Below are 57,671 nucleotides of genomic sequence, written 5' to 3'. Positions count from 1 at the left end.
GGTTATCTATCGTAAGATAGCTTCTACAGCAGCAGGCGGACATAGCATTCTCATGGATACAAACAATAGTACTAATGATTTTGAGGTGTCAACATCGGTTACTCCATAATATTAATTCCGTATGTCATCGTCAATCATTACTTATATTAACGATCAGTTTATGAATACTTCACATATAGTTTTAGGCTTATCTAAGCTTGCACAATCCTCACTGCAAAGAGGCTGGGGAAGGCTTTACTTATTGCTATTCACGCTCCCTACAATGGCACAGACGCCTTCTGACTCTCTTATGGTTGAGGCTGAATATCGCTTTGCAAGTCTTACACAACTCTGGCATAACACAAACAACGCTTCAGGACTATCTCTTGATGATTCCTCAAACAGAGGATTTGCATCCGTAGGATTCAGTCATCGTGGTGGTGACTATCATCGTGTGCAGGAAGGAGGAGCAATGAATAATCTTCAGTTCTTTACGGAACGTTATCAGAAAATAGGTAAATACCTGTACAGCTATGGTAAGGTAGATTTTAATCTTGGTCGTACAAAGGATCGTGCTTTTGCTGACCAGTATCGCCCTTACAATGCTAATCCCTATCAATCAGGTAGTGCTATTGCTGGAAGTTATGATCATCAGAACCTCGATATGACGGCTGCAGTGGGTACGACAGACTTCTCTGGTTGGCGTTTTGGTCTACAACTAAACTATCAGTTGGGTGACCTTTCTCGTCTTCGCGACCCACGTTCACGTTCGCAACTGCTTGATTATCGACTGACACCAGCTGTCTCTTACACGATGGGAAACCATACACTCGGCTTGTCGGGTTACTATGATCGTCGTAAAGAGAAGATGGGTCCGTTGGTAACAGTGCAGAGTGATGCTACGTTGACCTATTACCTTCTCTCTGGTATGGAGAATGCAACTGGTACAATCGGTGGATATTCAAGTTTTAATCGTGAATGGGTGAATCACCAATTAGGGACAGAATTTGATTATGGATACCGTTCAGCACGCTTTCATACATTGAACAGTTTTGGTATAAGTCGTGGTGAAGAGTATGCTTATGGTACTTATAAATATGAGCCGGGCAGATACTTTACTTATCGATACAATGCTCAATCACAAAATCGTTTGTACACGGGTACAATCTTACATCAAGCTGATCTCCGTCTGGATTGGCAACAAAGCTATGCAGATGAGTATCGTCAGCAGTTGATCATCAAGAATGATCCACAGATTGGAACGACTTCTTATACCTATGAGAAGCAATTAGAGTTCCGCAAACGCTATCAGGTTCGTACGTTCGACTTCGCTTTCCGCTATCGTGCTAACTTCATTAACACTACTTCAATAGCAGGAAGTCGATACTTGACATCTTCTATTAAAGGCTATACAGGCTTTTTAATTGATACACATAAGGCAAGCAATCGTCATCTTTTGCCGCTATCATCGTCTGATTACAGCCGTGTGAACTTTCAATTAGAGAATGGTATCTCGCTGTTTAAGCAACGTCTTACGGCAGATGTAACTCTCGGTTATAGTCTTTCTACACGTGCTGACCTTAAATTAGCAGATAATACTTCCATTCTCGCAGAGCGTGTCTTACTGAAAGACTTACCTTATTATGATGCTAATCTCCTTCATGGAAGTTTACAGGTGATGTATCAGTTCCCACTGACTATAAAGAAATCGCGTGCTATGTGGTTTGTGAAAGCCTTTGGAGACTTTACTTCCGCCAATACTACTGGACATCCAAACCTTTACAATGTTGGTTTTAGTGTAGGTTTGTTTAACTGATATTATAATCTGGGGAAGCACACTTCCTGATTCAAATGATACATTATAACAAGAGGGTGTGTCAAAATGCAAATTAATAACTTGACAACTTTCAATCTATAAGTAGGATTCTACTAAAGGCAAAGAAAAGACCATTTCTTTACTCAAAATCGAGTATAGAAATGGTCATTTTTTATTGCATTATTTCAAACTGTAAGATAATTAAAATGATATTTGCATTTTGACACACCCTCTTGTTTTTTTGAGACTGACTTATAATGCCTAAACAATATTTGAATCATAAGATGCTATCATCTTGACAAGCTATTGTAAGGTAATAAGCCGTTAGCGCCATTGGTGTTAAGCCTCCGCACTATATGTGCGGGGCGTTAGCACGATGATAAAAGAAGAGTTGATAGTCTTTATTTCTTATGCTTACAAGGGCATATAGACTCGTCTTTGCTAAGTTTTTCGTAGTGCTCCTTACGTTTAGGATTCATAGGGAACCATCCTTTTAAGACACGCTTCTCCTGCGAGATGAGCTCACCAATTCCCCAAAGGAATGAAGCTCCAAGGACACCGAGTAGAGCAGACCAAAAGATACTTTGTACAAACAAGGCTGCTACACAGCAAGCAATACCCGCTATGAGCCATAGCCACCATGGTTTTGTACCGAAATAATACTCTGTTTTTATAACGAGTGGATGACAAAGTCCAATGATTAAAAACGTACATACTGCGAGGAGTATACCTTCAAAATTTAAATCCATTTATGTAAAGTTACAAGATTAAATATAATTCTTATGTTGAGAAATATGCTATAGAACGTATTATTCTTAGCAAAATCTCGGTTTATATAGCTGCAAAAATACAAAAAAAACTCTATTTGCAAGTGTCTTTCTCAGAATTATTGATTACATTTGCAAATACAAGTTGTAAATAAGAAAATACTTAAATTATGAGCAATAACCAAACACTCATCGCACAATGCGAAGAGAAAGCAAGACAGTGGCTGTCTCCTGCTTTTGATGAAGAAACTCGTTCTGCCGTTGAGGCTATGATTAACAATGACGATAAGGCTGACCTTATTGAGTCTTTTTATAAAGATTTAGAGTTTGGTACTGGTGGACTTCGTGGTATTATGGGCGCAGGCTCTAATCGTATGAATATCTATACCGTCGGTATGGCAACTCAAGGCTTTGCTAATTATCTGAAGATTAACTTCAAGGATAAGGAGCAGATTAGTGTAGTTGTTTGCCACGACTGTCGTAATAATTCTCGTCTCTTTGCTGAAACCGTTGCTAATATCTTCTCTGCTAATGGCATAAAGGTTTATCTTTTCGACGATCTTCGTCCTACTCCAGAGTGTTCTTTTGCTATTCGCCATTTGAAGGCACAGGCAGGTGTGAATATTACTGCAAGTCATAACCCACGTGAGTACAATGGTTATAAGGCTTATTGGGATGATGGTGCACAGGTACTTGCACCACATGACAAGGGTATTATCGACGAAGTAAACAAGGTTAAGGTTGAGGATGTTAAGTTCGAAGGCAATAAGGCGTTGATTCAGATTATCGGCGAGGATGTTGATAAGGTTTATCTGGAGCAGGTAAAGACTATCAGCATTGACCCACAGGTAATCAAGAATCAGCATGATCTTAAGATTGTCTATACTCCTCTGCATGGTGCTGGTCGTGTAATGATTCCACGTGCATTGGCTTCTTGGGGCTTTGACAATGTTCATTGTGTGAAGGAGCAGATGGTTAAAGATGGTAACTTCCCAACTGTTGACCGTCCAAACCCAGAGATAGCAGAGGCTTTGACACTTGGCTTGCGTGATGCAAAGGCTCTCGATGCTGATATTTTGATGGCTTCTGACCCAGATGCTGACCGTGTAGGTATGGCTTGTAAGAACAGCGATGGTGAGTGGGTACTGATTAATGGTAACCAAACCTGTCTTATTTTCTTGTGGTATATCATTACAAATCGTCAGGCTGTGGGCAAGATGAAGCCAACAGACTTTATCGTAAAGACTATTGTTACAACAGAGGTTATCCGTAAGATTGCAGAGAAACAGCACGTTGAGATGCGTGATTGCTACACTGGTTTCAAGTGGATTGCACGTGAGATTGCACTCTCTGAGGGTAAGCAGCAGTATATCGGTGGTGGTGAGGAAAGCTACGGTTTCCTTGCAGAAGACTTCGTACGCGATAAGGATGCTGTAAGTGCTTGTGCTTTGTTGGCTGAGATTTGTGCATACGCAAAGGATCATGGTAAGACTTTGTATGACATTCTTATGGATATCTATATGGAGTATGGTTACAGTCATGAGTACACAATCAATGTTGAGCGTCCTGGTAAGAGCGGTGCTGACGAGATTCAGCAGATGATGAAGAACTTCCGTTCTAATCCTCCTAAGGAGCTTGGCGGTAGTGTAATTGATGTTTATAAGGACTTCCAGAGTCTTGAGATTACAAAGGCTGACGGTTCTAAGGAGAAGATGGATATGCCTGATACAAGCAATGTTCTCCAGTGGTTCTGCACAGATGGTACTAAAGTTAGTGTACGTCCATCAGGTACTGAGCCAAAGATTAAGTTCTATCTTGAGATAAAGGATACAATGAACTCTGCTTCTGACTTCCCTGCTTGCGAGCAGCGTGCAGCTGTAAAGATTGAGGCTATCAAGAAGAGCTTGGGGTTGTAATTGTCTATTTTTAGCCTTCGATAATATTTGTGAAGGCTTGATATTATAATTAAAGCAGGAGTTTCTATAAAGTTTTATTTGTGGAAATTCCTGTTTTTATTGTTCTATGCCCTTCTTATATTTAAATCTTTGGGTAGCTTTCAGTCTCTTTTAGTGGGCTACGTTGTTTGATATTTTAAGTTGTTAGGTTATCGTTAAGGGTTAAAAATATCATTACAAAAAAGTTAGCCATTCTACATATTTTTTCCTAATAAAGAGCCTTTTTAACCGTGTTTGTAACTTTCAGTTAATCAGTGTGTTGTAAGATAGCATAAGAAAAGGTGCTTAGTTAGACGCTAACTAAGCACCTTTAAGGCTTCAATTAAGCATCTTTTGAACGTCAATTAAGGCTTAATTGGAATGCAACTAAGCATCAATTCATTCTTTAAAGATGACTTTTATATTACAAATTTGGTAAGGATAGGAGGTGATTATTCCTTCCCTTGGATTTTATTCAGCCGATACAATATCAAACTTTAGTTTCTCACTATCTTTTTCTTTAGAAACTTTGATAGTGTCACCAGCCTTGATTTCGCCAGAGAGAATCAGTTCGCTCAGTCCGTCCTCGATATGATTTTGGATAGCACGCTTCAATGGACGCGCACCAAATTGCACATCATATCCCTTGCTTGCAACAAACTCCTTAGCTTCATCTGTTATCTCCATTTCGTAGCCCAATTCGTGCACACGCTTGAACAAACCCTTGAGTTCGATGTTGATAATCTTCTTGATAGCTTCGAGGTCGAGTTGGTCGAAGGTAATAATCTCGTCCAAACGATTGAGAAACTCTGGTGCGAACTGCTTGCTAAGACTTTTCTGAATGATAGCACGTGCACGCTCCTTGTCGCCTTCACTCTGTGAAAGGCCATTCAAGTTAGCAGCCTTAAAGCCGACACCTTGCCCGAATTCCTTCAGCTGACGTGTACCCGCATTTGATGTCATAATAATCACCGTATTGCGGAAGTCTATCAATCGACCATTGCCATCTGTCAATCGACCTTCATCGAGTACCTGCAAAAGCATGTTGAATACGTTACCATGTGCCTTCTCTATCTCATCAAGTAAGACAATAGAGTAGGGATGGCGGCGCACTTTCTCAGTCAACTGTCCACCTTCATCATAGCCAACATAACCCGGAGGCGCACCAACAAGGCGTGAGGTGTTGAAGCTTTCTGTATATTCGCTCATATCAATGCGTATCAAAGCATTGGCAGAACCAAACATCATCTCAGCAAGTCTCTTGGCAAGATAAGTCTTACCCACACCCGTAGGACCTAAGAACATAAACGCACCGATAGGGTGGTTAGGGTCTTTCAAACCAACGCGGTTACGCTGAATAGCCTTTACCATCTTGTCGATAGCTGCGTCCTGTGCGATAACAACCTGCTTGAGTTCAGCATCCATATTCTTCAATCGGATACCTTCTGCCTCCTGCATGCGCTGTACTGGTACGCCTGTCATCATAGAGACAACATCAGCAATGGCTTCTTCATTGATTTCAACCTTATCTTCGGTATCACCTTTCTGCCATTTCTCCTGCTCCTCTTTGAGTGTCTTTTCTAATTCAGTCTGCTTATCACGGAAACTTGCAGCCAACTCAAAGTTCTGATTCTTTACTGCAGCTTGCTTCTTCTCTTGCGCTATTTCAATGTCTTTCTGAATATCGAGAATAGCCTGTGGCACCTTTACATGTTGCAGGTGGATACGTGAACCTGCTTCGTCGATGATGTCTATTGCCTTATCAGGAAAGAATCTATCAGTGATATATCTGTCAGCATACTTCACACAAGCCTTCAGCGCATCCTCTGTATAACTTACATGATGATGTGCTTCGTAGCGATCTTTGATATTCTCAAGAATCTGTAATGTCTCTTCAATTGTTGTTGGCTCAACCTGTACCTTTTGGAAACGACGTTCTAAGGCACCGTCTTTCTCGATAGACTTGCGATATTCGTCAAGTGTTGTTGCACCAATACACTGTATAGTACCTCTTGCCAAGGCTGGTTTGAGGATATTAGCAGCATCCATTGAACCTGGTGAAGAACCTGCTCCGATGAGTGTGTGAATCTCGTCAATAAAGACGATAATGTCTGGATTCTGTTCGATTTCCTTAATCAATGCACGGATACGCTCCTCAAATTGACCACGATACTTTGTTCCAGCCACGACAGCTGTCAAGTCAAGTGTGATGACACGTTTGTTAAAGAGAATTGGAGAGGTGAGATGCTTCACAATAAGTTGTGCCAAGCCCTCAACAATAGCACTCTTACCAACACCTGGTTCACCAATGAGAATAGGATTATTCTTCTTTCTTCTACCAAGAATCTCACTGACACGCATAATCTCTTTCTCTCTGCCTACAACTGGGTCGAGTTTTCCCTCGGTAGCAGCTTGAGTAAGATCAGTACCGAAACTATCGAGTACTGGTGTCTTTGATTTTGTACGTGGAGCCTGTGTTGTCTTGGCATTATTGCTGCCTTCAGATGATGAAGATGACATCATATCATCATCCATTTCTTCCTCGTCAGCCATTCCTATACCATTCTTTGGTTGGTTTGCGCGTTGTTGTAACATCGATATAGCGTTGTTATAATTGAATCCATTCTCTTCCATTACCTTCTTAGCACCATTATTAGAAGAATCATGCAATATTGCAAGGAAGAGATGAAGGATATCCACAGTCTGTGCATGTTGTATACGTGCCTCAAGTACAGCTAATTTCAATATGTTATTTGCCTGCTCGTTCAAAAGCATATCAGGCACTGAAGCGCTTGGGGCAATTGTTTCCTCCTGAAGTATTCTTTCTATTTCTTTCTTTATATTATCTATATCAACCTTCCATTGGTTGAATAGTTCCCATACTGGTCCTGACTTCTCTCTCAGAATGGCGAGCATGATATGCTCAGGAGCAACCGACGCACTTGTCAGTCGTTCTGCTTCCTCTCTGCTGAATGAAAGTATTTCAGAAACCTTTGGGGAGAATTGATTCATCATATCCTAACCTTTCTTTTCTTTACTTGTATCTGTGAACAATATGTCCTGTATTAGTAGGACTATATAAACAAAAGGTGTGCCAAAAACAAAGAATCGGACATACATGGGTGTTGTAAGTCCGATTCTACATTTTATATTCTATTACAGTGCCTCGTCGTCAGGCTTCTGAAGTTTTGCTTTGGGTTGTCGACCCAAGTGCTTTTTCTTGCGAAGCCAAGCCGCCTTGCGCTGCTCATATTCCTCACGATGACGTTCCAAGAAGTTATCTGCCATTGAACTTACCGTATATTATCGAAATCTGAATATTCTTTCCAGTCGATGTGTTACCCAATAACTTTGTGCTTGAGAGGCCCATGTCGTGGGAAACCTTAGTAATGATCGTTTTCTGAGTGCTACCTGAACCTTGTGTTACAGTCTGTAATTCAACTGGTACGATTACAACCTTACCCCATGCAGGCATTGATGTATTGCGTGAGAAGAGGTTGATAATTCCCGAGATATTGTTGAACACATAGCTGTTCGTTGTCTTGTTGTAACTTGCCAAGAACGAAGTCTTGTTGTCAGGTAGACGGTTGTTCGCAAAGAACGACTGTAGACTATCTGCAGCTACCATAACGACATTCTGTGGTATTCCAAACTGATAATCGGATGTTGTACTATTGTTTTCTCGGTAGAGTACAACCTTAGCCGAGTTGATAGAATCGTTTGTATGTCCTGCCATAATGTCAGATACAGGGAGCGTTAACTTTGTGAACAAGCCTGCTGGAGTCTTAAGATAAGTATGACCAGACTCACTTGCTAACTGCTGTAACTTTGTGTTGTCGTTAGAGAAGTTTGTCAACTGAAGGACCTCTTCAGTACTTACAAAGTTGGTTGATATCTCTGATACCTTACCATTCTGCTTGTTCTTGAAGTAGATATTCAACTGTGCAATCTGTATATGTGCCATTGAACCAGAGCCACCATCAACCTTGAAGTAGAATCCAGGACATATCTCATGCAAGAAACGATAAGGATTACGGAATGCAGCAGGGTTCTGCTGATACTTGCGAAGCAGGTAAGTTCCGTAGTTGTTATATGTAACACCACTCTTATCCTTATATTGTTTGTTTAGGCGAACAATGATGTTACGGTTATAATTTCTTCCATTTCGGATGCTATCAGATTCCGTGTAGTCTGTTAGAGTGAATGAACGTTTCTCAGCTATGCCACCCTGTGTGGCTGGACGAATATAGCCTTGTGCTTCTGGATCGAAGTTAGAGTAGTAGGTTACTCCTTCCTCAACAGGCTTTGAAAGTTCGTATGCTGTCAGCTTCATTTGGCTCAGAGAATCGCCGTAGTAGGTGCTATAATACAGTCTTATATCGCATGAATCAGCAATAATCTCATTGTTTGCATCGCGACTCATGATAGAGTCCTTTGCTGGCAACTCAAAATTACTAAGCACATGAAACTGAGACATCAGATTACCTGTAACAGTTGTATTTGTCTCAGGGTCAACCATTCTGCCCAAATATCCGGTTGATGAACGTGCTATAACACTGCCAGCGACCATTGTTTCAGAAGCTACGCTGAAGGTGTCTGCCTTTATAGAAAGTTTGTCGCCATTGTCGATAAGTGAGCCTCCAAGGGTATCTGTAGTATCATCACATGATACCATTCCGATACAAGCTGCAAGTATACAAGCTGCAATGAATTTCCTTCTCATTTAGAATGTCTTAATTGTATGAATCTAAGTGTATCAGAACAATTTATTATAAAATTCTGAATACTTCTCCTTTAGTTCAGCATCATCGATTGCATGTTCCAAAAGCTGCTTATCGTGAGTCTTAGCATAGTTGATAAGATCAGCGTGAGCTTTGTCACTGGTACCAATGACACCATCAGAATAGTCGATAGCCAGTTTACCTAACTCCATGAAATCGAAGTCATCACCATAGTTCTTCAAATACTTAGCCTTTGCCTCACGGAACTCAAGACAATGCTTAAAGTTAGTACCCAAGCTGTCTTGTGGCTGTTCTGCAAAGAGTGAAGTCACAACTTTTGAATTGGCAAACTGTGGCTCATCTTTGTAAGCAGTCTTTACATAGAATGGGATAACAGAAGACATCCAACCCTGACAATGAATCACATCAGGAGCCCATCTTAGCTTCTTTACTGTCTCCAATACGCCTCTTGCAAAGAAGATAGCACGCTCGCCGTTGTCAGGATAGTCGTTACCCAATTCGTCCTTTGTCATGGCAGGACGTTTTTGGAAATAATCTTCATTATCAATGAAATAAACCTGTATACGTGTCTGCGGAATACTTGCCACCTTGATAATCAATGGATGGTCTGTATCGTCTATAATCAAGTTCATACCTGAAAGGCGAATAACCTCGTGTAACTGCCCTCTACGTTCGTTTATATTTCCCCATCTTGGCATGAATGTACGGATCTCAAATCCAGCTTCTTGCATGATGTGTGGCATTTCTGAGCCATAGAAAGACATCTCTGTCTCAGGCACATATGGCATGATTTCTTGATTAACAAATAATACTTTTTTTCCCATTCTTTATGTTAGAATTTTTGTTTCTGCAATTACTGCAAGCAAACGCATAGAATGTTAGACTTTTCTGGGCGCAGCTTATCTTCTGCAAAGGTACGAAAAAAAAATGAGACAACTCCCGCTTTCGGCTGAAAACAAATAAAAAGTAGGGCATGTTGAGATTATTTAATTAAAATCTCGTCTATTTAATTATTTTGTTGTTACTTTGCATCGATTTTAATTTTAGAGACTGATGAAAGTTATCCAAAAGATTGTTGAACTTCAGAACGAACTTTTCTCTTGTCGCAAGGAAAACAAAACTATTGGATTAGTTCCTACGATGGGTGCGTTGCATGATGGTCATGCGTCACTTGTGAAACAAAGCGTCAAGGAGAATGATATAACAGTTGTTTCTGTTTTTCTTAATCCTACCCAGTTTAATGATAAGGGAGATTTAGAACGTTATCCTCGTACATTAGAGGCTGATTGTAAGCTTATTGAAGCTTGTGGAGCAGACTATGTCTTTGCGCCATCTGTTGAAGAAGTCTACCCCAAACCAGATAATCGTCAATACGAGTTTTCACCACAATCAACAGTGATGGAGGGTGCAAAGCGCCCTGGTCATTTCAATGGTGTTTGCCAAGTTGTCAGCAGATTATTTTATATTGTTCATCCGAATAGAGCCTATTTCGGTGAGAAAGATTGGCAGCAGATAGCTGTTATCAAACGTCTTGTTGACTTCATTGGCATGAAGGATGAAATAACGATAGTAGAGTGTCCAATTATACGTGATGCAGACGGTCTGGCTATGAGTTCACGCAACATGTTATTGACAGCCGATGAGCGTGCTGTAGCACCGAAAATATATGAGGCGTTAAGTCAAAGTGTAGCGTTCTCTAAGACCCATACAGTTGCAGAAATACGTGAGAAAGTTATTGCTGATATCAATGCAGTAGATGGACTTGAGGTAGAATATTTTGAGATTGTAGATGGCAACACGCTTCTTGAAGTAAATACATGGGAAGCGTATGTCGTAGGTTGTATTACTGTTTATTGTGGCCATACGCCTATCCGACTTATTGACCACATAAAATACAGAGGATAATAAGAAAAGATGCAGATAGAAGTATTAAAAAGTAAGTTGCACTGTGCTACTGTCACAGAGGCAAATCTTCATTATATGGGTAGTATTACTATTGATGAAGACTTGTTGGATGCTGCTAATATGATAGCAGGTGAGAAGGTTCAAATTGTGAATAACAACAATGGTGAACGCTTTGAAACTTATATTATTAAGGGAGAAAGAGGCTCTGGCTGTATTTGTTTAAATGGTGCAGCAGCTCGCAAGGTTGTAGTAGGGGATGAGGTAATTATAATCTCTTATGCATTGATGGATTTTGAAGAGGCAAAAATCTTCAAGCCTTCAATTGTTTTTCCTAAGGAAGGCAACATGTTATAAGCAGATAAAAAAGGGTATCAGTTAGAGGATAAACCCTTTGACTTTGTAAGTGTAGGACGTAGCGTCCTTACTGTTATAAGCACACAATCACATTTCTTCTTTCAAAGTAAGGTAAGGAAGTTATTTATTAATAAGGTGTAACTTAATAATAGATAATCCTCTTTCCTGCTTGGAGAAAGAAATGTGATTGTGTGTTTTTTTATTTCCTATATTTTGATGTACTATTATCAAAAAAGCGAGGGTATGCCGTAATGACACACCCTCTTAAGAAAATGATAATAGCATCAGTGACGAATGTCAACTGATAGCAGAATTATTCAATAACAACCAATGGGTCATCCTCAAGCACAGCCTGACCGACCTTTACAGCAATAGCAGTTACCTTGCCATCCTTCTCAGCTTCGATGTTGTTCTGCATCTTCATAGCCTCGAGGACAACAACAGTATCGCCAGCCTTTACCTCCTGACCAACAGTCACCTCAACAGATGTGATGGTTCCAGGAAGTGGAGCCTTAACAGCTGCAGAACTGTTGATAGCAACAGCAGGAGTAGCCTCCTCACTTGCCTCAGCAGCAGCTGGCTTACCAAGCTCAACCTTCTTCTTCTCTGGCTCAGCAGGCTGTTCCATCTGTACTGCATACTGCTCTCCGTTGACAGATACTTCTGCAACATTCTCGGCATTAATCTCACCAATCTCGACTTTATATTCCTTGCCGTCGATAGTATATTTGAATTCTTTCATTGTTGTCTATTATGGTTTCTTTGTCATTATCTCGAACTTAGCATCCCACATTGTTTGCTTTGGCAGAATAGTGATAAAGCCTGGTTCGTTATCGTGAACATTGTTTCCGGCAAACTCATAGAGTGCCATTGCAATAGCTGCATATACGTTCTTATCCATAGTCGCGTGCCTCCTTATTACATTGGCATACAGCCATGTTTCTTAGCTGGTAAGTCTTGCTTCTTATGAGCCAACTGAGCCAAGCCACGGCAGATACGGAAACGAGTGTTGCGTGGTTCGATAACATCATCGATGTAGCCGAACTGAGCAGCCTGATATGGATTAGCAAACTTCTCTGAGTACTCCTCTTCCTTTTCTGCGAGGAACTGCTTAACATCGCCACCCTGCTCCTTAACTTCCTTAGCTTCTCTACCACAGAGAACGGCAACAGCACCAGATGCACCCATAACGGCAATCTCTGCGCTTGGCCATGCAAAGTTGAGATCAGAACGGAGCTGCTTACAACCCATAACGATGTGTGAACCACCATAGCTCTTACGCAATGTGATAGTAATCTTTGGAACTGTAGCCTCACCGTAAGCATAGAGCAACTGTGCACCGTGAAGAATTACAGCGTTATACTCCTGACCAGTACCTGGGAGGAAACCTGGTACGTCAACAAGTGAAACGATTGGAATATTGAAAGCATCGCAGAAACGAACGAAGCGCGCACCCTTACGGCTTGCGTTAGTGTCTAATACTCCTGCGTAGGCTGATGGCTGGTTAGCTACGATACCAACACTCTGACCATTGAAACGAGCGAAACCAGTGATGATGTTCTTAGCAAACTTTGGCTGAACCTCGAAGAATTCTCCGTTGTCAGTTACAGCCTGAATTACCTTGTACATATCGTATGCCTGGTTTGGATCGTCTGGGATAATCTCGTTCAAGAGGTCTTCCTTACGGTCGATAGGGTCAGTGCACTCTACACGTGGTGCTTCCTCGCGGTTGTTTGAAGGAATGTAAGAAAGGAGCTTCTTGATAAGGTCCATTGCCTCTTCCTCAGTCTTAGCTGTGAAGCTTGTTACACCACTCTTTGAAGCGTGAACGCTTGCACCACCAAGGTGCTCTGCGTCGATATCTTCACCAGTTACGGTCTTTACAACCTTAGGACCAGTTAGGAACATGTAACTTGTTTGCTCCTTCATGATGATGAAGTCTGTCAATGCTGGAGAGTAAACTGCACCACCGGCACATGGACCAAGGATGCTCGAGATCTGTGGGATAACACCAGAAGCGAGGATATTACGCTCGAAGATTTCGCCGTAACCTGCCAAAGCAGAGATACCCTCTTGGATACGTGCGCCACCAGAGTCGTTCATACAGATGACTGGTGCACCGTTGGTCATAGCCATATCCATTACCTTGCAGATCTTCTGAGCCATTGTTTCAGAAAGCGAACCACCATTTACGGTGAAGTCCTGTGCATAGAGGTAGACGAGACGACCGTCGATAGTTGCTGAACCAGCAACAACACCATCACCGAGGTACTGCTTCTTCTCCATACCGAAGTTATGACAACGATGGAGTTTGAACATATCGTATTCCTCAAAGCTGCCTTTGTCAACCAGCATTTCAATACGCTCACGTGCAGTATACTTTCCGCGCTCATGCTGCTTGTCGATGGCCTTCTGGCCACCACCTAAGCGTGCTAACTCGCGCTTCTCCACGAGTGCCTTGATCTTTTCTGTTTGCTTACTCATAATTTGAATTTATTTTCTTATTTATAGCTTCTTAATAAATTATTTTTTAATCATCTGTTTCTTCCTGCCAATTTATTTTGTAGGAGCAAAAAGGCTCTTATTACAGAATCAAATGCAAAATTACTAAAAAAGGTGGAGATAGTTATCTTCACCTCTTTAAATATTGTTAAGGTTTTAGGTTTAATGACTTCTATTTCTATCTGATAACTTTGGTTTGTGGGAAAAGCTTGGTTTTAATAATCAAGAATTATGTGTTACAAACTCTTATGATAATGATAAATCGTGATAAAGAATAAATTATTTAGTAGGATGTTCAAATGCAAGTAATACATTACTTTTTTGCTACTTTGTAATAAAAAATCAAACATTGAAAAATGAAAGATGCTCTTTTGGCTTCTAAAAGACGCCCAATTGACTTGCAAAAGGTGCCCTTTAGGGGTCTTACTAACGCCCTTATGAAGTCCAATTAAGCATCTATTAAAAACCATTTTTGTAACTCGTTGTGCATTAGTAAGTTATTAAAGCACTTTGAAAGTATATGTTTTGATAAAATTATGGGCTTTTTCCTCTTATTTTTGTCATAATATTTCAATATTATAAAATTCGTTTTATGAATTAATTTGGATGTTATCTTTTTTTTGTAGGGTATCCTCTGAAATAAGATTATTCCGTATTTTAAACCCTATCATCTCCTTAATGATTAAAAAAAGAGGGTGTGTCAAAATGCAAATATCATTTTGATAATCTTACAGTTTGAAACAATCCAATAAAAAATGACCATTTCTATACTCGATTTGGAGTAAAGAAATGGTCTTTTCTTTGCCTTTAGAAGAATCCTACTTATAGATTGAAAGTTGTCAATTTATTAATTTGCATTTTGACATACCCCCTTTTTTATAACTTTATTTTTGTCTGCGACGATGGTTACCAGAAAAGTTTGGATTGAAACTCTTTGGCTGTTTACCATTTTGCTTAGCAGATTTCCTACGATTCTCTGTTGGCTTTTCCTCCCGTCCCTTTCGTTTTTTGTTTGGAATGTCGGGTGTACTTCCAATTGCCTTAGGGTCATAAACCGCACGTGGGTGTCGCTTCGGAACATTGTCATAGAGCTTAGCAATCAAGTCACTACGTCCAATGCGGTGAAGCTCTCGCTCAATATCTCGTCGTGCTTCAGGCTTATACCAGAAGAAGAATTGACGCTGTGCAAGTTTCTCCTTTGGTGTCTTTGCTGAGAAGATGGGTTCGAGAGTGTAAGGATCATATCCCGTGTACCATGCCTCTGTAGAAACAGTCATTGGGGTAGGGGTGAAGTCCTGCACCTGCTCCAAGTGAAAATCAAGGTCTTTTGTTAGTACCGCCAACTCAGCCATATCCTCTTCCTGGCATCCAGGATGAGAAGATATGAAGTAAGGAATAATCTGCTGTCGCATATTCTCCTCACGGTTGATACGGTCAAAAATCTTCTTGAAAGCATAGAATTGTTGGAACGAAGGTTTACGCATCAGATTTAGAACGCGGTCTGAAGTATGCTCTGGTGCAACCTTCAATCGTCCACTCACATGTCGTGTTATCAACTCACGAGTATATTGTCTGGCAGCCTCATTACTCTTCTCGTCCTTACTCTTGTGCAGAAGTAGGTCATAACGTACACCAGAACCGATAAAACTCTTCTTGATTCCTGGTAGTTCATCGACTGCATGATAGATTTCAAGCAGTTTGGTGTGGTCGGTTTCGAGATTAGGACAAATCTCAGGATTGACGCAGCTTGGACGTTTGCAATGCTCGCAAGCCTTCTGGTTCTTACCTGCCATACCATACATATTAGCTGATGGTCCACCGAGGTCGGAGAGATAACCTTTGAAGTCGGGCATCTGTATAACCTGCTTTACTTCCTTTAAGATACTCTCTTTCGAGCGACAGCTAATAAACTTACCCTGATGAGCGGAAATGGTACAGAATGAACAGCCACCAAAGCATCCGCGATGAATGTTCACACTGTGCTTAATCATCTCATAGGCAGGGATAGTCTTACCGCGATACTTCGGATGTGGTTCACGTGTATATGGTAGGTCGTAGGCTGCATCTACCTCCTCTGTTGTCATGGTAGGATAGGGTGGATTAACAACGGCATAAACGTTGTCAACAGCCTGCAGAATGCGTTGTGCGTGCTTCTTGTTTGACTCTTCTTCTATATGTTTGAAGTTTTCTGCTTGATATTTTTTGTTGTGTAAGCAAGACTCGTGGGAATGAAGTACAATATCACTCTCTTTTATTCCGTCAGGAATCTCTGATTCTTTACAAAGATATACGGTCTGTGGAATATGCTTCAAATCTTTAATGTTAGCACCATTTTCCAACTCTTGTGCTATGCTAACCACCTGTTTTTCACCCATACCATAGATAATCATGTCGGCACGTGCATCGCAGAGAATGGACTTGCGAACACAATCTTTCCAATAGTCGTAATGAGTAAGACGGCGCAATGAAGCCTCGATGCCGCCTAAGACAATAGGAACATCGGGATAGAGCTGTCTAAGGATATTAGAGTAAACAATGCTTGGATATTCTGGACGCAGGTTGGGTCTGCCATCAGGTGAATAAGCATCGTCTGAGCGTAGACGACGATTGGCAGTGTATTTGTTCACCATCGAGTCCATTGCGCCGGGTGAGATACCAAAGTAGAGACGTGGACGGCCTAATTTTTTGAAGTCTCGGAAGTCGCCATGCCAGTCAGGTTGTGGAACGATAGCCACCTTATAGCCAGCTGCCTCAAGTGTTCTACCAATGACAGCAGCACCAAAAGCAGGATGGTCTATATAGGCATCACCCGAAAAGAGGATAATGTCTAACTGATCCCACCCACGGAGTTCTACCTCCTTCTTTGTGGTAGGGAGGAAGTCTGTCAACTGAAATCTTGAAGGTCTTGTGGTTTTTGCTTCATTCTTAACAGCAGCCTCCCTATCTTGTCGCTGTGTAGGTGTTGTCTTTTTATGCTGCTTTGCAGGTCTTCTGTTTTCTTTTTGTGAACTCAAATGTTTTTGTTTTTAAATGAATTTCTTTTTAAGTCTGTTACTTGTTTTCAAGAAATTGAACTTTACTATTATTCCTTCTTTATGATTAAAGGACTTCACTGTTCTCTTCTTCAGCGTTTTGGTGTGTTAAGACCCACTCTTTGAAGAGTGTAACAAGATTTTTAAGTCCGATAGCTTTCATGTTTTGATTATAAATAACATCAAGACATAAGTCTAACAAGTCTTTATCTTTACCAGGTTCAGACTCGAGAAGTCCACGAACATTGAATTTCAGTTTGTCGAGGATATCCTCGTCAATAATACCATTGGAATCAACCAGTCCAGAGAGAAGTGAATATTTCTTTATTGTCTCAAGATGGCTGTCTGTAATCTCAATGCTTCGTGTTCCCGAAGCGTTTGCTTGAATTTTATACATAGTCTTTACGCTTTTAGATTATTCCAATTTCTTTGTTGTTATTTCTTCATTAAGAAGTTGACAATACCCTTCATGATACTGTTACGCGTAGGTGCATCCTTGATGCACTCGAATGGGAAGGATAGTGTGAAAACACTGTTGTCAGTTCCTTTATATGCCACAGCTGCAGTTTTGCCATCTGCATAAGTTAAGGTACTGAAAGCATTGTCAACAGGAAGAATATAGTCTGGTGTATAAGCACCGTAATGCTGCTCGTTGATAGTACGATAAACATCGAATGACATTCCCATACCACTTACGATAGAGTTATAATTGTCATAGTTTGCTCCATCAAAAGTAATCTTGAGGTTGTTTTTCAACCAATCTTGCTCATCAACACCCTGCATATCGGATGCAAGATAAGAACCACTGACAAAGAGTTTGCCACGATTATTCAGATACTTCGTCAACTGTTGACGAAGTGCAAGCTTAAAAGTCTTGTAATAATACAAGCTATGCCCGTCATCCTTCTCATTGCCAAGGAGTAAGTCAACCATTGCATACTTGGAAAGGTTCACCTCACCATACTCTACAGCCTTACTGTTACAGCTGACGACATTGTATTTTCCTGCATGGCGTAATGCCTCTGCATGGTCTTTGACATAGTTGAAGTCATTACTAGCAATAACCTTACCTACGAGTTCTTCGCCACCATAACCTAAGGCACTTGGACCTTCTTTGCCCATCATTGCCTTGTTGAAGTTGGCTTGTCTTCCTGCCCATCCAGCTACAGGACCATAGCTAAGACCTGGATCTGCTTCAAGGTCGAAGCCCTGCTCGGTGCTTGTATTAACAACAGCAGGAGAAGAAAGGCGACTGAAAGCATTGACAATGAGAATTGTCTGAGTTGCACCTTCATTGCGTAAGGCTGAAAGAACTTCTGTTGGGAAACTCTCACCACCACGGTTACAAGCCGTTACCTTAAAGTTGTAGACTACACCAGGTAGCAATTCTATGTCAAAATAAGGATTGCGAACGTTCATACCATTGTCAAAACCTCTTGTTCCCATCGCAACATACACGTTATAGGAAGTAGGGGTTGCGGTAGGTTCACTGGTATCCGTAGTTGGTCTCCATTGCAATCTCACCTTGTTTGCTGATACATATTCTATCTTGAAGTTATTTGGTGCAAGTGGTTGAACAGTATAAGTCTTACCGTGCATGTTAGCTTCATATTTCAAGACAGTCTTATATACGGAACGTGCAAAGGTGAATTTGAAGTTAGGATCTTGACCTAATTTAATGTCGGGGAAGTTTTGATGAGAGAGCGTCTCAAGGATAGCAGAGGGAACTTCAGGTAATCGCGTTTCGCTATAGTTGCGATCCCACACTGAACGAGTTGTCCAATTGATGTGGAAAGCATTGTCCAAATCCTTCTTTACGTTGGCTACCAACTGTTCTGCAAAGGTCTTTGAAACCTTACGTGAAAGTCCATCTCCCAATGTTTTATTACCGTCTTGCGTAGTACAGATTCCCAAGGTTCCTACGTAACTATCATCAGTTTTAACTCCGGCATCGCTATGTATAGCCAACGTAAGTTCGATAGGTACTTTCTTACCATCTTTCTTTTCAGGCAGATAACAAGAACCTCCAGCGAGCCAATTCGTCATCAAGGAACGGCAGTTGATGTCGTCGTTATAGTCATTAGAGCCATTACTCTTGCTGACTACATTCCAAGGTGCACCAGCCCATTGTGCAGAGTATCTTGCACCTTCAAGGAAACGAGGTAAACCACTCACTGTTCCACCACGAACAATGTTACCCATACCACCACCAAAGCGTACTGCGTCAGTAGTTACAATACCTCTATGCGAACTATGATTAGTCAGTACAACAGAGTTATTGATACTGTTTCCCTTGTCAAACTCAAAAGTGCCAAGATAAACCCAAGTGCCACCACCCATACGTTGGTTTACTCGGAAATGTGTTTCTTGTCCTTTATGAAAAACAATATACTCTGCCGCTTCCACACTCTTCTTCTGTGTCTGATAGCTTACATATACGGCATAGCGTCCTGTTTCAGGGAAAGTAGGTTGGTAGACAACAGAGCTAATCTTACTGTTGCGCTTTCTTGCCTTTACTTGTCGAGCCGTACCAGCTGTAAATGGATTCTCACCATCATTATAACTTCCATAATGTTGTGCGAAGCCTTTATCCGAAGTGGTCGCCCACTTCTTCTTCATACTCTCTTCCTTGTAGTTGGTGCGACTATCGTTATCTACTATAATTTCATTCTTCTGCCAGTCTCTTTCACGAGGTGTAAAGACAATTGCTCCTGCGTTCTCAAGCATAGGAATGAGATAAGGAAGAACTATTGTTTGTGTGTATAGGTCCTCAGTAGTACCGAATAGAATTGGTCTTTGCCATCTCCATCCACCCTTCTTAGCATCGTAATATCTTCCATGCGATGACCATACAGAAAGATGTCTATTCTGTAATCCCTCTGTGATTTCATTAGGGCGAGAAACATTCTTCACCCATGGTGCATCTTCATAATCAGTCTTCCCCCATGTTGACTTACTCGATTGTGCAAAAGTGTTTGCAAACGACATTGCAAGAAGGGCTGTACACAGCAATCTTATCTTCATTATCCGTTTAATTCTCCTATCGTAAACAATTCTGGATGTTTACCCTTAAAGTCTTTGAAATACAATTTGATTTCCTTCATATCCTGTTCCAAATCACCCGATGGTGTTATAACCTTTGAACACTCTATTAGCTTCCTTTCATAATCTAACCCGTAGAGGTAGATAGGCAGTTGGGCTTTCTGTGCAATATAATAAAAGCCCTTTTTCCATTCAGGGTTTAGACTTCTGGTTCCTTCGGGAGTAATACAAAGCTGGAACTTGTCACGCTTTATAGCATAATCGGCTAATCGGTCGGTCATACTTGTCTTCTTATCACGCCATACAGGGATTCCTCCGAGTTTGCGAAAGATAGGACCAAGCGGCCAGAAAAACCATTCCTTCTTCATAAGGAAGTTGCTCTTCAGTCGCTCAGCTCTTGCGTAAAGCTGACCAATTAGGAAATCATAATTACTTGTGTGAGGTGCAAGACAAATAATAGCTTTGTCAGGTAATGTAAACCTAATATCCTTCTTCCACCCCATAAAACTATAAAGAAGCCACTTTGATATACCCTGTAACATTATGCAAGGTTATTGAGTTGATCAACAATCTCATTGACTTCTTTACTAAACTTGTCCTTCAAGTCTTTGAAATATACTTTGGCAGGCATACCCGGCTGAACGTGAGATACGCGTCTGATGTAATTGCTGTGCATTACTAAAATAGAAGTGAGGATAGCCTCAGTATTGTCATTATCACGATTCTCACCATAGAGAGATGCTGCGATGCCCTCTGTAAACAAATCACCACAAATGTAATTGATGGTGCGTTTCAAATCTCTTTTGTTGCTCATATTAATCCTAAATAGCTATATTATATATTTTCGTTCAAAGATAAATAAAAAAAAAGAAAAGCAAGACTTTCTTACATAAAAATAGAGTTAAAATTTTAATTTAGCGTCTTTTCCTTTCTTTTATCGGATAAAAAAGGTAAATTTGCAGAGTAGTAAAGACATTAAATAAATCATTATATTCAAATCATTTAAATTAAACACATGGAAATTAGCGCATTGCAGAAGGAAAGAGCAGGCTATCAGCCAAAGTTGCCTAAGGCTCTTCAGGGTGCAGTAAAGGTGCAGGAAGGTGCTCCTACACAGAGTGTTGACAATCAAGAGGATATCAAGAAGTTATTCCCTAACACGTACGGAATGCCTCTCGTAGAGTTTGTTCCAGCTGATTCGGCTAACAATGCTAAGATTAACGTTGGTATTATCCTTTCAGGTGGTCAGGCTCCTGGTGGTCACAACGTTATCTCTGGTCTCTTCGATGAGGTTAAGAAGTTGAACCCAGAGAACCGTCTTTATGGTTTCCTTATGGGGCCTGGTGGTCTTGTTGATCACAACTATATTGAGATTACTGCTGAGAATCTTCAGGCTTACCGCAACACTGGTGGCTTCGATATGATTGGTTCAGGTAGAACAAAGCTTGAGAAGGAAGAGCAGTTTGAGAAGGGACTTGAGATTCTTCGTAAGTTGGATATCAAGGCTGTTGTAATCATTGGTGGTGACGACTCTAATACTAATGCTTGTGTATTGGCTGAATACTATGCTGCTAAGCAGTATGGTGTACAGGTTATTGGTTGCCCTAAGACTATCGATGGCGACTTGAAGAACGATCAGATTGAGACTTCTTTCGGTTTCGATACAGCAACAAAGACTTACTCTGAGCTTATCGGTAACATCGAGCGTGACTGTAACTCTGCTCGTAAGTACTGGCACTTCATCAAGTTGATGGGTCGTTCTGCATCTCACATCGCTCTTGAGTGTGCTTTGCAGACTCAGCCAAACATCTGCTTGGTATCTGAGGAAATTGAATCTAAGGATCAGACTTTGAATGATATCGTTGAGTATATCGCAGGTGTTGTTGCTTACCGTGCAGAGCAGGGTAACAACTTCGGTGTTGTTTTGATTCCAGAAGGTCTTATCGAGTTTATTCCTGCTATCGGTCGTTTGATTCAGGAGTTGAATGATTTGCTCGCTGCTCATGGTGCTGATTATTTGAACCTTGACAAGGATGCACAGCGTAAGTATATCCTTGAACACCTCTCTGCAGAGAACAAGGCTACATTTGAAACACTTCCAGAGGGCGTTGCTCGTCAGCTTTCTCTCGACCGTGACCCACACGGAAACGTTCAGGTATCTCTCATCGAGACAGAGAAACTCATCTCTGAGATGGTTGCAGCTAAGCTTGATCAGTGGAAGAAGGAAGGTAAGTATGCTGGTAAGTTTTCTCCTTTGCACCACTTCTTTGGTTACGAGGGTCGTTGTGCAGCTCCTTCTAACTTCGATGCAGACTACTGCTATGCACTTGGTTCATCAGCAGCTCAGTTGATAGCTAACGGTAAGACAGGTTATATGGCTATCGTTAAGAACACTACAGCTCCTGCTGATCAGTGGAAGGCAGGAGGTGTGCCAATCACTATGATGATGAACATGGAGAGACGTAATGGTGAGATGAAGCCTGTTATTCGTAAGGCACTCGTTGAACTTGATGGTGCTCCATTCAAGACTTTTGCTGCTCAGCGTGAGAAGTGGGCTAAGGAAACATGCTATGTTTATCCAGGTCCTATCCAGTACTGGGGGCCTTCTTCAGTATGTGATCAGACTACTAAGACTCTCGGATTAGAGCAGGCTAAGTAATAGTATATTCATAAAGAAGAGATGGGGGATAACTTTATCCTCTGTTTCTTCTTTTGTTTTATACAATTTCTTATTTTCTTCTGACCTTTAATGCTTTGAGTAGTTGGTAAATATTTTAATTTATCCCTTTGATATTCAATCTATTATTATAGTATTCATACGAGAATAAAAGCACATGAATACAGCTGTAAGTAGTGCTTAATCGCTTTCATTTTTGTTGTCTATTGATCTAAAGAAACAACATGTTTGAACTCATATTTAAGTAGTGTGCTAATTTATTTTCATGAAAATAATTATTTATCTTCACGTAAATAAATCTTTTTCTTCATGAAAATAAATATTTTTGTTCATGAAAAGAATTCTCGAAAGTCAATTTAATGTAGAAGTAAAGTAGAACTTTAAATTATCCAAAAGTAAGAAAATGTTTATCTCCAAAGCGTTTCATTCAATACTAAAGACTTGGATTCAAATGCCAAGTTGGATGCGTTGGGCTGGAGGATTGTGTCTTGCTGTAGGGTATAGTTTTCTGTTTTACTTCTTTTTAGTATCACCTACAGGCTTCAGATGGCGTGCTATTTATGGTGATCCAGATTATCCTGAAGGTTATACGATTTATGGTATTGATGTAAGTCGTTATCAAGGTACGATTAACTGGAATCGACTTAGAAATGCGCTGATAGACCGTTTGCCTATTCGTTTTGTGATTATCAAGTCAACGGAGGGCGATAGTCATATTGATACTAAGTTCCGTGATAACTTCTCCAATGCGAAAGAACATGGTTTTATACGTGGTGTTTATCATTTCTGGAGTAATAAGTCGTCAGCACGTCGGCAGGCTTATTTCTTCCTTGCCATGGTTCATCTACAGCCGGGAGATTTACCACCTGTGCTTGATGTGGAACATAAACCAAAGAATATCAGTACAGAAGAGTTCCAGCAGAATATTCTGACATGGCTACATATAGTAGAAGATAGGTATCATGTGAAACCTATCATCTATACCTATTATAAGTTTAAAGACCAATACCTTTCTGATTCTCGCTTTGATGATTATCCTTATTGGATAGCTCACTATTATGTTAATCAGATGGAGTACCAAGGTGCTTGGAAATTCTGGCAGCATACCGATGCCGGAAGGCTGCCAGGTATTAAGGGGTATGTAGACTTAGACATCTACAATGGTAGCTTCTATGACTTACAGCAACTACTTATCCAAGATGATGTTACTGACGTTCAAGTAGTAGGCAACACCAATCGTGATTCAACAAACGTTGATTCTCTTTCAGACCGAGTTCATTAGCTTTTTGAAGGATAGCCTCTGCGTCTTGCTCATAAAATCCACTCAGAATAATCTTTGATTCTGTTGTCATAACGCTGACAAACTCGTCTATATCTTCAAGGATAATGTTACGGTTGATATTTGCTAAGATAACATCAAAGACACCACTCACGTGTGACAAGACTCGTCTGTCGCCTTCAAGCACATCTAATTCTACACCATTTAGTTCGGCATTATGCTCAGCATTGCGTACACTCCACTCATCAATGTCATAGCTTACAACTTCTTTTGCACCGCACTTTGCAGCAACAATGCCTAAAATACCTGTTCCACAACCACAATCAAGAACTCTCTTTTCTTTGAGGTCTTGGTTTAATAGTAATGAAACAATCATCTGTGTTGTCTCATGTGTACCTGTTCCAAATGCTTGTTGTGCATCAATGGTAATCTTCATTGGGATTTTCTCAAGTTGAGGATAGGTAGCTGTGGCATCTTCTTCCATATTCTTACAGATGATAGCACAGCGGTCGTCAATGATGATAGGGTCGAAACCTGCTTTTTCCCATTCCTCATTCCAATTCTTATCCTCAGCTTTAGCAGCTTCGAAAGAAACTTTTACGTCTGGAATTGGCAAGTTCTGCATGGTCTCAGTGAGTGTTTCTTCATTGAAAAGGTCTTCTTGGCAGTAGCCAACGAGTCCGTCTGGTTCGTCTGTGAAGGAATCAAATCCAACTTCAGCTGCAAGAGCTGCAATGATGTCTCTTACATCCTGAGAATCAGGTTCTGCCGTAAACTTTACTTGTATATATTTCATCTTGGTGTTAAATTTCTACTGCAAAATTATAAAAAATAGGGAAAAACCTACCATGGATTAGGGAAAATCCGTATATTTGCAAAGAAAGTTATCTTATTTTTGCACTATAAAGATTGTGTACAAACATTATCTTGGTGTTAAAACAAGTGTAAATTAAAAAAAAGGTATATGAAACGTTCAGTATTACTTTCGGTTTTATTTGGAGCTATGCCATTGCTATCAATGGCGCAAGATGACCTTTATTTTACCCCGTCAAAGGCGGATCAGTCTGCTTATCAACAGAGTAAAGTAGAGGAGGATCGCCCTGTATATTATAGCGGTATTGGTAAGTCTAATGATGAATACAATCGTCGTGGCAAGTATAATTATAAGAAAATAGGAGTTGATTCTCTTGGAAACGATATCTTTATGTCGCGTATCTCTACGTTGCATGGCGACTCTGTAGTGTTAGATACTATCTATGGAGGTTTCACTCGTCAGTACGAAAGTGATAACGATGACTTTGCTTATAGCCGAAGAATGAGTCGTTTTGATGGATTTTGGGGTGGCTATTATGACCCATGGTTTGCTGGTCGCTCTTCGTTCTATGTAGGATGGGGATGGCGTTCACCTTATTATGGTGGCTGGTATGACAGATGGGATGATCCATGGTCATATGGTTATTATGGTGGCTATCCTTACTATAGCTATTATGGTGGTTATCCATATTATGGCTACTACGGCGGTTATCCATACTATTATGGTTATGCTGACTATGGTTGGTACAACCCATGGAGCAGATATTATGGCTATTATGGTGGTTATCCTTACTATGGTTATAGAAGAGGTGGCTACTATGCTTACAATGGTCATACGGGTACAGCTAATCACTGGGGTAACTCTCCAAGAGACTTTGGTTCTCAAGCAAGAAGTGGTTCCTATGACAACGGACGCTCATCTTACTCAAATCGTCGTGGCAATGTAAACCAGTATGGTAACAATGCATCTCAGAGTAATGATATGAGAAACTACTATGATCGCTTCGCTGGCGCACGTCAGAATGGTTTTGAGAATCAGACACGCTCTTATTCTCAGCCAGAGCGCTCTACATTCTCACAGCCTTCACCAAGCTCATTTGGTGGTGCAAGAGGTGGTGGTAACTTCGGTGGCTCATATTCTGGCGGTGGAGGCAGCAGTTCTGGTGGCTCACGCAGTGCCTTCGGTAGTCATAGATAGTATTTTGGATAATGAATGTTTAATTAATAAAGAATATCAGAAATGAAGAGTAAATATATTTTCTTTGCTGTTTCGTTGTTTGCTGCTTTGTCTGCAAATGCACAGGAGACATACGAGAATGCTAAGTTAGCAGGAGAGGACTTGAATGGTACTGCACGCTATGTTGGTATGGGTGGAGCCATGGAAGCCTTGGGTGCTGATATTTCTACTATCGGTTCTAACCCAGCTGGTATCGGTTTGTTCCGTCACAGCAATGTTAGTCTCAGTGCTGGTCTTCTTATGCAATCAGATGGTAAAGAGTTCTCTAATGGTAAGAAGACTAATCTGAGTTTCGACCAGATTGGTGGTGTCTATACTACTCGTACTGGTCAGAAGTCTTTCCTTAACTTTGGTTTCAACTATCATAAGAGCAAGAACTTTGATTATATCCTTAATGCTGCAGGCTCTTTGAATGGAAGTTCACAGAATAAGCAGTCATATATTAAAGGCTTACTTGGTGATGAGAACAATGGAGGATTCTATGTTGGTAAGAATAAAGATGGTCAGAATATCGGCTATGTAAATGCTACATCAACAAATGTTGCATATACTTGGAGTCAGATTGATAACCTTTATTGGAATTCATTGATTCCAGGTAGCACAGGAACTTATAATTATGAGAAAGCCACTGGTTATACTTTAGACCGCGCGCATACTGGCTATATTGGTAATTATGACTTTGCTGTGAGTGGAAACCTCAATGACAGAGTTTATCTCGGTTTGACATTCGGTATGAAGGATGTTAATTACAAGGGATACAGTGAGTATCGTGAGAACTTAAACAATGCTGGTGGTGTACTTGTTCGTGATGAGAGAAAGGTAACGGGTTCAGGTTTTGATATTACAGCTGGTGTAATTGTTCGCCCAGTAGCTGAGTCTCCATTTAGAATTGGTGCATATGTGAAGTCTCCAACATGGTATGACTTAACAACATCAAATGCAACAGGTCTTGTTTATGCTCAGGGTACAACAAATAAGGAATCTTACATTAGCAATTCATACGATTTCAAGATGTGGACACCATGGAAGTTTGGCTTCTCTCTTGGTCACACTATTGGTAATAACATTGCCTTGGGTGCTACATATGAATATGAAAACTATGCTAATATTAATAGCAGAGTTAACAATGGTGGCTATTATGATTATTACTATGATCAGTACTACGAGTCATCAATCTCAGACAAGAATATGAATGCACACACTAAGGAGGTTCTGAAGGGTGTTAGCACATTGAAGTTAGGTGTTGAGTACAAGCCTGTAAGCAATGTTGCTTTGCGTATGGGTTATAACTATGTTGGTGCAAAGTATGCGAATGATGGTCAGAAAGACCCAGGTCTTGCTTCTTTAGGTACAGCATATTCTTCAACAACAGACTACACAAACTGGGGCGAAATTAATCGCTTCACATTAGGTGTTGGTTATCAGGTTAAGAAGTTCAACATAGACTTGGCTTATCAGTATAGTGCACAGAAAGGTTCTTTTGCTCCATTCTCTAATGTAAAAGACGTTACTTACACATCTGGTACTACAACAATAACGGAGTCTAACATTGCTTCAAACACTGATGTTAAGAATAACAGAAGTCAGTTACTTCTTACATTGGGTTATCGTTTCTAAGAAGAAACTTAGTAAATAATAAAAAAGGTAAAAGGGTTCATACTCTTTTACCTTTTTTGTTGTTTTGTCAAAATAAATCCTCATTAGCATTTTTAATAACCATGAATAGCATTCTAATTAAGCCTTAATTGACTTGTTAAAGATGCTCTTTAAGACTCTAACTAACGCCCTTTTGAAGGCTAAGTAAGCACCTTTTCTTGCACAACTTTATAACTTCTTGATAAGTAGAAGGTTACAAGAAGGTTGAAAAATGCTTTTATTTCTTGTTTTTAAGTAGAAATATCTAAAAACTATGTAAAGATATTTCGTTGCTATGAATGTGAGATTTTAAGATGGAATAAGCTTTAATAAGCCGAGAGAAAACTCTAATAAACAATCGTTTGTTGTCTATGTTTTCTTTTGTTGCTTATAATGTGTGCTTAGAGTGTTCCAACTTCTGATAGGATTTCAGCTACGTCCTCAGGTGTGTTGAATAAGATACCCTCTTCCAGTTCTTCGTCTGATAGTTGGTCAAGTAGCTCCTTAGCAGCTGCTTCTTCAAAACGTGGTTCACCCTTACTGTTTGTTTTAGCAAGTAATAAGGTAAGTATTTCTTGGCGATATTCTTCTATTGACATAATTAATTTGACTTTTATATTTATAATAAGGTGTGAATACTGATTAAGGCTTTAGGATAAAGTGTGGATGGTTCTCATCTCCATAGTCTTTGTGATAGGTGAAACCATCATACTCGAAGGAAAGAAGGTCGTTGGGCGATGCCAGTTGGTTACGAAGTATATAACTTGTCATAGCGCCACGACAGCTCTTTGCATAGACACTAACAGCCTTCAGTCGACTCCCTTGATCAACCATAAAGAGTGGTTGAATAATACGTATCTCTTTTTGTAATCGTTTCCAATCGAATAGATGTTGGAACTCTTCTGTTGCCAAGTGTACAAGGATTCCATCGTCAGCTTTCACTGCTTCAATGAGGATATCTGTGAGGAAAGGCTTCCAATAAGCAAACATGTTCTTACCTTCAAACAAAGGAAGTTTGGCTTTTCCTTCAAGACGATAGGGATGGATAAGGTCTAATGGACGTAAGAGACCATAAAGAAAACTTGTTATCCAAAGATGTTTGTCAGCATATGAGAAGTTTTCCTGACTGTACTCCTGTGCTTTAAGGCATTTATATGCTTGTCCGTAGTAAGCGAGGAGGGCAGGTAAGTAGGCTTCCTCGTTGAAGAAATCTTGATAACGTAACTTATTTTCAAGTGCAATCTTTTCATTGCATGGAATTGTTTTTGCAAGTTCTTCAACAGAAAGGTCACCTAATTCTAACGCCATCTGCCCCGCTTCTTTTTTGAAGCGAGGCAGGTGTGTTTTTGGGGTTTGTACCGTAGTGGTACTGTTCATTATCTTAGCGGATGCTAATAGAATCTGCATTTGATTGGAAACTTAATAGGTTGAGTATTAAAATTGAATTAATACAATACTGTTATTCATGAAATATGTTTGGGAGTTTGAGGAGTTATGCTATTGCAAGAAGTTACTTTTCAAACAAAGATATATGAACATAACTCCTCTGAACTCTTAATATTTTAATCCCATATTATAAAGGATAAAGCCGTAGATGTCAGCCTGCTCTTCCAACTGCTTAGACAAAGGCTTACCACTTCCGTGGCCTGCCTTGGTATCAATGCGAATGAGTGTTGGTGTGTTGGCAGCATTGTCAGCCTGCAGGGTAGCTGCAAACTTAAATGAGTGCGCAGGTACAACACGGTCGTCATGGTCGGCTGTTGTTACCAAAGTTGCTGGATACTTTGTGCCAGGACGGAGATTGTGGAGTGGAGAATAAGCGTGAAGATACTCAAACATCTCCTTTGAATCTTCGCTTGTTCCATAGTCTGGAGCCCAGTTCCAACCAATCGTAAACTTATGATAGCGCAACATATCCATTACTCCTACTTGTGGAATACATACTTTAAAGAGGTCAGGACGCTGTGTCATGCAAGCTCCTATAAGCAAACCACCATTTGAACCGCCAACAATAGCGAGGTAGTCTTTACTTGTATACTTGTTTTCAATAAGCCATTCACCAGCTGCAATGAAGTCATCAAAGACATTCTGTTTCTGCATCTTCGTACCAGCTATGTGCCAGTCCTCACCATACTCACTGCCACCTCGTAGGGATGCTTGAGCATAGATTCCACCATTTTCGATGAAAGGAATACGTACCGAAGAGAAGTAAGGAGTTAAAGGTACGTTGAAACCGCCATATCCATAGAGGAATACTGGGTTCTTACCATTGCGCTTTAAACCTTTTTTATAAGTGATAAAGAGAGGAATCTTTGTTCCGTCCTTACTTGGATAGAATACCTGTTCGCAGACATAATCAGACTCCTTGAACTTAACCTTTGGTGCAGCATACACCTTGCTGTTAGTTGTGGCGAGGTCATACTGATAGATGGTGGTTGGTACGGTGAAAGATGAGAAGGAGTAGAATACTTCCTTCCGGTCCTTTTCTCCATAGAAACTTGCACTGCCCAATGTAGGAAGTTTTATCTCAGAAAGTTGCTTTCCATCCATAGAGTAAACGTAAGCGTGGCTGGAAGCATCTTTCATATAGTTCAGAATCATCTTACCATCAGCAAAGGTTACACCTTCAAGCATATCCTTAGACTCTGGTACAAGTGTTTTCCACTCGCTGAAACCAGGGTGCTTAAGGTCGGTAACCATAAGTCGGTTCTTTGGTGCGCCATCGTTTGTAAGGAAGTACATCTTGTCACCAATAGTTTCAACTAAACTATATTGCAAATCAAGATTTGATGTCATCTGAATGAATTGGCTGTTAGGCTGACGGAGATCACGTACATAGACAATGTTGCCTGAGCCTGCACCGCTTTCATATAGGAACATTATGGTTTCTTCTTCATTGACACTTACAGCGTAGAAGCGCATAGGATTCGCTGGATTCTGATAGAAGAGAACATCCTCAGACTGTGGAGTACCAATCTTGTGATAGTAGATTTTCTGGATAGAATTCACATTACTAAACTCATGTCCCTTCTGTGGAGCATCGTAAGCACTGTAATAGAATCCGTCACCTTGCCATGATGCGCCAGAAAACTTTGCCCAAGTAATATGGTCATCAAGCAGTTTTCCAGTCTTGACATCCATAACATAGAACTCTTGCCAGTCACTTCCGCTGCGAGAGATAGAGTAGGTTGCATACTTACCGTTGTGTGAGAAGTAGATACCCTTCAGTGCAACGGTTCCGTCTGATGACAATTGGTTAGGGTTAAGGAAAACACGTGCGTTCTTCTCATCCCCAAGACGGTCCATAATGTAGAGTACACTTTGGTTCTGCAGACCATCATTTTTGTAGAAAAGCCACTTACCTATAGATTTGATATAGGAAGGAGCCGATACCTTCTCATAGTTCGCCAACTCCTTCATACGGTTGAAGAGCTTTGCTCGGAATGGAATACGAGAAAGATACTCTTGTGTAACCTTGTTCTCAGCAGCTACCCATTCAGCGGTAGCTTTGGAACTGTCATTCTCTAATGGACGATAAGGATCGGCAACTTGAACACCAAAATAGGTGTCTACAGTCCCGTCCTTTGGAGCTTGTGGATACGTTAGCTTCTGTGCCATCATGCTTGTAGCAGACAATAATGCTGCGGTTAGTAATACTTGTTTCTTCATATAGTAAAGATTTGATTGAATGTTCGCTGTTTGCGATTGGGTGGACTTATTAGTCAAATTAGGCTTATTGGGCTAACATGCCCAATATGCCTAATTAGCAATAAGAATTACTTTAAGCTTTCTTGATACCACTCGTAGAGCTTCTCAACACCATCCTCAATTTCTACTTTGTGCGTCCAACCAAGGCTGTGCAACTTCTCAACATCAATGAGTTTACGTGGTGTACCATTTGGTTTCTCGGCATCCCAGATGATATCTCCTTCAAAGTGAACGGTCTTCTTAACAAGTTCTGCAAGTTCTTTGATAGTAAGTTCCTTACCAGTACCAACATTGATATGACAGTTACGAATCTCTCCTAAAGATGGGATAGCACCACCACGACCCTCAGAGTTGTTGCGGTCAACAGCTCCATCAATCTTTGCACCGTAGAAAACACTTGAATATTTCTCTATGCCAATGATATCTTTGAAGTCTACATTTAATAAGACGTGAACGCTGGCATCAGCCATATCCTCACTCCAAAGGAATTCGCGTAATGGACTTCCGTCACCCCATAGGGTCACCTTATTATTCTCAATACCATAGAAAGCGAGTGCTTTCAAGATGCGCTCTTCTGTATTCTTGCCATCAACATTACCTTCACCAATCTCCGCACGCAGTTTATCAGTTGGATTGATAGGACGCTTATCCATATCATTACGGATAGCACCCCAGTTGTTTTCGTGAATAAGTTTCGCAAGATAAATCTTGCGCATCATAGCTGGCATCACATGAGAGTTCTCCAAATGGAAGTTATCATTAGGACCATAGAGATTTGTTGGCATGACAGCTATGTAATTAGTACCATACTGGAGGTTATAGCTTTCACACATCTTAAGACCTGCTATCTTTGCAATAGCATACTCCTCGTTGCTATATTCCAGTGGAGAAGTCAGCAAACAATCCTCGCGCATTGGCTGTGGTGCGTTCTTTGGATAGATACACGTACTTCCAAGGAAGAGAAGTTTCTCTACCTTATGAAGGTAGCTCTGCTCAATAACATTGCATTGCATCTTCATATTCTGCATGATGAAGTCTGCACGATAGAGATAGTTTGCCATAATACCTCCAACGAAAGCAGCAGCAAGGACAACGGCATCAGGTTTCTCTTCATCAAAGAAACGCTTCACAGCCTGCTGATCTGTCAGATCTAATTCTTTATGGCTTCTTCCAACGAGATTTGTATATCCTCGTTGAAGAAGGTTGTTCCATATTGCTGAGCCAACTAATCCATTGTGTCCAGCAATGTATATTTTACTATTTTTGTTCATTGCGTGTTTGTTGAATAGACGATAAAAAGTAATAATAGCTGATAGTAAGCGATTATTTGGAATCGCCAACTATCAGCGTAAGCGGTAATTATCCCTCTTATAAGAGGGGGAGGGAAGGCTGAAGTGTTCTTACTTAACGATACCCTTCTCCAAATACTCTTCAAGGTTTGTTCTAACCTTCTCAGCTGCACCCTCAGAAGCAACCTTAGCCATGTCGCTGTCTACCATAATGTTGACAAGCTCTTCAAAACTTGTACTGTTAGGATTCCAACCGAGTTTCGCCTTTGCCTTTGTTGGGTCTCCCCAGAGATTGACAACGTCAGTAGGACGATAGAAGTCTGGACTAACCTCAATAAGTACCTTTCCTGTAGCCTTATCAATACCCTTCTCATCCATGTCCTCACCTTGGAATTCGAGTTCAATACCAACACGCTTAAATGCATAATAGCAGAACTCACGTACGCTATGCTGTATACCAGTAGCAATAACGAAGTCCTCTGGCTTCTCCTGCTGGAGTATCAACCACATGCACTCAACGTAATCCTTAGCATAGCCCCAGTCACGAAGAGAACCAAGATTACCCAAATAGAGTTTTTCCTGCTTGCCCTGCTTGATACGTGCAGCAGCAAGTGTAATCTTACGTGTAACGAAAGTCTCGCCACGACGCTCACTCTCGTGGTTGAAGAGGATACCAGAGCAACAATACATGTTGTAAGCCTCACGATACTCCTTTGTAATCCAGAAGCCATACTGCTTAGCTACAGCGTATGGGCTGTAAGGATGGAATGGGGTGTTTTCGTTTTGTGGAACTTCCTCAACCTTACCATACAACTCAGAAGTAGAAGCCTGATAGATACGACAAGTTTCTGTCATACCCAACTGGCGAACTGATTCTAAGATACGTAATACACCAACAGCATCAACGTCAGCAGTAAATTCAGGAGAATCAAAACTTACCTGTACGTGACTCTGTGCTGCAAGGTTATAAATCTCATCAGGACGCACTTTACTGATTACACCAAGGATACTCATAGAGTCGCCAAGGTCTGCATAATGCAAGTGGAAGTGTGGACGACCTTCTAAATGAGCAATACGCTCACGGAAATCTACTGATGAACGACGAATAGTACCATGTACATCATAACCTTTTTCGAGTAATAACTCTGCCAAATAGGAACCATCCTGGCCTGTAATACCCGTAATAAGTGCTTTTTTCTGCATTGTATTTTTATGATGATATTATTATTTTTTTATAATAGGACAAAGATACAAAATAATATTAATAATTAGTCAATTTAAGAATAATAAACTTCAAATTTATATTTAATTTATTTTCAAGTAGATATTCAATGCTAATCTTTGTTAGGTCATTATTGATATGATTATTTGCAAATTATGATGTTTTTGTGCTGAATTTTATTTACATTTTAATTGGTGTTTTACGTTGAGACAAGTCATAAAAAGAGCATTTTACTTAGTTTTGTAACTCTTTTATTTTGAGAGTCTTACATGATTGCATTTGAAAAGCTGCTTAGTTGGCTTCTAAAAGGGCGTTAATAAGACTCCAAAAGAGCACCTTTTGCAAGCCAAAAGGGCGTCTTTTCAATGCCAAAAGAGCATCTATAAATAAGTTGTGGTTAAAAAAAATGTTTACACAAAAACTTTTGGTTAGAATCAAATCTGCTATTTCATTCTAATGTGTTTGTTAAATTACTACATTTTTATGCTTACTAACCTTGATACACCTTATAATAATACACATTTAAACTTCAACTCAAATGGGGTAATTAGAACACAGTACTCAAACTCTCACCGTAGTATTATTCCATAATATAATCTGTTTAGGCTATAATGATTGATTTGGGTTAAATAAAAAAGTCCACTCTAAAAAGAATGGACTTTTGGTTTTAATAAGTGGTTATTTGGTTTATCCTACCATGTTCTTGAGGTCTTCTTCAACAGATGTGATACCACCAAGGCCGAAGTTCTCAATCAACACTTTCAGAACGTTTGGAGAAACGAAGGCTGGCAATGTAGGACCAATATGAATATTCTTAATGCCGAGGTAGAGTAGGGCAAGCAGAACGATAACTGCTTTCTGCTCATACCATGCAATATTGAACTCGATTGGAAGATCATTGATGTCGTTTGCACCAAAAATCTCTTTCAGCTTCAAGGCAACAACTGCCCATGAATAAGAGTCATTACACTGTCCTGCATCCAATACACGTGGGATTCCATTGATATCGCCAAGGTTCAGCTTATTATATTTGAACTTAGCACAACCACTGGTTAAGATGACAGTATCCTTTGGTAACTGAGCAGCAAACTCTGTATAGTAGTCACGGCTCTTCATACGACCATCACATCCACTCATTACGACAAACTTGCGGATTGCGCCACTCTTAACAGCCTCAACAACCTGATCAGCCAAAGCAAATACCTGTGCATGAGCAAATCCACCGATGATCTCACCCTGTTCGATAGCTGTTGGAGCCTTACAAGTCTTAGCAATTTCGATTACCTCAGAGAAGTCCTTGTGACCGTTCTCATCAGCAAGGATATGCTTCCAGCCTGGGAAACCTGTTGCGTTTGTTGTGAATACGCGGTCCTTATAGCTTGCCTTTGGTGAAGGAGGAACAATACAGTTGGTTGTGAAGACGATAGGACCATTGAATGTTTCAAACTCTTCCTTCTGCTTCCACCATGCATTACCATAGTTTCCAACGAGGTGCTTGTACTTCTTCAACTGTGGATAATAATGAGCTGGGAGCATCTCTCCGTGGGTGTAAACATCTACGCCAGTTCCCTCTGTTTGCTCCAAAAGCTGCTCGATATCCTTCAAGTCATGACCAGAGATAAGGATACCTGGACGGCTACCTGTACCAATATTTACCTTTGTAAGTTCTGGATTACCGTATGCCTGAGTGTTAGCCTTGTCAAGTAATGCCATTGCATCAACACCGAACTTACCTGTTTCCATAACAGTAGCCAGCAATGTATCCATGTCTGCTGCTGGGTTAGAAATGGTGGCAAGTGCCTTTTCCATGAATGCAATAATCTCTTCATTACGCTCATTGAGACGTGATGCGTGCTCATAGTAAGCTGCCATACCCTTCAAACCGAGTACTGTCAACTCCTTCAATGAACGGAGGTCTTCATTCTCTGTACGGAGAACGCCCTCACGATCCCCCTCAGCTTCATAGTCTGCTTTCTCACCACCCCAGTTTACTTCCTGGTAGTTAGGCAATGTTACATTGTTCTCTTTTGCAAGTGCGAGCAACTCACGTTTGATACGTACACCGTTGTCCACCTTATTTAATATAGCCTGATCATCAAAATTTGCATTGGTGATAGTTGCAAAAAGTGCATCTACAATATAATCACCAACCTCCTGGTTTGTTTTAATACCTGCATTGCGAAGTGAGTCTGAAATCGTAGCTACACCTCTTACAACACCAAGTAACAAATCTTGCCAACGGCTTGTCTCAGCTTTTTTACCGCAAACACCTTGAATGGTACATCCTGTACCCTTTGCTGTTTCCTGACATTGGAAACAGAACATTTTGTTCTCTGCCATGTTTTTTGATTTATATATTATTTCTATAATGTTATTATGGCTGCAAAATTATAGATAAAAAAAAGCCAATAAGGTAACATATGTGACGGTTAAAGGTTAAAAAACAATAAATCTAATTATGTGATGTTTTTTATCTATAATATCACTTTGATGTAAAGAAGAGCGTAAAAGATAAAAATCGGAAACGCTTTGTATAAAAAGATGTTAAGGTGATGTTTGTAAATATTTTCTACATGTATATATTGGAATGTAATAAAATATTTGCGAAATTTAATAACTAATAGATATTAAAAAACTTGCCATAAACTTGACATTCTTAATTAAATATGTTATATTTGCAGTGTAATAACAGAATAGGTAACTAAAAATACACGGATTATGGCTAAGTACAATTTAACAGAAAAAAAAGAGAAGGTAGCCGCCTACCGTAGTTTGGTCAGTCCGCAATTAATGGATGAGTTAAAGGAGAAGATCCTTAATATCATTCTTATTCAGCAGCGTTACAAAGACAAGAATTATTCTGCCAAGCAACTTGCTGAGGACTTAGGAACTAATACGCGCTACATCTCGGCTGTGGTTAATGTGCGATTCCACATGAACTACACGTCATTTGTTAACAAATTCCGAATAGAGGAAGCAATGGCTCTTTTGGTTGACAAGCGTTATCAAGAACTGAATATGGAAGATATCAGTGATATGGTGGGCTTCTCTAATAGGCAGTCTTTCTATGCTTCTTTCTACAAATTAAATGGTGTCACACCTCGTGACTACAGAATGCGCCATTTGGCACAACCCTCTTCAGAAGAAGTGCGTTTGAAAAAACCACTTAAGAAATGATTTAAAACAAAATGATAGAATCGATAGGAGAAGAAGCTTTTAACTTTCAGGATGAACGGTTTGCCGATATACAAATGTTACGATATCGGCTTCCGGATTTCGAATCACTGACAATTCGGCAAAAACAGCTAATTTATTGCTTGTCAGAAGCAACACTATTTGGACGTGATATAACGTTTGACCAATTTGGCAAATACAACCTCCGTATTAGAAAAACTTTAGAGGCTGTCTATTTGAACTTCAATGGTGATAGGTTAGAACATAATTTTCGTGCTTTAGAAGAATATCTGAAGCACGTTTGGTTTGCCAGTGGTATTTATCATCATTATGCTTGCGACAAATTCTCACCTTTATTTACGGAAGATTTTTTTCGTAATGAAGTTTTAGCAATTGATTCTAAGTTGCTTCCACTTAATGATGGAGAGAGTGTTACTTCTTTACTTAACGAATTGTGTCCAGTAATCTTTGATCCAACGATTCTTCCCAAGCGAGTTGATAAGTCAGATGGTAAAGATATTGTACGCTCTTCTGCTTGTAATTATTATGACGGAGTTTCGCAGCATGAAGTTGAAGAATTCTATGCTAAGTTAAAGAAAGATGGTCCAACAAATGAAGCTCCATCCTATGGATTAAATTCTACTCTTGTAAAAGAAGGTGATTCTATCCGTGAGGATGTATGGAAGATTGATGGCAAATATAGTGCAGCAATCGAAAAGATTGTATATTGGTTGAATCGTGCAAAGGACTTTGTTGAAAACGCCCAACAGCTTCATGTTATAAATCTGTTGATTCGCTATTATGAGACAGGTGACCTTCATGATTTTGATATCTACTCTATTGAGTGGTTACGTGAGCAAGAAGGTAGAATAGACTTTATTAATGGTTTTATAGAAGTTTATGGTGACCCAATGGGATTGAAAGGTTCTTGGGAAGGCATAGTCGAATATAAAGACCTTGAAGCAACTCATCGTACGCAGGCTATATCAGCCAACGCACAATGGTTTGAAGACCATTCGCCTGTTGATCCTCAGTTTCGCAAGGCTATTGTGAAAGGTGTCACAGCCAATGTTATATGTGCAGCAATGTTAGGAGGAGACGAATATCCTGCTTCTGCTATTGGAATTAATTTACCAAATGCAGACTGGATTCGTGCAGAACATGGCTCAAAGAGTGTCACGATTTCTAATCTTACACATGCATATGATATGGCTGCTAAGGGTAACGGATTCCGTGAGGAGTTTGTTATTGATGCTGATGCTTGTAAGTTGTTGGATTTATATGCGGATAAAACAGATAATCTTCATACAGATCTTCATGAGTGTTTAGGTCATGGTAGTGGACGATTATTGCCTGATACTGACCCTGATGCGCTGAAGAATTATGGTAACACAATTGAAGAAGCACGTGCTGACCTCTTTGGATTATATTATATAGCTGATCAAAAACTTTTAGAACTTGGACTTTTAGACAGTAAAGAGGCATACAAGGCACAGTATTACAGCTATATGATGAATGGGCTGCTCACACAGCAGGTTCGCATAAAACCAGGAAAGCAAATAGAAGAGTCGCATATGCAGAATCGTGCACTTATAGCACAATGGGCTATGGAGTTAGGCGAAGAGAATAATGTTGTAGAACTTATTACTTGTGAGGACAAGATTACAAGTGGATCTAAAACATATGTTCGCATTAACGATTATGATGCTTTACGCAATATTTTTGCTTATCAACTTGCAGAGATACAGCGTATAAAGAGTGAAGGTGACTTCGAGGCTGCACGAACGTTAGTAGAGAAGTATGCTATCAATCTTGACCCTGTACTTCATGCAGAAGTTCTTCGAAGGTATGAGGGTTTGAATATTGCACCTTATAAAGGATTTATCAATCCTATTCTGAAACCAGTTTATAATGAACTTGGTGAGACGATAGATGTTGTTGTTGATTATTCAGAGTCTTACACAGAACAAATGTTACGTTACTCTCGAGACTATCAAACTCTTTAATGGGATAGAGTGTGTTTATATTCTACTATATGAATGCAATAATATAAAGCTATTCCCGATAAAGGTTAACAAGTTAGAAAATAAATGCAGGATGCCAAGTGGTATCCTGCTTTTATTTTCTAAATATACTGTTCTGTAAATATTGTCCACATGAAAATAGTGCTCTACTATATATCATGATGAACCTCTTTTTTTACTTTTAGTTGATGTATTTATGTTCGGCACAAGTAGTGTTGATGCTCAACACGTATTGTGTTGTTGGTAAACACCAATTGTGCGAAGTACTAAATACAATTCAACTTGCTAACAAAGTTGAATCAACTTTATGTTAGGAAAAAGTGATACTACCATAAGCAAGCAAAGCTTACTTGATGAATTGAGTTAATCTTTCAATGATAATGCTATATTATCCATTTAAAAGAAGCTCCTCATGAAGGCGTATGCTAATAAACTTTTTCTGAACAGTACTATTACTTATAATGCGTTCTTTTTCACTTTCTCCACATAAGCATCAATAGCCGCAACGGCTGTGATGTTCACGATGTCACGTACAGAGCACTCAAAATCAGTGAAGTGAATTGGCTTATTAAGACCCATCTGAATAGGGCCAATAACCTCTGCTTCTGGACTCAATGCCTGCAAAAGTTTATATCCACTGTTGGCAGAAGACAAGTCAGGGAAGATGAGCGTGTTAACATCTAATCCTTTCAAGCGAGTGAATGGGAACTTCTCATCACGTAGTTCTTTATTTAATGCAAAGTTAACCTGCATCTCACCGTCAATCGCCATGTCAGGATACTCCTTTTGCAACTTTTCAACAGCAGTATGTACCTTTAATGGAGAACCTTCCTTATCAGAACCAAAGTTAGAGTAGGAGAGCATTGCGATAGCAGCCTTATCATTGAAGAAGCTAACAGAGTTAGCAGCTAACTTTGCAATGTCAGCCAACACTTCAGCGTCAGGATGACGATTAATAAGTGTGTCTGCTATGTAGAATACACCCTTCTTCGTATTCAAAATATGCATAGTACCAAAGTGTTTGTATTCTGGACGAATACCAATAACATCCTTTGCTACCTTAATCGTATTGCTATATTTGGTATATAGACCCGTGATAAGCGCATCAGCATCACCATTCTCAACCATTGACATACCGAAATAGTTGCGCTCATACATCTTATCATATGCTTCCTCAAAAGTATAACCCTCACGTGCACGCTTCTCTGCTAAGTGCTTTGCATAAGTAGCACGACGTCCCTGCTCCTTATCCGCACGCATGTCAACAATCTCAATATCTGAGATATCAAGCTTCAAACGGTTGGCAACACGATTTAGACGGTCAGGATTTCCTAATAAGATAGGAACACAGATTCCCTCTTGCTTAGCTTGTACAGCAGCTTTCATCATAGTCTGGTGACCGCCTTCAGCAAATACAATACGTTGTGGATGCTGTGCAGCAGTGGCGTGGAGAGTATGTGTCAATTTTGTTTCCTGACCTAACATTTGAAGTAGGTGCTGCTTGTAAGCCTTGAAATCCTTGATAGGAGTGCGTGCTACACCGCTGTCCATAGCAGCCTTAGCTACAGCTGCACTAACTTCAGTAATCAGTCGTGGGTCAACTGGTTTTGGGATAAAGTATTTAGGACCGAATGTAAGGTCATTTACATGATAAACCTGATTAACAACGTCTGGTACTGTCTGTTTAGCCAAGTCAGCAATAGCATGGACAGCAGCCATCTTCATTTCCTCATTGATTGCCTTGGCATGAACATCCAATGCACCACGGAAAATGTATGGGAAACCAATCACATTATTAATCTGGTTAGGATAGTCTGAACGGCCAGTTGACATGATTACGTCTGGACGTGCTGCAATAGCATCATCGTATGATATCTCAGGAACAGGATTAGCCAAAGCAAAGACGATAGGATTCTCATTCATTGAACGAATCATATCCTGTGTAAGAATATTACCCTTTGATAATCCAACAAAAACGTCAGCCCCCTTAATAGCTTCCTCTAAGGTGTGAACATCTCGACGGTCAGTAGCGAAGAGAGCCTTCTGTGGTGTAAGATTCTTTAAATCAGAAGTGATAACACCCTTTGAATCGAGCATTACAATATTCTCTTTCTTTAGTCCTAAAGCCATATAAAGCTTGGTACATGAAATAGCTGCAGCACCTGCACCATTAACAACTAACTTTACATCTGCAATGTTCTTGCCAGCTACCTCCAGTGCATTCTTCAAACCAGCAGCAGAGATGATAGCAGTTCCGTGCTGGTCATCATGCATGACAGGAATGTCAAGTGTCTTCTTTAGACGCTCCTCAATAGCAAAGCATTCAGGTGCCTTGATATCCTCAAGATTGATACCACCAAAGGTTGGAGCAATCTTTTCTACAGCTTCACAAAACTTATCAGGGTCCTGTTCGTCTACTTCTATGTCGAAAACATCAATACCACCATATATCTTAAACAGTAAGCCCTTACCTTCCATTACAGGCTTACCACTCATAGCACCGATGTTACCCAATCCTAAAACGGCAGTTCCATTACTGATAACTGCAACCAAATTTCCTTTGTCGGTGTATTTATATACGTCGTCTGGATTTTGCTGAATTTCTAAGCATGGGTATGCCACGCCAGGCGAATATGCCAGACTAAGGTCTGTCTGTGTACTATAAGGTTTTGTAGGCGTTACTTCAATTTTGCCAGGACGCCCATTGTTATGATATTCCAGAGCGGCTTCTTTTGTTACCTTGACCATAGTTAATCTTTTTACTTTTAATATTACAAAAATGTATATTTTGATGACAAAGTTAGTAAAATCCACTCTAAAACAGATGTCATTATGAAAGTTTTTTGTAATTTTGTCGCAAAAATAAAGTTTAATGTATAATACAGCTACAGAAACCACTTATCGGCAAGAACTTAAAGAGAAGATTCTCATTACTGCCATAAACCTTTTCCATAAGCATGGAATAAGGAGTGTTAAGATGGATGATATTGCCAATGAACTTAAGATATCAAAGCGTACACTCTATGAAATATACAGCAATAAGGAAGAACTGCTGTTAGAAGTCGTGCGACGTGATAAGCAAAGAGAGAAACGACGGCTGGACGAGATAGGCAGAACAGGATCGAACGTAATTAATATAATTATAGAAATCTGCCGTTTCCGTTTAGAAGAGTTTAGCCAGATTAACCCTCTCTTCTTTGAAGAACTACATAAATATTCAGAGTTATTGGCTTATGTCCGTAGGGTGCATGATGAAAGAGAAACCGATGCCCATGCTTTTATACAGCGTGGTATAGATGAAGGTTTGTTTCTTCCTAATTTAAATTATAATATCGTACGTACAATGACAGTTGCTTTACAGAATGCTATTATGAATCAATATCTTTATAAGAAGTACGATATAAAGGAACTGGCACATGTTAGTATATTATTCTTTATACGCGCTTATTGCACAATGAAAGGCGTTAAGTTGTTGGATGAAGAACTAAATTCTCTTCCCTTGTCTTAAAGTGAATAATCAATATACTATGTTTTTTTGCATTTTAAAAGTGATGCATTTAGGTAAAAGATAATTAGTAAATGAAAGATAATACATATAAGACATTGCTTCTAACATTATTAGTAGCATTGTTTCTTTTTCTGCTTCATTTTCTTCCTACCTTCAAGATAGGAGATGCGAAGCTCCGAGAGATAGACATTCTGAGTGATCTTGCACAAAAGAAGAAAGTACTTGAAGACGTCATACCTTCCCCAAAGAAACCTTCTGCTATTGTTGCTTATGATAAAGATGGAAAGGTTATAGATTTTAAGGAAGAATGGCCTAAGGGTACTGAGCGTATCGTTGATTATTCTGCAGGTAAACCTGGTGGACTTGATCATTTCTATAGTCAACTTAATATGTTGGCTCAGAAGCAAGCAGTTGGTCGTCCTGTTCGTATTGCCTATTTTGGTGATTCATATATAGAAGGAGACATCTTATTAGCTGATTTACGTGAAGACCTTCAGAAGCAGTATGGTGGTTATGGCGTAGGTTGGATAGATGCTGGTAATGATCTTGACCAATACAAGCATACAGTGGATAATAAATTCACGGGACTTACCGAACATATGGTTAAGAAACCAGCAAGCTATGATGTTAATCAAGCAGGTATTGCGGAGCGTTATTATACAATGAATGGACAAGCTACTATGTCTTATGCTCCTTTTTCATTGTCTCATGACTACAGTCGCACTGAAAAATGGGCAAGCACATGGCTTTATCTTCGTTCAAAGGGAGGTGCAAACGTAACCTTTGAGATTGATGGTGGTAAGACAAGTACGCAGCGCGTCAATCCGTCGTCAGCAGTACAAGCTGTAAAGATGGATGGTGTTACTTCTCATGCAACAATAAAGGTGAATGGTTCTAATACTGTTCTCTTTGGTACATCACAAGAGGGACGCGAAGGAATTGTTGTTGACAACTTCAGTATGCGTGGCTCTTCTGGAACATCATTAGCAAAACTTCCAGAACAGATGTTGAAGGAATTTGCTCTTGTTCGTCCGTATGATCTTATTGTATTTCAGTTTGGTGTCAATGCTGTAGATGCAGAGACAACGCCTGAGCGATTGAAGAAGTATATGGCTGACATGAAGCTTGTTGTAGACCTCTTCCATAAGTGTTTCCCAGAAACGAGTATTCTTATTGTTAGTAGTCCTGACCGTGGCTCAAAGACTTCACCTGATGGTACAATGAAGGGAGTTGAGATGTTGGTGGGTTATCAAGAACAACTTGCTGCCGATTGCCATGTCGGCTTCTATAATCTTTTCCGTGCTATGGGTGGTCCAGGTACGATGATGCGCATCGTAGACGAACAGAGTATGGGTACAAAGGATTATGTACACATTAATTATAAAGGTGGTAAATATGTCAGTCAGCGTATTTTCAAGTCTATTGTAGCCGGACAAAAGAATTATACAAGACGTGAGAAATTAGTTGAAGAGTAAGTATTTATTAGTACAACATAGAAACAGATGGATTTAAGTAATTTGTTTAGCCAATTCATGGCTATATTAAAAATCTTCCTACAGAATATAGAGTCATATGTCTCAGGCCTTGATATTACAAAGGTAGCTGATATCCTGCTCTATAATCCACGCGAACCGCTCCTTTTCTCATCAGGTGCATTCCTTTTTATCTTCCTTGTCTTTATGATAGGTTATTACTGTCTGCGAAACAAGGTTGATGCAAGACTTCTCTTTGTGACGCTCTTCTCTTATTATTTCTTTTACAAGAGTAGTAGCTTCTATTTCCTATTGTTACTTATCGTAACTGTCAGCGACTTCTATATTGCAAGACGTGTTGCTAAGGGAAAGCATCCTAAGTTGTGGTTGGCTTTGACACTGTTGATAGACCTTGGATTGTTGGCTTACTTTAAGTATACCAACTTCTTTGCTGGAATGGTTACACAGATGATTGGTGGAAACTTCCAACCTTGGGATATTTTCTTACCAGTAGGAATTAGCTTCTATACCTTTAAGACAATTTCATACGTTGTAGACATATACAGAAAGAAGGCTGAGCCAATGGAGTCATTGCTTGACTATGCGTTCTATGTCAGCTTCTTCCCAACACTTCTTGCTGGTCCGATTACGCGTGCAACAGACTTCGGACCACAGATTCGCAAGCCGTTACATATCAGCCGTGAGATGTTTGCTCAGGGAGTATTCTTTATTATCATTGGTCTTTTTAAGAAAGCGGTTATCTCTGATTATATCTCACAAAACTTTGTAGATCGTATCTTTGATAACCCAACGCTCTTCTCTGGTGGCGAGGTTCTTCTTGGTCTGTATGGCTACTGTATTCAGATTTACTGCGACTTCTCTGGCTATTCTGATATGGCAATTGGTATTGCATTGCTGCTTGGATTTAAGATTCCAATGAACTTCAATGCACCGCTTACAGCCGATTCCATGACTGATTTCTGGCGTCGTTGGCATATTTCGCTTTCAACTTGGATTCGTGATTATGTCTATATCTCACTTGGTGGAAACAAGAAGGGAACACTTCGTATGTATTTCAATCAGATGGTGGCTATGACAGCTTGCGGTCTTTGGCACGGAGCTTCGTTGAACTTCATTGTTTGGGGTGTCTTGCATGGTGCATTGGTTTGTGTACATAAGTTCTGGTCTCAGACTGTTATGAAGCACGATCGTCGTTATCATCCATCTGGTCTTCGTCGGTTTATTTCAGTATTTATTACTTTCCACGTTCTCTGTTTCACATGGTTGTTCTTCCGTTGCAAGGACTTTGATGCAGTGTGGGTTATGGTAAAGCAAATGTTTACGAAGTTCAATCCTTCCGTACTTCCTGACGTCTTCATGGGGTATAAGTATGTATTCTTACTGATGATATTTGCGCTTCTTACGCATTGGATTCCAGACTCATGGCAAAACCGTTGTGTTCGTATCTTAGAGAAGGGTGGTGTCTTACTCTCTGCAATTGCAATTACGATTGTTATCTTTATTATTATGCAGGTAAAGAGTTCTGATATACAGCCATTTATTTACTTCCAGTTCTAATTGGCTCCTGATATAAAAGGCAGCGCATAGGGTTAAACTAAATGTTAGATTAACTGTATGCGCTGTTTTATTTGCTTCTTATAATCTACGTTGATAGCTGTCTTTGCTTTGCGAAAAAATACTTACAAAAAGCTGGGTAGATATGCTTTAAATAGGCAAAATAAAAGTCTTAATATGGACTTTTGCAACTAACAGACTATCAGTTAATTATAAAAGTGCTTGGTAATAGGTGCTTAATTAGCCTTCAAAAGGGCGTTAACAGCATAGCAAAAGGGCGTCTTTTGGAAGCCAATTAAGCCTTAATTCGAACGCTATTAAGCCTTGTTTAAAATTAAGGATATGAATTTTTATTACAAGACGAGGATTATTAACTTTACAAGATGATAAGAAGAAGTAACTAAAAGTAGACTTATTGTTTTGGATGAATCTCGTTAGTGTTATTATTATAAATAGGTGTAATTGTTGCTAATTTCGCTTTTTTTTATTAAGTTTGCATAATAACTCCTACTTTTTTCTGAAATAAGAAACCATAATGAAGATAGATATAGAAAGAATTAAGTACTTCTTAACTGTTGGTATGTTCATGAAAACTGAGCATAGTTCAAAGCGTAGAAATATGCTAATCAGACAGTTTCAGAAGTTTTATCTGACTGTCAAATTCTTTTTTGTGCGCGATCATGCTGCTTCCACGGCACAACTTTCGTTTTCTACGATAATGGCAATCGTGCCCATAGCATCTATGATTTTTGCTATTGCAAATGGCTTTGGTTTTGGACAGTTTCTTGAAAAACAGTTTCGAGAAATGTTGTCTGCACAACCCGAAGCGGCTACTTGGCTGTTAAAGCTTACGCAGTCTTACCTTGTTCATGCTAAGACTGGACTCTTTATTGGAATAGGACTGATGATAATGCTTTATAGTGTTTTCTCTCTGATTAGAACGGTAGAGACTGCTTTTGATAATATATGGCAGGTTAAAGATAGTCGCCCTCTTAGTAGGATAGTCATAGATTATACGGCTTTAATGTTTCTCGTACCTATTAGTATTATCATTCTTTCAGGACTTAGCATCTATTTCTATAGCTTTGTAGAGAATCTAAATGGTTTGCGTTTTCTCGGAACTATTGCGAGCTTTTCACTTCGTTATCTCGTGCCATGGGCTATCCTTACGCTTATGTTCATTGTGCTTTATGTTTTCATGCCCAATGCAAAGGTTAAGATTACGAAGACAGTTGCTCCTTCGATGATAGCCAGTATCGCTATGCTTTGCTTACAAGCGGTTTATATACATGGACAGATTTTCCTTACAAGTTATAATGCCATTTATGGTTCGTTTGCAGCACTTCCACTGTTTATGTTGTGGATACTTGCATCGTGGTATATCTGTCTATTCTGTGCAGAACTGTGTTATTTTAATCAAAATTTAGAGTACTATGAGTGTCTGATAGATACAGAAGATATATGTCATAATGACCTTTTAATACTGTGTGCGACTGTATTGAGCCATATCTGTCAACGTTTTGCAAATGACCAAAAGCCTCAGACTGCATTACAAATAAAGTCTGAAACGCATATTCCTATTCGTGTGATGACGGATATTCTCTATAGATTAAAAGAGGTCAATCTCATCTCGGAGAACTTTTCACCTACTTCTGATGAAGTAACTTATACGCCTACGCACGATACAAGTAACATAACTGTAGGTGAAATGATTGCTCGTTTAGAGTCTACTCCAGCATCTGATTTTGCCCTTTTAGGTTTCTCTCCTAAAAAAGCATGGAACCATGACATATATAATAGGGTGGGAAGTATACGCGAGATTTATCTTAATGAGTTGAAATCAATCAATATTAAAGAACTAATAAGTTATTCAGAGAATTAAAGGAGTATCTTGGATTTAGTGGTATACTTCGTTGATTTTTTTTTGAGAAGGATAATATTGTAACACTAAACCATCTGATATTCTCTTCCAAACGAATATGATAACATAATAAAAGAGCCAGTTCTACAATAGAAAACTGGCTCTTTTATCGTACTATAAAATCTTGTTTTATCTATGAAGTATGTTTTTTTGTTACAACTCCTAAATGACGTTTCGCTTTTAGAAGCTAACAAAAGCATCATCTTCTATACTTAATGAGGTTTTTCAAGACTTTGTTATTTCGATTTGTTAAGACAATAAAGTCAAAGTATATTAAAAATAAAAAGTCCCAGACTGTTGGTCTGGGACTGAAAGATTACTTGTCTCACGACAACTAATCTTCTAACCTTAATAATCTAATACCATGAAAAACACGTTGCAAAGATATCTAAATCTTGTTATATTTCCAAATATACAATGTTAAATAAGGTAAATATTAAGATTTATCTTCTAACTTTTGAAATATCTCTACAATTGTGCCTTTACGGGTCTATTTTATACTATTGAGCAAACCAAGTTTGCCATCGTTTACTAACTTAACGATGAGTTCACCAAATAAAGTATTTTGCCATGCAAACCACTCACGTGTAAATTTGTTAGCATCATCCTTATAAAAACTCTCGTGGATAAAGCCTGTTCCGGCATCAGTATTCATTAACATTTCAATGCACTGTCGAATTTCCTTATCATCTTTTGATGTGAAAGCCCGCATCATGATAGACATTGGCCATATCATATCGTTACCAATATGTGGACCACCAATACCCTCGCCAGCCTTGCCACGATGGAAATAAGGATTATCCTCACTCCATACATAACGGCGAGTGTTCTGATAGATTGGGTCGTCTACGCTTACATCACCAAGATATGGCATAGCCAACAGACTTGGTACATTGGCGTCATCCATCAAGAAGTAGCTACCAAAGCCATCTACTTCATAAGCATATATCTTACCATATTTAGGATGTTCGTATACAGCATACTTCTGTAAAGCATCATTTACTTCGTTAGCAAGGTCGGTACATTGAGTAGCAAGAGCTGTATTCTTATTTACCTTGGTTAAAATCTCTGCTGCTTTGCGAAGAGAAGATACTGCCATAAAGTTTGATGGAACAAGAAATTGTAATGTCGTCGCATCGTCTGAAGGGCGGAAGGCAGAAGCAATCAGTCCTACAGGCTTAACAGGTGCACCCCAACCTGCATTGTTCATTGTGTCAAGTGCGCGGTCGGTAACACGTAAGAACTTATAGGTTCCTCTGCCGTCTTTCTTCTGCTGCTCATGGAAAGTATTTAGAATGTTCTCTACTGCCTTAACCCATTCTGGACCAAAAACACTTGTGTCGCCTGTTACTTTCCAATATTCATATGCAAGGCGGATAGGGTAACAGAGTGAGTCAATCTCAAACTTACGCTCGTGTAACTCTGGTTTCATATCTGTTTCATCGGTCATCCAACGGCCATTTGGGTCTGGCTTATGATTGAATGCATTAGCATATGGATCGATGTTGATACATTTAAATTGGCGATTAATAACACCAGCTAACATCTTCTTCAGTTTCTTATCCTTTCCTGCTAATTGTACGTATGGCCACACTTGTGCGCCTGAATCGCGAAGCCACATAGCAGGAATGTCACCAGTATAAACGTAAGTGTCAGGTGTTCCATCAGCTTCCTCACCATAGTGAACAGTAGTATCGAGTGTGTTTGGGAAGCAATTCTCAAACATCCATGCCAAACGTTTATTGGTTAACTTCTTTATAATATTCTGTATTTCCTTCTCAACAGCTTCTGAGCGGAAAAGTCTTTCTGTTTCTTTAGGGCGTTTCGAGATGAAAGTCACTGCATCTGCAGGGCAGGTGAGTTGGTTTGCTGATACCTTATTAATATTGTCAGCATTGATTGGTTGCGCCTGTAATGCCATTAGCGCAACGAATGTTGATGTGATATAGGTTATCTTTCTCATACGTTATGATTTAGTTTTATTGATACATATTGATGCTGTCAATAATCTGATAAACTTCTTCATCAGTCATTGTCGGATTGCAAGGGAGGGAGAGTTCTTGGTGATGGATGAACTCTGTAATAGGATAATGTTGCTCGCTCCATTCCTTGTAAGCCTCTTGCTGATGTGGTGGAATGGGGTAGTGTATCATCGTTTCAATACCATTATCTTTGAGATATTGTTGCAAACGATTACGAGATGGACAGAGAATAGGGAATATGTGATAAACATTATCTCTGTCATTATCCTTTATCAATCTTATTTGTGGGTTGTTAATGCCCTCTAAGTATGCTTTAGCAATCTGCTTTCTACGTTGGTTTTCTTTATCGAGATAGGTGAGTTTTACATTGAGAACGGCAGCTTGAATTTCATCCATACGGCTATTCTTTCCCTTGAAGGAAAACTCATATTTGCGTGTAGATCCATAGTTGGCAAGGCTACGAATAGTCTGTGCCAACTGTTCATTATCGGTTGTCACAGCTCCTGCATCACCTAAGGCACCAAGATTCTTGCCTGGATAAAAGCTATGTGCGGCTGCGTTTCCAAGGCTTCCTGTACGATTGTTACCAAAGTGACAGCCGTGCGCTTGCGCATTATCTTCAAGCAGTAAGAGGTTATGGTGTTTACAAATGTCGCCAATGAAAGGCATATAGGCACATCTTCCATAAAGGTGCACAAGCATAATGGCACGTGTACGAGAGGTGATAGCTTGTTCAATCTGTTTCTCATCAATCTCTAAAGTGTTGATATCCGGTTCTACAAGGATAGGGGTAAGGTGGTTTTCGGTGATGGAAAGGATAGTTGCTATATATGTATTGGCAGGAACTATAACCTCATCACCTTCTTTGAGAAGTCCTAACTCTATATAGGCACGGAAGATAAGACAGAGTGCATCAAGCCCATTACCACATGTTACACAGTACTTTGTACCAATGTATTGTGCATAATTCTTTTCAAATAAAGCTATATGCTCCCCCTGCAGATACCAGCCAGAACGTAGTACCTGATTAACAGCTGTAGTAATCTCTGATTCATGTAATGCTGTTATTTTTTGAAGTGAGAGATAGTTTATCATGTTTGTTCTTTAATGAAGTAGGTTGAGTATGGTCGGGATCTTTATATTACTCTATGATAGTATCTGTTTCCCACTCATAATAGTCATAGCATACACCTCGTCCTCCAAAGCCTTCTTTTTGGAAAATAAGCGTTGTGTTTAGAATCTTTCCTTCCTCTTCTGTGCTTTTACCAAAGTCAAAGAAGCCCTTATGATTGGCATATACATTATTAAGTATATAGTCAAAGAGAAGATCGATAGCCCCAAGCCTTTTTCCTTCTGGAGATGCTGAGATATACTGAGAATGAACGACTCGTGGCATTTCATAGATGATAGTACCCCCAATAGCTATCCCTTTGTCATTATATGCCATGAATAGTCTAATCGAGTTAGGGAACCGACTGTGGAGTAAAGTTAACTCTTCAAGGGAGTGTACAGGGTGAGTAGCATACTTATTGGTGAGGTTCTTATCGAGAATATCCCAAAAAGTTGCAAGGTCTTGACTCTCCCGAACTGTCACACCAGCACGTTTGGCCTTCCTAACTCCACTTCGACGACTCTCATTGAACTTTATATGTGAATCGAAAGGAATAGTACTTGATATGTCACGAGCCGTTAGTTGTGCATGACAAATATATGTTAGCGCATAGAGATCTTCCTCGGCAGGATAATGATGGTATATCCATGGCGTAGGTTTATAGATAACTCTTTGTACTCCAGAATGGTAAAGATATTCATTAATCTTTATGAATACCTCGCAAATCTCTGCTGTAGTAGCCTGTTTCTTTGTTATAAGTCCACCGTAAGTTAATCCTTGATGAGAGTAAAGTGTGTCGCCTAAACGATTAGCAGGTAAGAGTGCATAGAGCTGTCCTTTTCGATAAATCATCAGCGAAGCATCCTGAAATCTATCGGCATGATAATCCATATAAGAACGATTGAAGAGGAATGTTCCTTGTCGTGAATCCTCAATAAACTCGTTCCACGCTTGTGCTTGTTCTTGCGTGTATTGCTTTACTTCAAACATTATCTTTTAGGATTGCATAAAAGAAGATACTCTAAACGGTCCTCTTTTATCCTTTTATATCTAATCTATGGTTTTACCTTTATCCTTTCTTAGAACACTTATAGTTAAGAAACTCTGTGTATTCACGGATATAATCATTTTCTTCAAAAGGATCTTCTGCCAAAACAAGGCATACGGCTCCCGATGAAAAATCATCGAGCGTTCGCCAGGTATCAGTCTCAACTAAGAGTCCTTGATAAGGATGATTCAAGAGAAAAGATTGCTTATCACGTCCATTATCGAGGGTAACTGTGAAGGAACCGCTAACAGCAATGATGAATTCTCGGCAATGTTTATGGGCATGACCACCACGGCAAGCACCTGAAGGTACATCGTATGTCCAATAAACACGAGAAATGTTGAAAGGAATATCCTTCATTCCCTCAGCAATAGAGAGGTTACCACGTGGGTCAACCATCTTTTGTAAGGAGATAATCTTTCCTATTGAAGCTTCTGTTTCTTTCATTCTTACAGCCTTTAGACTATTCAGTCTTTATTTCTTCATATAGGGATCTGTACCCAATACGGTTGCTGCAACACGCTTAGTCTTATCACGAAGTGCATCCATATCTGTTCCTACTTCTCCATAACAGAGTGCTACACCCATACGACGACCCACGTGAGCAATTGGTTTACCGAATATACGTAGGCGTGTTCTATCTTCGTTGCAAGCATCTAATAGGTTGTATGATAAAGGTTTGTCAGTCTCAATAGGAGAAAGAATTACAGCAGAACAACCTGCATGTTCAAGGTGAATAGCAGGGATTGGGAGTCCCATTACAGCACGGAAATGAAGTTCAAATTCGCTGAAGTTGGTTGTATGTGCCAATGTGACCATACCTGTATCATGTGGACGAGGTGATAATTCTGAGAAGATTACTTCTCCCTTCTTTGTTAAGAAGAACTCGACTCCCCATATACCATATCCGGTTAGTGCGCGTGTCACTTCATTAGCAATATGTTCTGCCTGACGTAATGATTCTTCTGAGATGGCATATGGTTGCCAGCTTTCACGATAATCACCACCTTTCTGTATGTGTCCAATAGGTGGACAGAAGAGGGTAGGGCCATTCTTCTGTGTCACAGTAAGCAGTGTAAACTCACTCTCAAACTCAATAAACTCTTCAATAATCACCTCCTTCACATCGCCACGTGCGCCATCCATCGCATTCTTAAACGCTTCTTCGAGTTCTTCATCATTGTGAACATAACTCTGACCATGTCCACTTGAACTCATTAAAGGTTTAACGACACATGGGAAACCAATCTCGTCAGCTGCAGCTTTGAACTCATCATATGTCTTTGCATAGAAATATTTGGCTGTTCTCAACCCTAAGTCGCGTGCTGCAAGGTCGCGTATAGCACGACGATTCATGGTGAAGTTTACAGCACGTGCTGATGGAGCAACTTGTATTCCACGTTCTTCATAATCAAACAAACGTTCAGTTCTGATTGCTTCAATCTCAGGAATAATCAAGTCCGGTTTGTGCTTATCTACAATAGCATCAAGGGCTGTACCATCAAGCATATCTATTACTTCAGACTCATCAGCTACCTGCATGGCTGGTGCATTCTCATAACTATCGCAAGCAATGACATATTGTCCAGCACGTTTAGCTGCTATAACGAACTCTTTGCCCAGTTCGCCTGAGCCTAATAACAAGATTTTTTTCATTTGAAGATGTGTTGTCTATCTTTTGTTTGTGAGAAGGTTTTACACCCTCGCCGTATTATGAAGAGTTAGACGAGGGTGTGAGATTATATTTTAGTAGATTTATTATCTTCCTTTTTTTGTGCACATCATGTCATAATACTTTTGGTAATCTCCAGAAGTAACCTCTTGAATCCAGTCTTGATGCTCTAAGTTCCAACGGATAGTTTTTACAATACCGTCAGCAAACATTGTTTCAGGATACCAACCTAACTCATTCTTTATCTTTGTTGGGTCAATAGCATAACGTGCATCATGACCAAGACGGTCTGGAACATGTGTGATTAACTCTTCATTTATCCAGCTAATATCAATGTCACCATTTGCGTCTTTGACCTGCTTCTTGAGGATAGTACGGAGGTTCTTATCCTCTGCCATCATGTCATGGATAGTCTTTATTGTGAGTTTAACGATGTCGATATTCTTCATTTCATTATGTCCACCAACATTGTAAACTTCACCTACACGACCTTCACGTACAACCATATCAATAGCTTTGCAATGATCCTCTACATACAACCAGTCGCGTACATTCAAACCCTCACCATATACTGGGAGTTTCTTTCCCTCAAGGATATTATTGATAATTAATGGAATCAACTTCTCTGGGAAGTGGTAAGGACCATAGTTGTTTGAACAACGTGTAATACTGATAGGCATATGATAAGTGTCGTGATAAGCCATTACAAAATGGTCAGCACTTGTCTTGCTGGCAGAATATGGGCTATGTGGGCAGAGTGGAGTCTCCTCTGTAAAGTAGCCTTCTGCTCCCAATGAACCATACACCTCGTCTGTTGATACCTGATGATAACGCTTGCCTTCCTTCCATGTAGGATAACCCTGCTCGTCCTTACCTGTCACCCATGCACGACGTGCAGCATCCATGAGGTTCTGTGTACCAAGAATGTTTACAGAAAGGAACAACTGTGGATCTTCAATAGAACGGTCAACATGACTTTCTGCTGCAAAGTTTACGAGATAGTCAATATCATATTCAGCAAAGAGTTTGTCGGCAAGTTCACGATCACGAATATCACCCTTCACAAAGATGCAACGCTCGTTATCAATATCATCTTTGATAGTACCGAGGTTACCTGCGTATGTAAGTGCATCGAGGACAATAACCTTAATATCTTCATTCACATACTTCTTATGAAGTAAATACTTAATGTAGTTTGCTCCGATAAAACCAGCAGCACCAGTTACTAAATAAGTTTTCATATCTATGTTATTTAAAATGTTTGTTATTCTTTTGGGTAAGTTTTAATAGTCTTTGATTGTAATCGAATCTTAATATAGTTCTTTTACAATTCAAATTTATTTATTTTCTTGTTGTTTATTTCCTAATGTTATAACCTCGCAATCAGTAAATTTATCACCTTCGATGGTTAATCTCACTAAAGTTCTTTCTTTATGCCATCCGCGAAGACCAGCTGCACCAGGATTGATATGAAGTAGGTTTAGTGTCTTGTCGAATTGTATTTTGAGAATATGTGAATGTCCATCAACAAAAAGGTTGGGTGGAGAAGCATAGAGCATACTCTGTACTGAACGGTCATAACGTCCAGGATAACCTCCAATGTGTTTAAGTAACACGTCAACATCTTCGCACTTAAAGCGCAGAATTTCCCGATATCGGTTGCGCATAGTGTAATCATCTATATTCCCACATACAGCGCGAAAGATGGGTTTCATTGCCTCAAACTTATCCGCAACTTCTAATGAACCTATATCACCAGCGTGCCATATCTCATCACATTCCCCAAGATAGTATTCGTATTTATCATCCCAGTAGCCATGAGTATCAGAGATTATACCAATTCGTTTCATTAAAGACTTTTCCTTTTGATAAAATCAGCTATCAGATCCTTTGTTTTTTCTAAGCCAAGTATACTCGCATCAATGCAAAGGTCATAACTTTCAGCATGCCCCCAAACCTTTGTTGTGTAATAGTTATAGTATTTGGCACGCTCGCTTTCTCCATTTTCAATAAACTTACGAGCTTCTTCTTTAGAGCATCCACGTCGCTCACATACATTAGCAATACGAGTGTCCATTGATGCTGTTATAAAGATATTGATGGTGTTTGGATTATCACGTAATACGTAATCTGCTGTTCTACCAACAAACACACAGCGTGGGTTCTGCTTTGCTACTTCACGAATGGCATCGCTTTGGAACTGATAAAGACTTTCTTGTGAAAAATTACTCTTATAAAAATCATTGTCACCTAAGAGAGGAAGGTGTATATGAAAGTGCCCTTTCATAAATCCTTTTTGCTCGTCGTTTTGCTCAAAGAACTTCTCTGAAAACCCACTTTCCTTAGCTGCAATGTTAAGAATCTCACGGTCATAGTATTGGCAATCGAATTCTTCAGCAAGCATCTTGGCGATAATATGACCACCACTGCCTATCTGACGACCAACGTTTATGATTAGTTCCTTTTCCATATTTAGATTCTTTATTTATGAATTTAAGTTTTGATTGTTCACTCTTTGTTTTTTCAACCGACGCATATAAGCCATCATAATGATAGCTGCAACTAATGATGCCAAGAAGTCACTTGAAGGCAATGATGCCCAAACACCATTTAAGTTGAAGAAATGTGGTAGGATAACAAGTAGTGGAATTAAGAATAGTAATTGGCGAGAAAGAGATAAGAAAATGCTTATCTTTACTTTACCAATACACTGAAAGAAGTTTGTTACAACCATCTGAAATCCTACGACAGGATACATCATCATGTTTATTTGAATAGCCTTAATTGCTTGGCGAATTAATTCTGGGTCCTTTGTGAACATACGTGCACAGTAATATGGGGCTAAATGGGCAATTAGCCAACCTGTAACCATTATCCCTGTTGCTGCAAAGATAGTAAGTTTCAATACACGCATAAGTCTGTCTGTCTGCTGTGAACCATAGTTATATCCAGCTATAGGCTGCATACCTTGGTCTAATCCGATGACAAACATTACAAAAATCATAGCCACACTATAAGCTATGCCGAATGCTCCAACAGCCATATCACCACCGTATCTGACAAGTTGATTATTCATAAAGATAACCACAATGCAAGCACAAACATTCATCAAGAATGGAGAAATACCAATAGAGATGATATTTTCTACCAAATGTCTTTTAAGTCGATAGATTCCACGCTTTAAATGTAAAATCTCATCTTTGTTAGTCAATTGCTTCATCTGCCAGCATAATGCCAATGCTTGAGATAAGACTGTGGCGAAAGCTGCACCACGAATTCCCCAGCCCCAGAGCCTAATAAAGATAAAGTCTAAGACTATATTCATCAAGACTGTGAAAATAGTAGCCATCATTGCCTGACGAGGTTTTGATGCTGCACGAAGTACTGCATTCATTCCAAAGTACATGTGAGAGATGACATTTCCCGCCAAAATAACTTCCATAAAACTGCGGGCATAGGGGATTGTAGCATCACTTGCACCAAAGAATCGTAAGATTGGGTCAAGAAAGATAAGGCAGATAATACCAAATGCACTTCCTATAATCAGATTAAGCGTTACTGTATTACCAAGTATGTTCTCTGCTGTGTCATAGTCACGCTGACCTAATTTCACACTGATAGACGTAGAGGCTCCTATTCCTACTGCTGCACCAAAGGCTGCACCAAGGTTGATAAAAGGGAATGTAATAGCTAAACCAGATATAGCCATTGGTCCTACAATCTGACTAATGAATATTCGGTCTACTATGTTATAGAGTGAGGCTGCTATCATAGCAATAATTGCTGGGAACGCATATTGTACCAACAATTTACCAACAGGTTTAGTACCTAACTCTAAAGTTGCATTCTTATTATCCATCAAGATTCTATTACTCGTCTACGAATGAATGGAATTCCTCCTTATACTATGCTTGCAAATGTACGAAAAAAAAATGAGAAAACCTATTTGTAGCGTAATGAATTGTAGGTTTATAAAACCTATTATTACTATTTTTTAAGGTCTTCAGTATTTTGGAGTGATAAAGTTTGCCACTTAAGGTTAGGTTTCTGACGAAATGTCACACGGAGAAAAGGAGAGGACGGAGGATTATTAAAACAAAGCAATGTAGTTATCAAGAATCTGTACGCTATACCTCCGTAGCTCTTTGTGCCGTCAGCACCTGCATGACATTGCGTTTACCTCAGTCCCCTCCGTGACTCCGTGTGCCTATTATATAAGACTTTTAGTTTATCACTCCATATTTCGGAAGA

The 57,671-nt window shown here is 39.7% G+C and carries 45 protein-coding genes (1 of these 45 running past the window's edge); 15 read left to right on the top strand and 30 right to left on the bottom strand.

Features of this window, described 5'->3' with window-relative positions:
- Both HMPREF1505_RS10310 and HMPREF1505_RS10305 read left to right on the top strand, forming a co-directional pair.
- Positions 1–109 carry the 3' end of a DUF4876 domain-containing protein gene (locus tag HMPREF1505_RS10310; protein ID WP_036925160.1) on the top strand. It extends 1,091 nt beyond the left edge of the window, so only the last 109 of its 1,200 coding nucleotides appear in the window; its start codon lies beyond the left edge, outside the window; its stop codon occupies positions 107–109.
- Positions 110–160: 51 nt separating this feature from the next.
- On the top strand, positions 161–1,795 hold the full coding sequence (locus HMPREF1505_RS10305) for a DUF6850 family outer membrane beta-barrel protein (protein WP_036925157.1): 1,635 nt from the start codon (positions 161–163) through the stop codon (positions 1,793–1,795).
- Between the two features lie 401 nt (positions 1,796–2,196).
- Here HMPREF1505_RS10305 and HMPREF1505_RS10300 read toward each other — a convergent pair whose 3' ends face one another.
- Positions 2,197–2,544 carry a DUF4491 family protein gene (locus HMPREF1505_RS10300; protein WP_004359509.1) on the bottom strand — a complete coding sequence of 116 codons (348 nt, stop codon included), beginning with the start codon at positions 2,542–2,544 and terminating at the stop codon, positions 2,197–2,199.
- Between the two features lie 188 nt (positions 2,545–2,732).
- Here HMPREF1505_RS10300 and HMPREF1505_RS10295 point away from each other — a divergent pair, with 188 nt between their 5' ends.
- Entirely contained in the window at positions 2,733–4,478 is a 1,746-nt protein-coding gene (locus HMPREF1505_RS10295) for a phospho-sugar mutase (protein ID WP_036925145.1), read from the top strand.
- A gap of 489 nt (positions 4,479–4,967) precedes the next feature.
- Here the strand turns inward: HMPREF1505_RS10295 and HMPREF1505_RS10290 are convergent, their stop codons facing one another.
- The 4 genes from HMPREF1505_RS10290 to HMPREF1505_RS10275 form a co-directional block, all read right to left on the bottom strand.
- Complete coding sequence (locus tag HMPREF1505_RS10290) at positions 4,968–7,511, bottom strand: ATP-dependent Clp protease ATP-binding subunit (RefSeq protein WP_036925143.1); 2,544 nt, start codon at positions 7,509–7,511, stop codon at positions 4,968–4,970.
- Positions 7,512–7,652: 141 nt separating this feature from the next.
- Positions 7,653–7,784 (bottom strand): hypothetical protein, encoded by a 132-nt coding sequence (locus HMPREF1505_RS10285; RefSeq protein WP_004359506.1) that lies wholly within the window; start codon positions 7,782–7,784, stop codon positions 7,653–7,655.
- Positions 7,774–9,219: a DUF4270 domain-containing protein gene (locus HMPREF1505_RS10280; protein WP_036925141.1), complete on the bottom strand. Its 1,446-nt coding sequence runs from the start codon at positions 9,217–9,219 to the stop codon at positions 7,774–7,776. The genes HMPREF1505_RS10285 and HMPREF1505_RS10280 overlap by 11 nt, the downstream gene beginning before the upstream one ends.
- Before the next feature lie 33 nt (positions 9,220–9,252).
- Positions 9,253–10,062 (bottom strand): glycogen/starch synthase, encoded by an 810-nt coding sequence (locus HMPREF1505_RS10275; RefSeq protein WP_004359504.1) that lies wholly within the window; start codon positions 10,060–10,062, stop codon positions 9,253–9,255.
- A 229-nt stretch (positions 10,063–10,291) separates the two neighbouring features.
- Between HMPREF1505_RS10275 and panC the strand changes: the two genes are divergently transcribed.
- The gene (gene panC, locus HMPREF1505_RS10270) at positions 10,292–11,143 is read left to right on the top strand and encodes a pantoate--beta-alanine ligase (RefSeq protein WP_036925138.1); all 852 of its coding nucleotides are present in this window, start codon (positions 10,292–10,294) and stop codon (positions 11,141–11,143) included.
- Between the two features lie 9 nt (positions 11,144–11,152).
- Positions 11,153–11,497 (top strand): aspartate 1-decarboxylase, encoded by a 345-nt coding sequence (gene panD / locus HMPREF1505_RS10265; RefSeq protein WP_036925137.1) that lies wholly within the window; start codon positions 11,153–11,155, stop codon positions 11,495–11,497.
- Between the two features lie 313 nt (positions 11,498–11,810).
- Here the strand turns inward: panD and HMPREF1505_RS10260 are convergent, their stop codons facing one another.
- The 8 genes from HMPREF1505_RS10260 to HMPREF1505_RS10230 form a co-directional block, all read right to left on the bottom strand.
- Positions 11,811–12,239: a biotin/lipoyl-containing protein gene (locus tag HMPREF1505_RS10260; RefSeq protein WP_013265101.1), complete on the bottom strand. Its 429-nt coding sequence runs from the start codon at positions 12,237–12,239 to the stop codon at positions 11,811–11,813.
- A 9-nt stretch (positions 12,240–12,248) separates the two neighbouring features.
- Positions 12,249–12,398: a hypothetical protein gene (locus HMPREF1505_RS13360; RefSeq protein WP_008822433.1), complete on the bottom strand. Its 150-nt coding sequence runs from the start codon at positions 12,396–12,398 to the stop codon at positions 12,249–12,251.
- Between the two features lie 17 nt (positions 12,399–12,415).
- Complete coding sequence (locus tag HMPREF1505_RS10255; protein WP_004359500.1) at positions 12,416–13,981, bottom strand: acyl-CoA carboxylase subunit beta; 1,566 nt, start codon at positions 13,979–13,981, stop codon at positions 12,416–12,418.
- 902 nt (positions 13,982–14,883) lie between these two features.
- Entirely contained in the window at positions 14,884–17,013 is a 2,130-nt protein-coding gene (locus HMPREF1505_RS10250; protein WP_036925136.1) for a YgiQ family radical SAM protein, read from the bottom strand.
- Between the two features lie 85 nt (positions 17,014–17,098).
- The gene (locus HMPREF1505_RS10245) at positions 17,099–17,428 is read right to left on the bottom strand and encodes a hypothetical protein (protein ID WP_036925135.1); all 330 of its coding nucleotides are present in this window, start codon (positions 17,426–17,428) and stop codon (positions 17,099–17,101) included.
- Between the two features lie 38 nt (positions 17,429–17,466).
- On the bottom strand, positions 17,467–20,055 hold the full coding sequence (locus HMPREF1505_RS10240) for a fibronectin type III domain-containing protein (protein WP_036925134.1): 2,589 nt from the start codon (positions 20,053–20,055) through the stop codon (positions 17,467–17,469).
- Positions 20,055–20,615 carry a 1-acyl-sn-glycerol-3-phosphate acyltransferase gene (locus HMPREF1505_RS10235; protein WP_036925133.1) on the bottom strand — a complete coding sequence of 187 codons (561 nt, stop codon included), beginning with the start codon at positions 20,613–20,615 and terminating at the stop codon, positions 20,055–20,057. Before HMPREF1505_RS10235 ends, HMPREF1505_RS10240 begins: the two co-directional genes overlap by 1 nt.
- Positions 20,615–20,887 carry a hypothetical protein gene (locus HMPREF1505_RS10230; RefSeq protein WP_004359493.1) on the bottom strand — a complete coding sequence of 91 codons (273 nt, stop codon included), beginning with the start codon at positions 20,885–20,887 and terminating at the stop codon, positions 20,615–20,617. The genes HMPREF1505_RS10235 and HMPREF1505_RS10230 overlap by 1 nt, the downstream gene beginning before the upstream one ends.
- A 201-nt stretch (positions 20,888–21,088) precedes the next feature.
- On the opposite strand from HMPREF1505_RS10230, the gene HMPREF1505_RS10225 reads away from it, so the two are divergent.
- The gene (locus tag HMPREF1505_RS10225; RefSeq protein ID WP_036925131.1) at positions 21,089–22,732 is read left to right on the top strand and encodes a diphosphate--fructose-6-phosphate 1-phosphotransferase; all 1,644 of its coding nucleotides are present in this window, start codon (positions 21,089–21,091) and stop codon (positions 22,730–22,732) included.
- Positions 22,733–23,201: 469 nt separating this feature from the next.
- On the top strand, positions 23,202–24,032 hold the full coding sequence (locus HMPREF1505_RS10220; protein ID WP_369758974.1) for a glycoside hydrolase family 25 protein: 831 nt from the start codon (positions 23,202–23,204) through the stop codon (positions 24,030–24,032).
- Here HMPREF1505_RS10220 and prmA read toward each other — a convergent pair.
- Entirely contained in the window at positions 23,956–24,825 is an 870-nt protein-coding gene (prmA, locus tag HMPREF1505_RS10215) for a 50S ribosomal protein L11 methyltransferase (RefSeq protein WP_036925126.1), read from the bottom strand. The two genes, HMPREF1505_RS10220 and prmA, sit on opposite strands and share 77 nt — an antisense overlap.
- Positions 24,826–24,993: 168 nt before the next feature.
- Here prmA and HMPREF1505_RS10210 point away from each other — a divergent pair, with 168 nt between their 5' ends.
- Positions 24,994–26,040 carry a hypothetical protein gene (locus HMPREF1505_RS10210; RefSeq protein WP_036925124.1) on the top strand — a complete coding sequence of 349 codons (1,047 nt, stop codon included), beginning with the start codon at positions 24,994–24,996 and terminating at the stop codon, positions 26,038–26,040.
- A 42-nt stretch (positions 26,041–26,082) separates the two neighbouring features.
- Positions 26,083–27,696: a hypothetical protein gene (locus HMPREF1505_RS10205; protein ID WP_036925120.1), complete on the top strand. Its 1,614-nt coding sequence runs from the start codon at positions 26,083–26,085 to the stop codon at positions 27,694–27,696.
- Positions 27,697–28,115: 419 nt separating this feature from the next.
- Here the strand turns inward: HMPREF1505_RS10205 and HMPREF1505_RS10200 are convergent, their stop codons facing one another.
- The 6 genes from HMPREF1505_RS10200 to hcp all read right to left on the bottom strand — a co-directional run bounded on the left by HMPREF1505_RS10200 (position 28,116) and on the right by hcp (position 36,273).
- Entirely contained in the window at positions 28,116–28,313 is a 198-nt protein-coding gene (locus HMPREF1505_RS10200; protein ID WP_036925118.1) for a hypothetical protein, read from the bottom strand.
- Positions 28,314–28,356: 43 nt separating this feature from the next.
- Positions 28,357–29,121: a YaaA family protein gene (locus HMPREF1505_RS10195; protein ID WP_036925116.1), complete on the bottom strand. Its 765-nt coding sequence runs from the start codon at positions 29,119–29,121 to the stop codon at positions 28,357–28,359.
- 147 nt (positions 29,122–29,268) lie between these two features.
- Entirely contained in the window at positions 29,269–31,383 is a 2,115-nt protein-coding gene (locus HMPREF1505_RS10190; RefSeq protein ID WP_036925114.1) for a prolyl oligopeptidase family protein, read from the bottom strand.
- Between the two features lie 107 nt (positions 31,384–31,490).
- The gene (locus tag HMPREF1505_RS10185; protein ID WP_013265342.1) at positions 31,491–32,693 is read right to left on the bottom strand and encodes a GDP-L-fucose synthase; all 1,203 of its coding nucleotides are present in this window, start codon (positions 32,691–32,693) and stop codon (positions 31,491–31,493) included.
- A 129-nt stretch (positions 32,694–32,822) separates the two neighbouring features.
- Complete coding sequence (gmd, locus tag HMPREF1505_RS10180) at positions 32,823–33,914, bottom strand: GDP-mannose 4,6-dehydratase (protein ID WP_051412368.1); 1,092 nt, start codon at positions 33,912–33,914, stop codon at positions 32,823–32,825.
- A 706-nt stretch (positions 33,915–34,620) separates the two neighbouring features.
- A complete protein-coding gene (gene hcp / locus HMPREF1505_RS10175) occupies positions 34,621–36,273 on the bottom strand; it encodes a hydroxylamine reductase (RefSeq protein ID WP_036925112.1) in 1,653 nt (550 codons plus the stop codon).
- Positions 36,274–36,651: 378 nt separating this feature from the next.
- Between hcp and HMPREF1505_RS10170 the strand changes: the two genes are divergently transcribed.
- Positions 36,652–37,110, top strand: a complete 459-nt coding sequence (locus tag HMPREF1505_RS10170) for an AraC family transcriptional regulator (RefSeq protein ID WP_013265150.1) — start codon at positions 36,652–36,654, stop codon at positions 37,108–37,110.
- Between the two features lie 11 nt (positions 37,111–37,121).
- Positions 37,122–39,113: a dihydrofolate reductase gene (locus HMPREF1505_RS10165; RefSeq protein WP_036925110.1), complete on the top strand. Its 1,992-nt coding sequence runs from the start codon at positions 37,122–37,124 to the stop codon at positions 39,111–39,113.
- A 474-nt stretch (positions 39,114–39,587) separates the two neighbouring features.
- Here the strand turns inward: HMPREF1505_RS10165 and HMPREF1505_RS10160 are convergent, their stop codons facing one another.
- The gene (locus tag HMPREF1505_RS10160; protein WP_036925108.1) at positions 39,588–41,879 is read right to left on the bottom strand and encodes an NADP-dependent malic enzyme; all 2,292 of its coding nucleotides are present in this window, start codon (positions 41,877–41,879) and stop codon (positions 39,588–39,590) included.
- A gap of 124 nt (positions 41,880–42,003) precedes the next feature.
- Here HMPREF1505_RS10160 and HMPREF1505_RS10155 point away from each other — a divergent pair, with 124 nt between their 5' ends.
- The 4 genes from HMPREF1505_RS10155 (at position 42,004) to HMPREF1505_RS10140 (ending at position 47,568) form a co-directional block, all read left to right on the top strand.
- Positions 42,004–42,639, top strand: coding sequence for a TetR/AcrR family transcriptional regulator (locus HMPREF1505_RS10155; RefSeq protein ID WP_036925106.1), 636 nt, complete (start codon positions 42,004–42,006; stop codon positions 42,637–42,639).
- A 71-nt stretch (positions 42,640–42,710) separates the two neighbouring features.
- Positions 42,711–44,114, top strand: coding sequence for a hypothetical protein (locus HMPREF1505_RS10150; RefSeq protein ID WP_036925104.1), 1,404 nt, complete (start codon positions 42,711–42,713; stop codon positions 44,112–44,114).
- 57 nt (positions 44,115–44,171) lie between these two features.
- Complete coding sequence (locus HMPREF1505_RS10145; protein WP_155948934.1) at positions 44,172–45,689, top strand: MBOAT family protein; 1,518 nt, start codon at positions 44,172–44,174, stop codon at positions 45,687–45,689.
- Between the two features lie 532 nt (positions 45,690–46,221).
- Positions 46,222–47,568 carry a YihY/virulence factor BrkB family protein gene (locus HMPREF1505_RS10140; protein ID WP_036925100.1) on the top strand — a complete coding sequence of 449 codons (1,347 nt, stop codon included), beginning with the start codon at positions 46,222–46,224 and terminating at the stop codon, positions 47,566–47,568.
- Between the two features lie 529 nt (positions 47,569–48,097).
- On the opposite strand, the gene HMPREF1505_RS10135 is transcribed toward HMPREF1505_RS10140, so the two are convergent.
- From HMPREF1505_RS10135 to HMPREF1505_RS10095, 9 genes are all read right to left on the bottom strand, one after another.
- A complete protein-coding gene (locus tag HMPREF1505_RS10135; RefSeq protein WP_036925099.1) occupies positions 48,098–49,570 on the bottom strand; it encodes a glycoside hydrolase family 125 protein in 1,473 nt (490 codons plus the stop codon).
- Positions 49,571–49,586: 16 nt separating this feature from the next.
- Complete coding sequence (locus tag HMPREF1505_RS10130) at positions 49,587–50,684, bottom strand: DegT/DnrJ/EryC1/StrS aminotransferase family protein (protein WP_036925098.1); 1,098 nt, start codon at positions 50,682–50,684, stop codon at positions 49,587–49,589.
- Between the two features lie 46 nt (positions 50,685–50,730).
- Positions 50,731–51,690 (bottom strand): GNAT family N-acetyltransferase, encoded by a 960-nt coding sequence (locus HMPREF1505_RS10125; protein ID WP_036925097.1) that lies wholly within the window; start codon positions 51,688–51,690, stop codon positions 50,731–50,733.
- Between the two features lie 79 nt (positions 51,691–51,769).
- Positions 51,770–52,195 (bottom strand): FdtA/QdtA family cupin domain-containing protein, encoded by a 426-nt coding sequence (locus tag HMPREF1505_RS10120; protein WP_025837159.1) that lies wholly within the window; start codon positions 52,193–52,195, stop codon positions 51,770–51,772.
- 27 nt (positions 52,196–52,222) lie between these two features.
- Complete coding sequence (gene purT, locus HMPREF1505_RS10115) at positions 52,223–53,404, bottom strand: formate-dependent phosphoribosylglycinamide formyltransferase (RefSeq protein ID WP_036925095.1); 1,182 nt, start codon at positions 53,402–53,404, stop codon at positions 52,223–52,225.
- Between the two features lie 102 nt (positions 53,405–53,506).
- Positions 53,507–54,661, bottom strand: a complete 1,155-nt coding sequence (gene rfbB, locus HMPREF1505_RS10110) for a dTDP-glucose 4,6-dehydratase (protein WP_036925094.1) — start codon at positions 54,659–54,661, stop codon at positions 53,507–53,509.
- A 96-nt stretch (positions 54,662–54,757) separates the two neighbouring features.
- Positions 54,758–55,270: a metallophosphoesterase gene (locus HMPREF1505_RS10105; RefSeq protein WP_036925092.1), complete on the bottom strand. Its 513-nt coding sequence runs from the start codon at positions 55,268–55,270 to the stop codon at positions 54,758–54,760.
- A complete protein-coding gene (locus HMPREF1505_RS10100; protein ID WP_036925089.1) occupies positions 55,270–55,890 on the bottom strand; it encodes an AAA family ATPase in 621 nt (206 codons plus the stop codon). The genes HMPREF1505_RS10105 and HMPREF1505_RS10100 overlap by 1 nt, the downstream gene beginning before the upstream one ends.
- Before the next feature lie 15 nt (positions 55,891–55,905).
- The gene (locus tag HMPREF1505_RS10095) at positions 55,906–57,279 is read right to left on the bottom strand and encodes an MATE family efflux transporter (RefSeq protein WP_036925086.1); all 1,374 of its coding nucleotides are present in this window, start codon (positions 57,277–57,279) and stop codon (positions 55,906–55,908) included.
- Between the last annotated feature and the right edge of the window lie 392 nt (positions 57,280–57,671).

The organism is Prevotella sp. ICM33, from assembly GCF_000517825.1.
Taxonomy (GTDB): Bacteria; Bacteroidota; Bacteroidia; order Bacteroidales; family Bacteroidaceae; genus Prevotella; species Prevotella melaninogenica.
This window is presented reverse-complemented; position numbering and strand designations above follow the sequence as displayed.

Excerpts from the sequence above, each read along its gene's own strand:
- prmA (WP_036925126.1), bottom strand. The coding sequence starts at position 24,825 with ATGAAATATATACAAGTAAAGTTTACGGCAGAACCTGATTCTCAGGAT.
- gmd (WP_051412368.1), bottom strand. The coding sequence starts at position 33,914 with ATGCAGAAAAAAGCACTTATTACGGGTATTACAGGCCAGGATGGTTCC.
- HMPREF1505_RS10205 (WP_036925120.1), top strand. The coding sequence starts at position 26,083 with ATGAAGAGTAAATATATTTTCTTTGCTGTTTCGTTGTTTGCTGCTTTG.
- panD (WP_036925137.1), top strand. The coding sequence starts at position 11,153 with ATGCAGATAGAAGTATTAAAAAGTAAGTTGCACTGTGCTACTGTCACA.
- rfbB (WP_036925094.1), bottom strand. The coding sequence starts at position 54,661 with ATGAAAACTTATTTAGTAACTGGTGCTGCTGGTTTTATCGGAGCAAAC.
- HMPREF1505_RS10260 (WP_013265101.1), bottom strand. The coding sequence starts at position 12,239 with ATGAAAGAATTCAAATATACTATCGACGGCAAGGAATATAAAGTCGAG.
- HMPREF1505_RS10155 (WP_036925106.1), top strand. The coding sequence starts at position 42,004 with ATGTATAATACAGCTACAGAAACCACTTATCGGCAAGAACTTAAAGAG.
- HMPREF1505_RS10125 (WP_036925097.1), bottom strand. The coding sequence starts at position 51,690 with ATGTTTGAAGTAAAGCAATACACGCAAGAACAAGCACAAGCGTGGAAC.
- HMPREF1505_RS10300 (WP_004359509.1), bottom strand. The coding sequence starts at position 2,544 with ATGGATTTAAATTTTGAAGGTATACTCCTCGCAGTATGTACGTTTTTA.
- HMPREF1505_RS10135 (WP_036925099.1), bottom strand. The coding sequence starts at position 49,570 with ATGAGAAAGATAACCTATATCACATCAACATTCGTTGCGCTAATGGCA.
- panC (WP_036925138.1), top strand. The coding sequence starts at position 10,292 with ATGAAAGTTATCCAAAAGATTGTTGAACTTCAGAACGAACTTTTCTCT.
- HMPREF1505_RS10105 (WP_036925092.1), bottom strand. The coding sequence starts at position 55,270 with ATGAAACGAATTGGTATAATCTCTGATACTCATGGCTACTGGGATGAT.
- HMPREF1505_RS10095 (WP_036925086.1), bottom strand. The coding sequence starts at position 57,279 with ATGGATAATAAGAATGCAACTTTAGAGTTAGGTACTAAACCTGTTGGT.
- HMPREF1505_RS10295 (WP_036925145.1), top strand. The coding sequence starts at position 2,733 with ATGAGCAATAACCAAACACTCATCGCACAATGCGAAGAGAAAGCAAGA.
- HMPREF1505_RS10170 (WP_013265150.1), top strand. The coding sequence starts at position 36,652 with ATGGCTAAGTACAATTTAACAGAAAAAAAAGAGAAGGTAGCCGCCTAC.
- HMPREF1505_RS10120 (WP_025837159.1), bottom strand. The coding sequence starts at position 52,195 with ATGAAAGAAACAGAAGCTTCAATAGGAAAGATTATCTCCTTACAAAAG.
- HMPREF1505_RS10230 (WP_004359493.1), bottom strand. The coding sequence starts at position 20,887 with ATGAGCAACAAAAGAGATTTGAAACGCACCATCAATTACATTTGTGGT.
- HMPREF1505_RS10235 (WP_036925133.1), bottom strand. The coding sequence starts at position 20,615 with ATGTTACAGGGTATATCAAAGTGGCTTCTTTATAGTTTTATGGGGTGG.
- HMPREF1505_RS10305 (WP_036925157.1), top strand. The coding sequence starts at position 161 with ATGAATACTTCACATATAGTTTTAGGCTTATCTAAGCTTGCACAATCC.
- HMPREF1505_RS10145 (WP_155948934.1), top strand. The coding sequence starts at position 44,172 with ATGGCTATATTAAAAATCTTCCTACAGAATATAGAGTCATATGTCTCA.
- HMPREF1505_RS10210 (WP_036925124.1), top strand. The coding sequence starts at position 24,994 with ATGAAACGTTCAGTATTACTTTCGGTTTTATTTGGAGCTATGCCATTG.
- purT (WP_036925095.1), bottom strand. The coding sequence starts at position 53,404 with ATGAAAAAAATCTTGTTATTAGGCTCAGGCGAACTGGGCAAAGAGTTC.
- HMPREF1505_RS10255 (WP_004359500.1), bottom strand. The coding sequence starts at position 13,981 with ATGAGTAAGCAAACAGAAAAGATCAAGGCACTCGTGGAGAAGCGCGAG.
- HMPREF1505_RS10165 (WP_036925110.1), top strand. The coding sequence starts at position 37,122 with ATGATAGAATCGATAGGAGAAGAAGCTTTTAACTTTCAGGATGAACGG.
- hcp (WP_036925112.1), bottom strand. The coding sequence starts at position 36,273 with ATGGCAGAGAACAAAATGTTCTGTTTCCAATGTCAGGAAACAGCAAAG.
- HMPREF1505_RS10100 (WP_036925089.1), bottom strand. The coding sequence starts at position 55,890 with ATGGAAAAGGAACTAATCATAAACGTTGGTCGTCAGATAGGCAGTGGT.
- HMPREF1505_RS10190 (WP_036925114.1), bottom strand. The coding sequence starts at position 31,383 with ATGAAGAAACAAGTATTACTAACCGCAGCATTATTGTCTGCTACAAGC.
- HMPREF1505_RS10220 (WP_369758974.1), top strand. The coding sequence starts at position 23,202 with ATGCCAAGTTGGATGCGTTGGGCTGGAGGATTGTGTCTTGCTGTAGGG.
- HMPREF1505_RS10275 (WP_004359504.1), bottom strand. The coding sequence starts at position 10,062 with ATGGGAAAAAAAGTATTATTTGTTAATCAAGAAATCATGCCATATGTG.
- HMPREF1505_RS10245 (WP_036925135.1), bottom strand. The coding sequence starts at position 17,428 with ATGTATAAAATTCAAGCAAACGCTTCGGGAACACGAAGCATTGAGATT.
- HMPREF1505_RS13360 (WP_008822433.1), bottom strand. The coding sequence starts at position 12,398 with ATGGATAAGAACGTATATGCAGCTATTGCAATGGCACTCTATGAGTTT.
- HMPREF1505_RS10130 (WP_036925098.1), bottom strand. The coding sequence starts at position 50,684 with ATGATAAACTATCTCTCACTTCAAAAAATAACAGCATTACATGAATCA.
- HMPREF1505_RS10150 (WP_036925104.1), top strand. The coding sequence starts at position 42,711 with ATGAAAGATAATACATATAAGACATTGCTTCTAACATTATTAGTAGCA.
- HMPREF1505_RS10195 (WP_036925116.1), bottom strand. The coding sequence starts at position 29,121 with ATGCAGATTCTATTAGCATCCGCTAAGATAATGAACAGTACCACTACG.
- HMPREF1505_RS10240 (WP_036925134.1), bottom strand. The coding sequence starts at position 20,055 with ATGAAGATAAGATTGCTGTGTACAGCCCTTCTTGCAATGTCGTTTGCA.
- HMPREF1505_RS10140 (WP_036925100.1), top strand. The coding sequence starts at position 46,222 with ATGAAGATAGATATAGAAAGAATTAAGTACTTCTTAACTGTTGGTATG.
- HMPREF1505_RS10290 (WP_036925143.1), bottom strand. The coding sequence starts at position 7,511 with ATGATGAATCAATTCTCCCCAAAGGTTTCTGAAATACTTTCATTCAGC.
- HMPREF1505_RS10280 (WP_036925141.1), bottom strand. The coding sequence starts at position 9,219 with ATGAGAAGGAAATTCATTGCAGCTTGTATACTTGCAGCTTGTATCGGA.
- HMPREF1505_RS10285 (WP_004359506.1), bottom strand. The coding sequence starts at position 7,784 with ATGGCAGATAACTTCTTGGAACGTCATCGTGAGGAATATGAGCAGCGC.
- HMPREF1505_RS10185 (WP_013265342.1), bottom strand. The coding sequence starts at position 32,693 with ATGAACAAAAATAGTAAAATATACATTGCTGGACACAATGGATTAGTT.
- HMPREF1505_RS10160 (WP_036925108.1), bottom strand. The coding sequence starts at position 41,879 with ATGGTCAAGGTAACAAAAGAAGCCGCTCTGGAATATCATAACAATGGG.
- HMPREF1505_RS10200 (WP_036925118.1), bottom strand. The coding sequence starts at position 28,313 with ATGTCAATAGAAGAATATCGCCAAGAAATACTTACCTTATTACTTGCT.
- HMPREF1505_RS10225 (WP_036925131.1), top strand. The coding sequence starts at position 21,089 with ATGGAAATTAGCGCATTGCAGAAGGAAAGAGCAGGCTATCAGCCAAAG.